This is a genomic window from Pontivivens marinum, from assembly GCF_900231835.1.
GTDB lineage: Bacteria > Pseudomonadota > Alphaproteobacteria > Rhodobacterales > Rhodobacteraceae > Pontivivens > Pontivivens marinum.
In genome coordinates this window covers 111,623-169,293 of sequence record NZ_OCTN01000002.1, presented here as the reverse complement: position 1 = coordinate 169,293, position 57,671 = coordinate 111,623, and the positions used below count along the sequence as shown (strand labels likewise).

Below are 57,671 nucleotides of genomic sequence, written 5' to 3'. Positions count from 1 at the left end.
CGGCTCATATGCCTCATTCCCGTCGATCAATTCAGCCGGTACAATTCCCGCCTTAACGATCGCGCGTTCTGAATAGATATCGGTTAGAAAAGCATTCAGCGCACGCGCCCGCTGGATTGATCCAGCCTCGATCCGATCCCATTCAGTCGCACTAAATATGCGAGGGACCATGTCGAACGGGATTAACCGTTCTGGATCTCCGCCTTCGCCGTAAACGGCGAAGGTGATGCCGACCCTGCGGAAGAGTGCTTCCGCTTCGGCTCGTTTTTCGTTCAGGGCGTCAGGACCATTGGCATTTAGCCAGTCCTGAATCATCCGGTACTCGGGACGAACTTCGTCCCCGCGATACATTTCGTTGAACATTTCGCCTTTCCGGTGGAAATTTCCGTCCGTTATGTCAGCTTCTATCTAACACTCTGACTTTTTTTCGACACTTGCCAAGGGTGGGTGACACTTTTTTTGGCATCAACGTCCGTAATGGAGACTTCATGAGCATCAAGATCGCACTGACCCACCGGACCAGCTACCGATACGATCGGCTAATCCAGCTCAATCCGCATGTCGTGCGCCTGCGTCCGGCCCCACACGCCCGCACGCCGGTCCTGTCCTACTCGCTCAAGGTGACGCCCGAGGATCACTTCCTCAACTGGCAGCAGGATGCGTTTTCCAACTGGCAGGCTCGCCTGGTATTTCCCGAAAAAACGAATGAATTCAGCGTCGAAGTGCAGTTGATCGCCGATATGATCGCGGTGAACCCCTTCGATTTCTTTGTTGAGGATTCAGCGGCCGAGATGCCCTTCCAGTACTCCCCGACCCTGCGCAAGGAGCTGTCGATTTTCCGCCGTCAGCCGCGCCAGACCAAGACATTCCACCGCTATATGGACGCCGCGCCACAGCCGCTGGGATCGACAAATGACTGGCTGGTGGCGATCAATCAGTACGTTCAGCAGACCATAAACTACACCGTGCGGATGGAGCCGGGCGTGCAAACGCCAAAGGAGACAATTGTTAAGGCATTGGGTTCCTGCCGCGATTCGGCATGGCTGTTGGTGAACATGTTGCGCGAATTTGGCTATGCCGCGCGCTTCGTCAGCGGCTATCTGGTGCAATTGCGCGCCGATATCCGCTCAACCAACGGCGCAGATGGCCCCGAGGAAGACTTCACCGACCTGCACGCATGGTGCGAGGTTTACCTGCCCGGCGCGGGTTGGGTTGGCCTCGACCCGACATCGGGCCTGTTTGCGGGTGAGGGGCACATCCCCCTCGCCTGTACGCCACTGCCCTCCTCCGCCGCGCCGATCTCCGGTTCGATGGAACAGGCCGAGGTGGAATTCGACTTCGACATGCGCGTTGACCGGATCGAGGAACCACCACGGGTCACAGCCCCGATCACCGATTCCAGCTGGGCCGCGCTGGACCGTACAGGCCGGATGATCGACCAGAAGCTTGAGGAAGGCGACGTTCGCCTGACTATGGGCGGTGAGCCGACCTTCGTCTCCGCCTATGATCGTGACGCAAAGGAATGGACCGTCGATGCCGTCGGCCCGACCAAGCGTGAAAAGGCGGACGAGCTGATCCGCCGCCTGCGCACCCGCTTCGCCCCCGGTGGCATGCTGCATTACGGTCAGGGTAAATGGTACCCGGGTGAGCAACTGCCCCGCTGGGCGTTCTCCCTCTATTGGCGCGGCGATGGCCTGCCCCTGTGGAAAAACCCCGATCTCGTCGCACGTGAGGGGGCGCAGGGCGCCGGTATCGAAGATGCCGAAAGCTTCATGAACCATCTCTGCGATGCGCTGGAGGTAGAGCGTGGCCTAGCCGCCCCGACATTCGAGGACCCCGCCGCATTTGCCCTGCGCGAACAGGAACTGCCCTCAAATGTTGAGCCGGAGGATTCCAAGCTGGACGATCCGCAGGAGCGCGCCCGCCTGACCCGCGTATTCGAGCGTGGACTGGGCAACGCCACTGCATTCGTGCTGCCGCTGCAACTCGCCCAATCGGGGGATAAGCGCAGGTTCCGCTGGCGGTCCGAGAAATGGAAAACCCGTCGCGGCAAACTGTTCCTGATGCCCGGCGATAGCCCCGCTGGCTTCCGCCTGCCGCTCGGTTCGTTGGAGCATGTGCCTGAGGCAAAGCGCATCCACCAGTTCCAGCGTGACCCGATGGTCAAACCGGAACCCTTGCCACAGGTTGAGGGCGGTCGCGTGGTTTCCGAACCCACCGATACCCCGTCCGATGATTGGATGGCCGCCCACACCGTGTTCCTGAATGGCGAGGAGCCGGTTCGCACCGCCCTGACCGTGGAGCCCCGCGATGGCCGCGTTTGCGTCTTCCTGCCACCAACCGGCACGGTCGAGGAATATATCGACCTTATCACCGCCGTTGAGGAAACCGCCGAGGCCCTGCAACAACCCGTACATGTTGAGGGGTACGAGCCGCCCCGCGATCCGCGTATGAACATGATCGGCGTCACCCCTGACCCCGGCGTGATCGAGGTGAATATCCACCCTGCGAAAAACTGGGACCAACTGGCCCAAGTGACCGAGGTTCTGTACGAGGAGGCCCGCGAAATCGGCCTCGACAGCTTTACATTCCAGGTCGACGGACGGCCTACCGGTTCGGGCGGCGGCAACCATATCGTTGTTGGCGGCGAAACTCCGTCGGACAGTCCGTTCCTGCGGCGGCCCGATCTGCTCGGCTCGATCATCCGCTATTGGCAGAATCACCCATCGCTCAGCTACCTGTTCTCGGGCATGTTTATCGGCCCAACCTCGCAGGCGCCGCGCATGGATGAGGCACGCCATGACAGCCTGTACGAGATGCAAATCGCGTTGAAGGAGGTCGAGCGTCTGGGCGGTGAACCGCCACTCTGGTTGGTGGACCGAATCTTCCGCCACCTGCTGACCGATCTGACCGGCAACACCCATCGGGCCGAGATTTGTATCGACAAGCTCTTCTCCCCCGACGGTCCAACCGGCCGTTTGGGATTGGTCGAATTCCGCGGATTCGAAATGCCCCCGCATCCCCGCATGGGCATGGCGCAGGCGCTGATCATCCGCGGCCTGATCGCATGGTTCTGGAAGGAGCCATATAAGGGAGAGCTAAAACCACGCGGCACGCACCTGCACGACACCTACCTGCTGCCCGCCCATTGCTGGGCTGATTTTCAGGACGTGCTTAGCGATCTCAGCGCCGCGCATGGCACCCCGTTCGAGGAAGAATGGTTCGCAGCCCAACGCGATTTCCGTTTCCCGATTCTGGGCACGCAACAGGTGCAAGGCGTCGATCTGGAACTGCGCTCCGCAATTGAGCCATGGCTGGTTCTGGGCGAGGAAAGCACCGCTGGCGGCACTGCCCGTTTCGTGGACAGCTCCGTGGAGCGGCTGCAAATCCAGATGACCAATGCCGATCCACGGTTCAAACTGACCTGCAACGGCTACGCCCTGCCCATGCACGAATTGCGTGGTACTCAGGTGGCGGGCATCCGCTTCCGCTCATGGCAACCGTGGAGCGCACTGCACCCGACCATTCCGGCGCATGGCCCGCTGGTCTTTGACCTATGGGACAGCTTGTCGGGTCGTTCCGTCGGTGGCTGCACCTATCACGTTGACCACCCCGGTGGCCGCGCGCATGAGGTCCGCCCGATCAACGCGCTGGAGGCCGAAGGTCGCCGGATTTCGCGCTTCGAGCGTGGTGGGCATTCGCAACATCTGGAGCACCCGAAGTATCTGGGCGTTCATCCAGACTTCCCGAAGACGCTCGATCTACGTCGGGTGTAAGTGATTCCCCCGCCGGCGGTGCAATGCCTCCGGCGGGGATATTTTGAGAATGCGATGGGCGTTAAGGTTTTGACTGCGGGCGGCCGATTGCCATACCCATAGCAGCCACAGGGCAGCCTATTCGCAGCCAGCGACATTCGGCGTTAATCACTGCCGTACAATTCATCCGCCCGTGCCTCAAACGCACCGACAATTCTGCGCATCGCCTCATTGAAGACCACACCAATGGCGGCTTGCAGGATTCGCGATTTGAATTCGAAATCGACGAAGAATTGGACATTGCATCCGCCCTCCTCACGATCCTCGAACCGCCAATTGTTGATCAGGTATTTGAACGGCCCCTCCAGATATTCGACATCAATTGTCATATCCGTTGGCATCATCGTGACACGACTAAGGAAGCTCTCACGAAACACCTTAAAGCTAACGATCAGGTCCGCATCGATCTGGGTTCCGCCCTCTACCTCACGTTGCTCACGCATACGGCAGGCGGCAATCCATGGGATGAATTTGGGATAAACCTTAATATCGGCAACCAGATCATACATCTGCTGCGCGCTATACGGCATCACTTTCGTCTCGGAATGGGTCGTCATGCTCGGCCCCCTTACGGCTCTTTCAGGCGAGGACTGTTTGCCGTAAACAGGCCGCGCGCACAATATCGGGTTCCACCTGCGGAGATTTTCATGAGCGACCTGCCCCCCTATGCCATCGACGAGTTGATCTCGGCCAAATCCATCGCAGCCAGGGTCGAATCCCTTGCCCGCACCATTTCAGACCATTTTGCGGATACCGACAAGCTGGTTGTGGTCGGCCTACTGCGCGGTTCGTTCATCTTTATCGCGGATCTCGTGCGTGAACTGGACCTGCCGGTCGAGGTCGATTTTATCGAGGCCTCCAGCTATGGTGACGGTGTTGAGTCTAGCCGAGAGGTTCGTATTCTCAAGGATTTACGCTCCGGCATCGAGGGGCGCGACGTTCTCGTCGTCGAGGATATCGTTGATACCGGTTGGACTCTGAATCACGTTCGCGGAATGCTTGAGGCCCGCAACCCTGCCCGTCTGGAGGTCTGTGCATTGCTGGACAAACCATCGCGGCGCGAGGTGGATATCCGCGCAACATGGACCGGTTTCGAGATCCCCGACGAATTCGTCGTCGGCTATGGCATCGATTTTGCACAGCGCAATCGCAACCTGCCGCATATCGGCAAGGTTCGTTTTCTAAACGCCTGATATCAAAATGGTTCCCGTTTTCGGCCGCTACCGAAAACGGGAAATACTCAGACTTGGCCGAGCTTTTTCATACGTGCTGCACGCAGGCGCGCGAAATCGTCACCGGCGTGATAGCTGGATCGGGTCAACGGCGTCGCTGATACCATCAGGAAGCCCTTGCCGAAGGCAGCTTTCTCATAGCCCGCAAATTCCTCAGGCGTCACAAACCGGTCAACGCGGTGATGTTTCGGCGTCGGTTGCAGGTATTGGCCGATGGTCAGGAAATCGATATCGGCGGCGCGCATATCCTCCATCACCTGATGGACGGACTGTTTATCCTCACCCAAACCAACCATGATACCGGATTTGGTGAACATTGTCGGGTCAAGCTCCTTAACCCGCTGAAGCAAACGCAAAGAATGGAAATAACGCGCACCGGGGCGTACCTCGGGGTACAGGCCGGGGACCGTTTCCAGATTATGGTTGAACACATCCGGCTTTGCCTCAACCACGATTTCCAGCGAGCCGGGCTTGGAGCGGATGAAGTCAGGCGTCAGAATTTCAATGGTCGTGCCCGGAGCCTTGCGTCGAACAGCGCGGATGGTTTGGGCGAAATGTTCCGCCCCGCCGTCATCAATGTCATCGCGGTCAACCGAGGTGATGACCACGTGCTTCAGCCCCAGTTTTTCAACAGCGGCGGCAACGCGGCCCGGTTCGAACACATCCAACGCCTCTGGCGGTTTACCGGTGGCGATGTTGCAGAATGTGCAGGCGCGAGTACAAACCTCGCCCATGATCATCATGGTGGCGTGGCCCTGTGACCAGCATTCGCCCACGTTGGGGCAGCCTGCCTCCTCACACACGGTTACCAGCTTGTTTTCGCGCATGATTTTTGCGGTTTCGCGGTATCCGGCGGAATTTGGCGCCTTTACGCGGATCCAGTCCGGTTTACGCGGTTGCGCATTATCAGGGCGGCGCGCCTTTTCAGGGTGCCGTTCAGCCGGAATTTTCAGATCACGTGGTGCCATTTGGGTCTCCTTCGCATGACCGTCATAATCATACACATCGGGGTTGTCATCGGTCGCGTCAACCGCGCATGGCGGGTCTGCGCCTATGACAAGCGAATGATATGCCGGTTCAAGCCGTTAAGCTCAACGAAACCTCGCCCAATCCGGCAACAGCCATCCGCGCGGTATCCCCGATCGCAATAGGCAGCAGCCCCGTATGCGAACCGCACATAATCACATCGCCCTGACGCAATTGTACGCCGCGCGCTGCGAACAAGTTAGCCAGATAGGCCAGCGCCTGTAGCGGCGGTTCAGGGGAAGCATCGGGGGCGTCACAGTGGACTGTGTCACCGATCTGCACATGAGTCGCGCCGATTTCCGTGCCGCTGGGTGTGCCCAGAACAACTCCAGCGTTGAAAACACCCTGCGAGATGATGTTCAGCCCCTTGATCGAGCTGGCACCACGGCGGTCCAACAGCTCGAATGCAGGCACCAGATAACCGACATATTGCGCGACGCTATCGGCGTCCTGCGGCTGCATCGGGATATCCGCGCTGAGCACGGCGGCGATTTCAGGTTCCAGCATAAGCAGCGAATAATCCTGCGCGGGCAGCACGGCGGCATCCGGTACGATGCGCTGCTTTAGAATGCGCGCTGCGCCGGGGGCGGAGACGCCGAAATTCGCTTGCAGCTCCGCACGGTTCCACGAGATTTTGTAACCGCCAACCGGTCCCTCCAACGCGGCCAGCGCGTCCTGCACCGCATAGGCGGTTTCCAGATCGGGGATATCGTCGTGATCGACGAAATCGGTGAGGTTCTTGCGTGCCTCGGCAACCTGAGCGGCGCGTTGTGCAATCATGTCTGGGGTCATTGTCGTTCACCTGCATCTACCATCAGACGGGTCTGATAAGCTGCTGAAATATGGGCGCGGGCGGCATCATCCGCGGCGGTTCCGTCCCGTGCCTCAATGGCGGAAACGATGGCGAGATGTTCGTCCAGCGCCTCGTCACTGCGCCCCTCCGCCGCGAAGGACGTAAAGGTCAGCAGTGCCATCGAGCGTCGAACACTCTCCAATTGACGGATCAGAAAGCGGTTATGCGAGGCAAGGTGGATCTGCCGGTGGAACCGCTTGTTTGCGCGGCTCAACGCCTTTGGATCGCCCAGCAATTTGTGATCCTGCTTGATCATATCGTACAGCACGCCGATTTCCTCGGGCGCGGCATGTTGCGCGGCGAGACGGGCGGACAGGCCCTCCAGCTCGGCGCGCACGGTATAAAGCTCACCCAATTGATCGTGGTCGAGGGATGACACCATAAGGCTGCGGCCATCACGGCTGAGCACGCCCTGCGTCTCAAGCCGTTGCAATGCCTCACGTATCGGGGTGCGCGACATGCCCAGACGGTCGGCCAGCTCGCTTTCCACCAACCGGTCGCCGGGGCGGTAATCGCCATGGTCGATCGCGTTCAGAATACGGCCATAGGCGTCAGTTGGGTTTGTGTCAGACATCTCGATCCTTAATGAATGCGACTGTATGCAATCGGGCGCAACTGTGCGCGCCGGTATGCCGTCACGTCAAGGGCTGCTCACGCCCGCGCGGTTATGCACCAACCCGCCGTCGGCACCTGAACAAAGCCGTCCTGCACCAGCGGGGCCAACGCGACACGCAGGGCATCGGCGACCCGCAGGCGCGTTTCGTCGTCTACCTTGCGCAAATTACTGGCCAGCGTGCCGATCCGCATCATGAACAGGACCGCACGTTCAACCGGATCGGGATCATTGCCGGTTGAGATACGTGCCGGATGATCCACGGCCTGCCATTCAACATCACGCCAACCGGCCCCCGTCAGCAAAGGTTCTACATAGTCCTGCGCGGACCAGCCGAACGGCCCCGGCCCACCGATTGAGGGCAATTGCGTCAGCGCACCCCCAAGGATCGGCCGCGCCGCATCCAAGGGAACAGTAACCCAGCCGTTCAGCTCTGGCGGTTGCCAGCAGGTCACGACCAGCTTTCCGTCAGGTTTCACCTGCGAATGCAGGTGCGACCACGCGGCCTGTGGATCCTCAAAAAACATCGCACCGCAGCGGGAATGCAGGGCATCAAAGGGTGTAGCAAAGCTGTGGGTTGAGGCATCGTCCAGCACCCACTCAACTCGGCTTTGGGTATCCAACTCTCGCGCAACGGCTAGCAGGTCCGGTGATACGTCCAGCCCCGTGACGGCAGCCCCCGCATCGGCCAGCATGAATGAGGTATCCCCCGCACCGCAGCCCAGATCCAGCACGCGCTGCCCTGTCACATCGCCCATTGCGGCAATGCCCACAGCGCCGACCGGACCGATCAGGCCATCCATAGCGTCCGCCTTATCCGCCCATTCGCGGCCTACACGACCCGCCCAATCCGCCATTCCGACCATTATTCGCTCCCCGCTCTCGACCCTTGGCTATAGGCAGCATAACTGTTGAATTATGAAAGACCAATTTGATCACGTGCGTACCTGGGTTTTTGATCTGGACAATACGCTCTACCCGCCCAGCTCCCGTCTGTTTGATCAGATGGATGACCGTATGAACAACTGGATCATGCAGGCCGTTGGTGTGTCCTATGATCAGGCGCATGACATGCGTGTCGGATATCTGGCACAATACGGCACCACCTTGACCGGGCTGATGCAGCACCACGCCATCGACCCTGATGCGTTTCTGCTGGACACGCATGAGCTGGATCTGTCGAACCTTGCCCCCGCACTGCACTTGCGGGCCGAGATTGATAAGCTGCCCGGTCGGCGCATCGTCTTTACCAACGGATCGCGCCGCCATGCGGATCGCGTGACGGAGGCATTGGGCCTGCGTGGCGCCTTTGACGCGCATTACGGGATCGAGGACGCGCAATATGTCTCGAAACCCACACAGCAGGCATTCGATCTGGTGTTCGAGGCAGAGGCGCTGACGCCCACAACCTCCGCTATGTTCGAGGATATGGCCGAGAACCTCGTCATTCCGCACAATCTGGGTATGAAAACCATTCTGGTGGCTGAGGATGAAACGCCAGAGGACCACGCACATGTTCATCACGTCACGGATGATCTGGCGGACTTTCTGTCACGCATCAATGGTTAAGACGATAGGATAGGCTGCGACTATGACTGTTGAGAAAACCGATATCCTAGTCGCTGGTGGCGGCGTTGCCGGCCTGATGGCCGCGATGAGCTTTGCCCAAATCGGCTACAGCGTCATTTGCGTAGATCCCTCCCCCCCTGTCAGTGACCGGGGGGATGAACGAGCGGACCTACGCTCCACCGCATTTCTGATGCCAGCCGTGGAGATGATGCAGGAGGTCGCGCTATGGCCCCTGCTCGCCCCCCACGCGGCGGAGCTGCGCGTCATGCGCCTATGCGATAGCGGCGGGGTCGAGAATGGCATCCGCGAGCAAGTCGATTTCGACGCCGCGGAAATCGGGTACGAGCGTTTCGGTTGGAACATCCCTAACTGGGCGCTGCGCGATACGATGATCGGCCATGCTGAGCGATTTGAAACTCTGGATTTGCGCATGGGGCGTGCGGTGAAATCCATGCTAGCCCGCACGAATGCCGCCCGCATCACACTGGACGATGGCGCGCGGATCGAGGCTAAGCTGGTTATCGCGGCAGATGGGCGTAACAGCCTGATCCGCGAAATCCTCGATATTCCCAGCCGGACCACGCGCTACGGGCAAAAGGGCATCGTCTTTGCCGCGCGTCACCCTGAGCCGCATGACGGGATCAGCACCGAGCTGCACCGCACCGGTGGCCCGTTCACATTGGTCCCATTGCCGGATGAGGGGGGGGCGCATCGCTCCGCTATCGTCTGGATGGAAACAGGCCCGAATGTGGCGGACCTGATGGCGCTGGACGATGATGCCTTTAGCGCGGCGGCGACGCAGCGATCCTGCAACATCCTAGGCCCCTTACAGGTTGAGGGCGGACGGCGCAGCTGGCCTATTATTTCGCAACAAGCGGAATCGTTGATCGGTGCCCGCACGGCCCTGATCGCGGAGGCAGCGCATGTTATGCCTCCGATTGGCGCACAGGGGTTGAACACGTCCTTCGCCGATATTCGCGCGCTGATTGATGCAGCAGGGCGCAATGGTATCGGCAGCGAGCAAATGCTCGACGATTACGCACAGGCACGACAGCGCGATATCACTCTGCGCGAACGCGGGGTTGAGGTGTTGAACCGCGCCGCTCTGACCGACGCGCAACCCCTGCGCGATTTGCGTCGCAGTGGCCTGCGCCTGCTGGGTGGGCTCGCACCACTGCGCCACGCGGCGATCCGGCGGGGCATGGGCCTAGGCTGAGATACGGCCACCGCAAACCGGCGCGGCACACCCCGTCGTGTCCGGCGCAGAGGTTGGCAATCCCTTGAGCACACGCACCGCCAGATAGGCAAATGCCTGTGCCTCAAGCATATCCCCGTCCAGCCCGACTGCCTCCACCGGATCAACCTGTCCGCCCAACGCATCGGCCAACCACGCCATGATCGTGGCATTATGCCGCCCGCCGCCACAAACCAGCCAGCGCGATGGGCGACGTGGCAAGTGCTGCACCGCGCGGGCCACAGAGTGCACGGTAAAGGATGTCAGAAACGCCGCCCCCTGATCCGTGGGCATTTCCCGCGCAGCCGCAGCAACCGCCTGAAACCCGTTCCGGTCGAGGGATTTGGGCGGGATCACATCAAAATAGCCGTCAGCAAAATCCACGTGGTCCGCAACAAGCCCGCCACGCGCCGCCGCCAGGCCGCCAGCATCCTGCGGTACACCTGTTCGATCCTGCATAAAATCATCCAGCAGCGCATTTGCCGGACCGGTGTCAAAGGCCAGCAGCGCCCCCGCTGCCTGCGGTTGCTCAATGTTTGGATCAACCCACGTCACATTGCCAACACCACCAAGGTTCAGGAACGCAACCGGTTCCGACAATCCCGCCCATCGCGCACAAGCATGGTGGAAAAACGGGGCCAGAGGCGCGCCCTGCCCGCCCGCCTGCATATCCGCACTGCGAAAATCCCAAACCACTGGCACGCCAAGCGCATCTGCCATCGCACGCCCATCCCCCAGTTGATGGGTCCGCCCGCCATCAGGATCATGGGCCAGCGTTTGTCCGTGAAACCCGACAACCTGCGCCGCTGGCAGCGCGCGAACAGCCGCGATGTGGCGTCGCTGCACAATGTCGGCTGTGGCGGCTAACGCATTGCTCACCCTCGGCCAGCTACCCTGCGCGGCGACCAGAACGGCACGTTCCTCAGCCGAATAGGCCGCGAAATGACCCTGCCCGAACTGTGAAATCACATGACCGTCCGTCTCCACCCACGCGGCATCCACCCCGTCCATCGACGTTCCGCTCATCAATCCGATCGCTTGCATCGACGTCCTCTTTTCTTTCAGCCTGTATCGGGGCATATAACCCGTGCCTAGATAGGGCGCAAAGGATGAGATGATGACCTACCAGCCAAAGAGTGATTTTCTGCGCACCATGGTGGAGCGTGGCTTTCTGCAAGATTGCACCGACTTTGAGGGGCTCGACGAAGCCCTGCTGACAGGGGTTGTTCCGGGCTATATCGGCTTCGACTGCACGGCGGACAGCCTGCATGTCGGTCACCTGACGCAGATCATGATGCTGCGCTGGCTGCAAAAAACGGGCCACAAACCCATCACATTGATGGGCGGCGGCACGACCAAGATCGGCGACCCCTCGGGCAAGGACGAAGCACGTCAGCTTCTGACCACAGAACAAATCAACGACAACATGGCCGGCATCCGCCACGTGTTCGAGCGTTTCCTGACCTTTGGTGATGGGGCGCAGGACGCCGTGCAGCCAAACAATGCTGATTGGCTGGACGAGCTGAATTATGTCAGCTTCCTGCGCGATTACGGTCGCCACTTCACGATCAACCGGATGCTCAGCTTTGACAGTGTAAAACTGCGTCTGGACCGTGAACAGCCGCTGACTTTCCTCGAATTCAACTACATGCTGTTGCAGGCATATGACTTCATGGAATTGAACAAGCGCTATGGCTGTGGCCTGCAAATGGGCGGCTCCGATCAGTGGGGCAACATCGTCAACGGCATCGACCTGACACGGCGGATCAACCGCAATCAGGTATTCGGTCTGACAACGCCGCTATTGACCAAAGCTGACGGAACCAAGATGGGCAAATCGGCCAGCGGCGCCATCTGGCTGAACGCTGACCGCCTGTCCACCTATGAGTTCTGGCAATTCTGGCGTAACACGCTGGACGCTGATGTTGGCAAATTCCTCAAGCTGTTCACCGAACTGCCGCTGGAGGAATGCGAGCGCCTCGCAACGCTTGAAGGTGCCGGTATTAACGAGGCGAAAATCCTCCTCGCGAATGAGGTCACAACCCTCGCCCACGGGGCAGAGGCCGCAGCCGCAGCCGAGGCAACAGCCCGCGAAGTGTTCGAAAAGGGCGGCGTCGGCGATGACCTGCCCACCGTCTCCCTGCCCGCAGGTGAAACCAGCGTCGTGCAATTGTTCGTTAAGGCCGGATTGGCTGCGTCGGGCAAGGAAGCGAAGCGCCTGATTTCCGAGGGTGGCGCCAAGATCGACGATGAGGCCGTCACCGATGCGGGCCTAATGATCGACGTTTCCGGCACCCTGAAGCTCAGCGCCGGTAAAAAACGCCATGCACTGGTAAAGGCTGACTAAGCCCATCGCATTCACAAAATATCCCCGCCGGAGGCATCAGGCAGTTAGCCCAAATACCTCCGGCGAGGCTCTCGCTCAGTCCTCGTCTTCCTCAGCCGCCTGACGGGCCCACATGCGGGCATAACGGCCATGGGCCGCCAGCAGCCCCTCATGGGTGCCGTGCTCCACAACTTCGCCAGCCTCCAGCACCACGATCTGATCCGCATGAACGACCGTGGATAGGCGGTGCGCAATGGTGATCACCGTGCGCCCCTGCCCCATTTCGTTCAGGCTTTCCTGAATGCCCTGCTCCGTCTCGGAGTCCAGTGCGGAAGTCGCCTCGTCCAATAGCAAAATGGCAGGATTTTTCAGGATTGTACGCGCAATACCTACGCGCTGCTTCTCACCGCCGCTCAGCTTCAATCCACGCTCACCCACTGTGGTTTCATAGCCATCAGGCAGCGAGATAATGAAGTCGTGGATACGCGCAGCCCGCGCCGCATCCTCGATCTGCTGCTGGGTCGCACTGGGCAGGCCGTAGCCGATATTGTAACCAACCGTATCGTTGAACAGGACCGTATCCTGCGGCACTACGCCAATTGCGGCGCGCAGGCTTTCCTGTGTCACATCGCGCAGGTCCTGCCCGTCGATTTCAATCGCACCACCGGTGACGTCGTAAAACCGGAACAACAGCCGCCCGATTGTGGATTTGCCTGAGCCTGAATGCCCGACCAACGCCACGGTTTCGCCCGCCGCCGCATCGATGCTAACGCCCCTGAGTATCTGACGATCCGCATCATAGCTAAACCGAACGTCGCGCAGGGTCACGCGCCCGCCCTCAACCTGCAACTGCTTGGCGTCAGGCTTGTCCGTGACCTCCGCCGGTTGTTCCAGCAGGCCGAACATTTCACCCATATCAACCAAAGCTTGCCTGATCTCGCGGTAAACCGTGCCGAGGAAGTTCAGCGGCATGGTGATTTGCATCATATATAGGTTCACGGCAGTGAATTGCCCGACGCTCAACCGACCAGCCTGCACATCAATAGCCGCCATCACCAAAACGATCACCAAACCACTGGTAATCAACAGGGATTGCCCGAAGTTCAAACCAGCGAGCGAGATTTGCGTCTTGATCGCCTCCGCCTCATATCCCCGCATGGAATCGTCATAGCGCGCGGCTTCACGATGCTCCGCGCCGAAATATTTGACGGTCTCGAAATTCAGCAGGCTGTCGATGGCCTTTTGGTTGGCATCTGTATCTCGCTCATTCATCCGCTTGCGGATTTCAACGCGCCATTCAGTCACCTTGAACGTGAACAAAGTGTACAGCGTGATCGTCGTTAGCACGACAACCATATAGCCGACCCCGAACATGTACCAGAATATGGCGGCCATCAGCGCTAGCTCAACAATCAGCGGCCCGATTGAAAACAGCACGAAGCGCAGCAGGAAATCGACGCCCTTGACCCCACGCTCGATAATCCGGCTCAACCCGCCGGTTTTGCGCGCGATATGATAGCGCAAGGACAGCGCGTGGATGTGCTGAAATGTCTCAAGCGCAAGCCGCCGCAACGCCCGTTGACCAACCCGCGCAAAAACCGCATCGCGCAATTGGTTAAAGCCGACCTGACCAATACGCGCCAACCCGAAACCGATAACCAGCGCAACCGGCCCCATCGCCAGCAAGAAGCCTACCGATTGCGACGCATCCTCCGGCGTCAATGCATCCACCGCACCGGAAAAGAACAGAGGCGTGGCTAGGGTAATTACCTTCGCCAAAACCAGCATAATCATTGAGATAACGACACGCACCTTTAGCTGAGGCTGATTTTTCGGCCACAGATAGGGGATCACTTTGGTAAGTACAGTCCCGCCAGATTGGTTCACAGAACCGCGCTGTTCAGCTTCGGTGGCTACATCAGTCATGCTCGCTCCCGCAAAATGAACGTGACTCATAATGCCGCGGGCAATTGAATGCCAGCACGTGATTGTATCGGTCAATGACGGAAGGGCATGGAGGGCGGCGGACCAACAGGGATGCTACTGTCAATTGGTCCGCGCCGAAGCAACAAAATACGCAACGCTGCTACTTCAACTTGCGCACCGCCTCACGACACCGCGCAGTATTGTCCATGCTAGGTCAACACGCGAGTCGGAGAATTGGTTCCATCATTTTGAGATTTTTTTGATCCAATTCCGTATTTTTTTAGCGAGCTCCAATAGCCCGAATAATTGACCCTAGATCGCCAAAATATCCGCAACAACCAGCACGGGACCGCTAGGCGCACCGGTAGTTGATCCACCCTCGGGTTCGTCGCTGACCCCGAAATGCGCGTTGGTCGTCATCAGCTCTACCAATTCTGGCGTTAGCTCGATTTCATAGACCTGTTGTTCAGGAACCACGCCCATCGACATCGGCGCGGCGGTCGGTGTTGGTGCGAACCACAACTCCAGATCACGACCCGGTTCAGCCTCACCCGATACACGGTTCACGCGCAGAACAGCACGTTCCGCATCGAAGCGGGTGATAAAGGCAACCTCACCCCCAGGTGCGAACAGCGCTGTAATCAACTGCGCATCACGCAGGCCATCAGGGTCCGTGTAAACTGGGTTGTTCAACGACACAGCCACAGCCGCCACAACGCCTAGGGCCGCAACCCCACGCCATAATGGTACGCTATTCCAAAGACGCGACAGCATCGATGGCTCCGCCCCGAACAGACGCGTTGTTACTGCACGCTTAACGCTGGCTGGTGGCGTAACCTCTGTGAATTCACTGTCCAGATCCGAAAGCTGAACCTGCCAACTGTTTACCTGCGATGCAAATATCCGGTCCGTCCGCATCCGCCGCGCTGCCTGAGACAGCGCGTCACCTTCGAGCAGGCCGAGCGCGAACTGGGCTGCAAGCCAATCCTCATCGTCCCTATCGTGATGTGCCGTATCGGTCATACTTCTTCCATCTTCCCCCCGCCCAAGCAATCACGCAGGGCGAGCAGGCTGCGACGCAGCCATGTTTTCATTGTGTTGAGCGGCACTGCGTGTCGCTCCGCCAGCTCGGCGTAACTATATCCCTCCAGATAGGCCCCGCGCACCGCGCTGGCCCGATCCTCAGGCAATCCGTCCAAGCAAGTCGTGACACGGCGTCCGGTGTCACTGGCAATCAGCTGTGCCTCTGGTCCCGGTCCCGAATCCGGGATCTGAACCGCCTCATCAATTTCCACATGTCCGCCGCGCTGTTTGCGCAAACGGTCAATCGAGTGATTGCGCGCAATGGCAACCATCCAACTGATTGGCGAAAATCCACCGGGTTTATAGCTGGCTGCATTCTTCCAAATCCGAACGAATGCCTCCTGCACAGCCTCCTCTGCCTCTGCTCTGTCCTTTAATACACGTAAGCAGACGCCAAAAAGTTTCGCGGAGGTCAAATCATATAATTCAACGAAGGCTGCGCGGTCCTTTAGGACGACGCGACCGATCAGAGTTTCGATATGTTCTGCAGTCATCGGAGCCTCGTTCATTCACATATTTTCACCAGCTTATCGTGATTTCAATCGTCTGGTAACGAAAAAATCTGCCCCGGATAGATCAGGTCTGGATCACGAATTTGATCCGAGTTTGCTGTGAAAATTTGTGTAAATAGCGGTCCGCGACCGTAACGCTCACGCGCGATAGTCCACAAATTATTGCCCGGCTGAACAACGATCTGCTGTAGGGGACCGGTTTCGGCCAAGGTAGCAATCGCCACATCGGGGTTCACACGGCGGAAGGGGCTTTCGGCGCGGCTTGTCACCTCACCCTCCGTATCCACTTCATCCACACGCAGGGTGTAATCGCCGACATTAATTGTATTAACCACCACGGACCAATTACCGTCCTGCCGGATATCAGCCTGCGTTATAGGTGCGCCATTGGCGTAGATGCGCGCGGCACTGCCCGGTTGGCCGCGACCGCTCAGCACGACATCGCCCTCAGCAGAGTAACTGATACTGTCCAGAACAATCTGTCCGGCGATCTGCTCAATCGCGGGCTGGATCACCTCAACCGTTGCGGGGGTGGACAGAACGACGACTGGCGCCTCGGCCTGAGTTTCATCCTCGCTTGGCGTATCAACAATCACGATGACAGCTTCCTCGGAGGTACTCTCATTGCCCTGCTCCACACTGCCCGTTTGCAGGCGAATTTCCTGTGCAGCGCCGGTTTGCGGGGTATCAACCATGGCCACAAACTCACCCCGTGCTGAAGCGGTGGCGGTTCCGACGGCCTGCCCGTCAACGGTGATCGTTACCTCCGCACCGGGTTCTGCACGGCCCGCAATCACAGTCGCGCCATCGGTTTCAACGCGCACCAGATCAAATTCGGGCGCTGGCCGCGCGCTTTGCTGCGGTTCGGCGGCGGCCTGTTCCATTGGGTCGGCTTCGGTCGCTTCAACCGGCTCGACAGCCTCCTCAACCACAGGCAGGACAGCGACAGGTTCAATCGCCGGAGCGTCCTGCGCGACAGGGGGGATATCTGTTGACTGGGACGTTTCATCAACAGTGACCGGCTCCGCGATGACATCAGCAATGGCTGCAACCTCTGGCACCTCAAGCGTATCGGTGGCGGTTTCGGCCTGCTTGATCACCTCAACGACCGTGTCCACAATCGCCTCAGCCGCCGGTGGCTGCTCGGCAACTTCGACGGCCTCAGGGGCGGGCGGGGTGACAACCTCAACAACGCTTGTGGTTTCCGGTGGTTCTACAACGTCACCCCCCGCGACTGTTGCCTCAACAACCGGGGCGGGGGGTGTCTGCTGTACGGACTCCGCTTCCTCGCGGTTTTGATACCAAAGCCAGCCGACAACACCAATAATCACCGGCACAACCACCAGCCCGATACGCTTTGTTTGTGACATTATGTCCCCTACCCCATCGCCGCGCTGGTCGATGTATCATTTCCGTTTGTGCGCCACTGTTATACGTGTGTCATCAATAGGCAATTATTTGCCGATCATAGATCACCGCACAGTAGCAGTTGCGGCAAGGAGGCCACATGACGAGCACAATCACACCCGGAATTTGCGTTTTTTGCGGCTCACGCCCCGGCGATGACCCCGCATTTGTGGCTGATGCCACCAAAATCGGTCAAGCAATCGCGGCTGAGGGATGGCGTGTTATCTATGGCGCAGGTGATATCGGCATCATGGGCGCCGTGGCAGAGGCTGCGCAGGCCGCGGGCGGTAAGCTGTTCGGCGTGATCCCGCAGCATCTGGTTGATCGCGAGGTTGGCCGCGCCTCTGCCGATACCTATGTCGTCACCGATAATATGCACACCCGCAAAACGGTGATGTTCGCGAACTCGGCCGGCATTCTGGTGCTTCCAGGTGGTCCCGGCACATTGGACGAGCTGTTCGAGGTGATGACATGGCGCCAACTGGGCGTGCATGACAAACCTATCGTACTGTTGAACACCAATGGATATTGGGACGGCCTGATCGAGTTGATCGACAGCATCATCGCGCGCGGCTTTGCCGAAGCATCGTTCCGCGAATTCCTAACCGTTGTGGAGACGCCGGATCAGGCGATGGGTGCCCTGCGCGCGCGCCTTTCCTGACTTAGGATACCCCAACTATACAGCGCCAGCGCCGCCCAGATCATCGGGAAGGCGATGGCGTGCCACTTCGTAAACGGTTCGTGAAACAGCATCGTTGCCACCGCGAATTGCAGCGTCGGGTTCACGTATTGCGCCAAGCCCAAGGTTGCATAATTCAGGCGCGTCGCCGCATAGGCAAACCCCATCAGCGGCGCGCCAGTTAGCACACCGGATGCGATCAGCAGCAACCAGTCATGCAGGTCCAGATGGGCAATGCCCGGCCCCCAAATCACATATCCAACAGCCAGTGGCAGCAGCAGGCACACCTCCAAAAAGACGCTGGTGACGGGACCGACGGTTAGGGTTTTCTTGATCAAACCGTAGCTGCCAAAGGTCGCGGCCAGAAACAGCGCGATCCATGGAGCAACACCCAAGCCAACAGTCAGGACCAGCACCGCGCTGATCGCCAATACGATGCCGATACCCTGCAACCGGCCAAAGCGTTCACGGAACACCAGATATCCCATGCCAACTGCAACCAAGGGGAAGATGTAATAGCCCAGCGATGCCTCCATCGCGCGGCTTGACTGGATCGAATAGATGAAGCCGAACCAGTTGGCCGAGATCAACATGGCCGTCAGCAATAATGTCAGGATCGTGCGGGGACTGCGAACGGCCTCGCGCACCTTATCCGCGCGGCCAGTCATTGCGATTACGATTGCAAAAAACGCGAAGGACCAGATCGTGCGATGGGCCAGCACCTCCAGCGGTTCCAAGTGGTTAACCTGCGCATAGAACGCGCCTGACAGGCCCCACGCGATGCATGTTGCCAGCATCGCCAGAACGCCCTTCTTGCTCTCGGTCATCGCACTCTCCCCTATTTTTATAGGCAGAGATAACGCCACATGGCGCGAAGCACGAGGTCGCGATTGTACGCCCACAATAATCGGCAGCGCCCATGAAAAAGGGGCACCCAATGGGCGCCCCGAATAGCCAAAAACGGCTGTGTCAGATCACATGCGCGATGCGACGTTTTCCCAGTTAACCAGATTGTCCAGGAAGTTGGACAGGTAGACAGGACGCTTGTTGCGGAAATCGATGTAGTAGGAGTGCTCCCAAACATCACAGCCCAGCAACGCGGTTTGGCCGAAGCACAGCGGGTTCACGCCGTTTTCGGTTTTCGTTACTTTCAGCGCGCCGTCAGTATCCTTAACCAACCACGCCCAGCCGGAGCCGAACTGGCCAGCGCCAGCAGCGGAGAATTGGGATTTGAAGTCATCGACGGAACCGAAGGACTCAACCAATGCTGCTTCCAGCTCGGATGGCATAGCCGATGCGCCGGGGCTCATCATTTCCCAGAACTGGTTGTGGTTCCACAACTGCGAGATGTTGTTGAAGATGCCGTTTTGCGCAACAGCATTGGCGTCGTAGGTGCCTGTGATGATTTCTTCGAGGGATTTGCCATCCCACTCAGTGCCCTCAATCGCCTTGTTGCCGTTAACGACATAGGCGTTGTGGTGCAGGTCGTGGTGGAATTCCAGCGTCTCAGCGCTCATGCCATGTGGGGCAAGTGCATCGTGAGCATAGGGCAGATCGGGAAGGTTAAATGCCATTGGAGTTCTCCTGTTAATTGACCGCAATAGCGCGGCCGCTTGACGTGTTACATATCACGGGATCGCGTCGGGAAAAGGCCTAGGGCGCAAATCAGATAAAAACGATCAGAAGCCCTAGCGTGTTCACTGCGATAGAACTGGCATCAGCGCAGCCGCGATCCGCCGCCCCTCGCTCAACAACACATTATAGGTTCGGCATGCGGATGGGGATGACATGATTTCAACCCCGATATCTGCACCCTCCAGCGCGGCGATGAGGTCCTCAGGCGGGTTTGCAATTTCGCCGCCTGTTCCGAAAAACAGAACATCGATATCGTCCGCTATGGCCAGAAATGGCGCCGCGTCACCGGACCATGGCTGCGCGCCATTTGGCAACAGGGCAACGCCACCCTCAATCACCTTACCATCGACGCGGAAAAAGCCGGGTCCGTAACCCTCTACGGGCCGGGCATTTTCATAGTCTATTTCATTGAGCTGCATGGGAACGCTCCGTGATTTCAACCTGAGATGTCGGACTGCTCGAATAAGGTGAGCGGCTGTTCATCGCCAAGATAGTCGATAGCCGCCCACCCGATCAATGCGCCTAAAATGCACAACCCGACCTCCAGTGCAAAGTTGCGAACCTTACGCATCAATATGCGCGAATTTGGTTCCACCCTTGCGCGGTCCCTTGGTCGGGCCCTCACCGTCCTTGGACCAATCCCGCTTTACATCCAGACGCAGCAGGATGGGAGAAGCCACAAAGACCGAGGAATAGGTGCCAACCACGACGCCCCAGATCATGGCGAAGGTAAACCCGCGAATGGTCTCCCCTCCCAGCACATAAAGTGCGATCAGCGCGATCAAGGTCGTGACAGAGGTCATAACCGTACGGCTTAACGTTTCGTTCAGCGACAGGTTCAGCAGGTCACGCAATGTCATCTGCTTATACCGGCGCAGGTTTTCACGCACGCGGTCAAACACAACCACCGTATCGTTCAGCGAATAGCCCACAATCGTCAGGATCGCAGCAATAATGGCCAAGTTGAATTCCAACCCGACCAAGCTGAACACACCAATCGTCAGAATCACATCGTGGACCAGCGCAGCAACCGCGCCCAGTGCAAATTGCCACTCGAACCGCAGCCAGATGTAGAACAACACCGCTGCCACAGCCAAACCAACAGCGAGGATACCGGCCTGAACCAGTTCGCCGGACACCTTGGCGCCGACGCTTTCAGTGGACAGAATTGTCAGACCCTCGAACCGCTCCTGCAGGGCATTCACAACCATCTGAACAGTTTCGTTCTGAATTGCGGCTTCACCGTCCTGCTGCTCAATCCGGATCAGCGCGGAGTTCTGCGCAGCACCGGTCAGTTCAGCAGCCGGGTCGCTGATTTGGCTAACGGTTGCATCACCAACCTCCAGCTCACCGAGCAAATCGCGATAGTCCTGCGTCGCGACAGGACCGGGCGTTTCGGTCATGATGACCGAGCCACCCCGAAAATCGATGCCGTAATTCAGGCCGACCATCGCAAACAACACGATTGATGCAATCACCGCCAGCGTCGAAATGCCGAAGGAGAGTGTCTGTAGCTTAAAGAAATCGAACTTGGTCGAATCCGGTATCAGTTTCAGGCGCATGATCCGCTCACACTTCAATTTCTTTGGGGCGACGCATGGCGAACCACGTCACGATTAGCAGGCGTGTAATCAGCAACGCAGCAAAGACCGAGGTGATGATCCCCACACCCAGCGTCACAGCGAAGCCGCGCACAGGGCCGGAGCCGATGGCAAACAGAATAATCGCCGCGATAAAGGTAGTGATGTTCGCGTCGATGATGGCTGTAAATGCTTTGTCATAGCCCAGTTGAATTGCGCGGGCTGGACCCTTTGCCGCCTTTAGCTCCTCACGAATACGCTCGAAAATCAGCACGTTGGCATCAACCGCCATACCGACCGTCAGCACGATCCCCGCAATACCGGGCAGCGTTAGTGTCGCCCCCAGAATAGATAGGATCGCAAAGATCATCGCCACGTTCAGGATCAGCGCCACATTGGCAAACAGACCGAACAGGCCGTAGCTCAGCGCCATAAAGACCAGAACCGCGACGAAGGCGACTGCGGTGGCGATACGCCCTGCCTCAATCGAATCTGCGCCCAGCTCGGGCCCGATGGTCCGCTGTTCCAGCACGACCAGCTCGGCAGGCAACGCGCCCGCCCGCAGCAGGATCGACAGGTTCGTGGTTTCCTGCGTAGTAAACTGGCCGGTAATGATACCCGAACCACCCGGAATATAGCTTTGGATACGCGGTGCTGAAATCACCTCGTTATCCAGAACAATCGCGAATGGGTTGCCGATATTTTCCGCCGTGTGATCGCCAAATATCCGCGCGCCCTGCGCGTTAAACCGGAAGGAAACCGACGGGTTATTGTTCTGGTCAAAGGTCGCCTGCGCATCGACCAACTGGTCTCCGCTAACAATGGCGCGACGTTCAACGATATAATAGACGCCCGGCTGGCTGACATCAGGCAGCAGCAAGTTGCCCGCCCCTGCCCGCGCATTCTCATCGGTCGTCTGATTGATAACGTGGTGGAAGCCCAGCTTCGCCGTGGTTCCGATCAGGTCCAGAACCTCCTGCGAGGAGCCAACACCCGGAACCTGAATTAGAATACGGTCAGAACCCTGCCGCTGGATTGTCGGCTCTCGCGTGCCGCTCTCGTCAATACGACGGCGAACGATTTCAACGGATTGCGCGACGGTGCGGTCATCAGTGGCGGATTTCTCTGCCTCGCTCAACCGAACGCGGATCAAGTCAGTTCCCTCAGCCGAAACCTCAATATCAGTCGATCCGATACCGGTTAGCGTGGTGATGGGCTGCGCAAGCTCACGGATCGCGGCAATCGCGGTATCCAGTCCCGCAGGCTCACCAATCCGCATCAGCAATTCACCCTGATCGGTGTCTAGCTGGCGAACGGTGCCAACCACATCGCGTTGTTCGCGCAGGACGCGCAGCGCCTCGGGCCAAACGCTGTCCATACGATCCTGATACACATCAGCGACCTGAACCTCGACCAGCAGGTGAGCACCACCGCGCAGGTCGAGGCCTAGATTTATCAAGTCGGACGGCAAATAGCTCGGCCAATCCCCCTGCTGCCCTGCGGCAACCGCATCATTCGATTCCTCAACCTGTGCGTAGAACAGATTGGGCGCGGAGAATATAAGAGCCGCGAGGCACACCAGCACCACGCAGATCTTCTTCCAGAGGGGATACCCGAGCATGCGGATCAGTCCTTGGCCGGTTCGGTCTTGCTGATGACCTGAGCGATGGTGGACTGAACAACGCGCACCTTCACACCCTCGGACAGTTCAACCTCGATCTCGTTATCTTCTTTAACTTTGATGACCTTACCGATCAGGCCACCCTGAGTGACGACAACGTCGCCACGGCGCAGCGCCTCGACCATGGCCTTATGCTCCTTCACCCGCTTTTGCTGGGGACGGATCATCAGGAAGTAGACGATACCAAAGATGAGGACGATAGGAAGGAACTGACCAATACCGGCGACAGCGCCGCCAGCAGCCTGAGCATATGCAGGGGTTACGAACATTTGTTTCTCCGAAGTGGGCCCAAACCGGCCAAGAGTCTCGATTGCGAAGTCGGTGGATACCTATAGCTTGCCTAGGAGCGGTGCAAGGAGGTGAGGCGGGAATGAAGGCGTGGCTATCAAAATGGCTAGAGCGAGTGACGGGCGATAGCTCACGCTTTGAGGTGGATAACGCGCAGTTAGAGGGCCTGCTTTGGCGACTGGGAAAAGGCGCGCTGTTTGGCCTATTAATATACTTCGTAGCAATTGCGATCCTGATGGCGTTTCATTTGGTGGGCGCTTTGATGAGCGTCTTAAACTCAAAACCCGAACCCGACGCCGACCTACGCGGTTATGCCTATCTATTAATCGCACTCGTGGGCTTACCCTTTGTGATCTGGCGATCAGTGGTTGCGCAGCAGCAGGCAAAAACAGCGGAACAGGGGCTATTCACCGACCGTTTCACCAAGGCAATCGATCAACTTGGCGCAGAACGCAGCATTAAATCTCCCCCTCAACCGATTGAACAGGGAGACAGCATAATCACGATGCAGGTTGAGGAAAGCGTTCCGAATATCGAGGTCAGGATTGGTGCGATCTATGCTCTGGAGCGTCTAGCGATAGATAGCGCCCGTGATCAGGGAACCATTATTAAGATACTTTGCGTTTACATTCGTACTCACGCGAAGATGGGGACGGTGTATGCTAAGAAATATCTTAACGTGGAGCCCCGTGCTGACATTCAAGCTGCAATAAACGCCATTATTTCAATATCTAGATTGTTTAATGAATTAAAAGAAGACATAAACTTATCTGGGTCCATGCTGTCAAAGGTAAATTTTTCTAGAGCAAATATTAGTAATTTAATATTATCATATTCTTATATAGCGCATAGTAATTTCAAATACTCAACACTTCACGGGATGGAAGCACGTTTTTCAGACATCTCCAATGCAAATTTTGCATACGCTGATCTTACTGGTGCTGATCTACGCCATACAGAACTGTCATTGGGAGAGCCCTCTTTTGTGTTCAATGGAGCAACTTTGACTGGTGCGCATGTTGGAGGCGCAGAGTGGGAGGGGTTTTCCAGCCTCCATTGTGAACACATGGCTTCAATATTCGGGAATTCACGTACGAATTTTGCTTGGCTTGCGGTTAAAGATCACCCGATCCACTGGGCAAAAAGCGACATAACTTTTTTCGAGGAGTCCGATCAGTATAATAATTTCCGCAAAACCCTCGGATTGCCACCCTCCTCCTAATCCCGCATAACCCGCTCACAAAAACCAACCGGAGCTTGACCCATGCATGATATTCGCATCATTCGCGACGACCCCGCCGCCTTTGACGCCGCCCTCGCGCGGCGGGGCGATGCGCCGGTCTCATCTGAGCTGATCGCGCTGGACACCCGCCGTCGTGAGGCGATTCAGGCCGCGCAGAACGCGCTTCAGGAACGTAACGCCGCCTCGAAACAGGTTGGCGCGGCCAAGGCAAAGGGCGATGAGGATGAATTCCAGCGCCTGCGCGCCCTCGTCGCCGAGAAGAAGGACGAGATTGCGCGGCTGGAGGCTGACGCAAAAACCTTGCAGGAACAGCTCGACGACCGCCTGATGCGCCTACCCAACACGCCCGATGCAGACGTGCCCGATGGCGCAGACGAATCCGACAATGTCGAGATGCGGCGCAGCGGCACACCCCCGTCTTTCGACTTCAAACCGGTTGAGCATTTCGAGCTGGCCGCGGCCAAGGGCCTGGATTTCGAGACGGGTGGCAAGCTGTCCGGCTCACGCTTTGTCGTACTGCGCGGCGCGGTTGCCCGCCTGCATCGCGGCTTGGCGCAATTCATGCTGGACATGCACACCAACGAACACGGGCTGGAGGAAACCAACACCCCCGTTCTGGTGCGTGAGGAGGCAATGACCGGCACCGACAAGCTGCCGAAATTTGGCGATGACAGCTACCAAACCACCAATGGCTGGTGGCTGATCCCGACATCCGAGGTCACGCTAACCTATTCCGTTTCCGGAGATATTCTGGACGAGGCCACCCTGCCCCGCCGCATGACCGCACACACCCTGTGTTTCCGGTCCGAGGCAGGCAGCGCAGGCCGTGATACCTCCGGCATGTTGCGTCAGCACCAGTTCGAAAAGGTCGAGATGGTTTCCATCGTCCACCCCAGCAAAAGCCGCGCCGAGTTGGACCGCATGACGGGTTGTGCCGAGGCAATCCTCGACCGGCTGGGCCTCGCCTATCGTACGCTGTCGCTGTGCACCGGCGATATGGGCTTTGGCGCGCGCCGCACCCATGACATCGAGGTATGGTTGCCCGGTCAGGATGCCTATCGTGAGATTTCGTCCTGCTCGACCACCGGTGATTTTCAGGCGCGCCGCATGAATGCCCGCTTCCGCCCTACGGATGGTGGCAAGCCTGAATTCGTGCACACCCTGAACGGTTCCGGCCTAGCCGTCGGGCGCTGCCTGATTGCCGTGCTGGAAAACGGGCAGCAGGCGGATGGCTCGGTCATTCTGCCTGAGGCGCTGCACCCCTATATGGGCGGCAAGACGCAAATCACGGCTGAGGGTATCCTCGCTTAATTAAACACGGACCCGCCCCACCGCATGAAACGGGTGGAGCGGGTCCATTTCATTTGTGATGCAGGCTTCAACAAAGGAGACCTGCATGACACATTCCATCACCTTCCACGCATTACCCACCGATGCCGTCCGCGCCCTGCAAAATGGTGGCCCTGATTTTTGGGGCAATCCCGCCGAGCGTGCCATCAGCGATGGAAACGGTGTTCCCTGCCGCCACTGCATGGCAATCGTGCCAGAGGGCGCGGAATACCTGATCGCCGCATGGCGTCCCTTCCCTGATGCGCAACCCTATGCCGAGGTTGGCCCGATCTTCCTATGCGCTGATGCATGCACAGCACCCGCCCCCTCGCCACAAATCCCCGGCTTTCTGACCAGCCCCGAATATCTGATCAAGGGGTACACAGCCGACTATCGCATCCGCTATGGCACCGGCGCGATCATTCCAACGCAGGATATTCCGCAGGCTGCACAGGACATCCTGAACGATCCGCAGGTTGCCTTTGTTGACGTTCGGTCCGCGCGGAATAACTGTTACCACACGCGAATTACACGCGGTTAGGGCATCCAAGCGTCCCGACCAAACACGGGACGCAAGGGAAACATCATGCGCTATCTCAACCTGATCCTCGCCATCCTGTTCGCAGCAATGCCCTTTTTCACACCGTTCAACGGCTTTTCACCCGACCGCTATCCGATTCCACAGGGCAATCCCGCGATACAACCCGCGGGTTGGGCATTCAGCATTTGGGGCCTGATCTATCTGGGCCTGATCCTGCACACCGGTCGTGAGGCGATAGTGCAAAAGGTAAAACCCGACCTGATGTTGACCCTTAGCCTGTCCATCGGCGTGATCTGGCTGCCGGTGGCGGGCTACAGCCCCGTTTGGGCGACGATCCTGATCCTCATCATGTTGTTTGGCGCGGTTTGCGCCATGCTCAACCGCGCGCAACCATTAGCCACCGTGCCGCTGGGGCTGTATGCCGGATGGCTCAGCGCGGCGAGTTTTGTCAGCATTGCCCTGCTTGCGGCGGGATACGGCATTGCATTCGATGATCTGGGCTGGGCGCGCGTGCTGCTGCCCGTTGCAGTGCTATTTGCTGCTGCGATCCAATGGCGCGCCGGTTTTGCCCCCGCATATTCAGTCGCGGTCATCTGGGCCCTAATCGGCATAATAGCACAGGCACGAACGGTGCATGTTGATGTCGCCATTATCGCGGGATTGGGCATTACTACTTTGATAGGTGTCCTTCTGGCCACGTACAGGCGGAAAATCGCCTGATCTGACTGGACCCAACACCTCACCATGCATACACAGTTGCGCAAAGGCGGAGAACCACATGCGCATCCTGATTACCAATGACGACGGCATCATGGCCCCCGGCCTGAAGGTCGCGGAGGCTATCGCAGCCCAAATTGCCGGTCCCGACGGTGAGGTTTGGACCATTGCACCCGCAACGGAACAATCCGGCGTTGGCCACTGCATCAGCTACGTAACCCCGATGCGGGTCGAACAGCACGGCCCGCGCCGCTATGCCGTGGCCGGATCGCCCGCGGATTGCGTGATGGCGGGCATTTTCGACGTGATGAAGGATTGTCCCCCCGATCTGGTGCTGTCCGGCGTGAATCGCGGCCATAACGTCGCCGAGGATACGCTGTATTCCGGCACAATCGGCGGCGCGATGGAGGCGGCTTTGCACAAGTTCCGCGCCATCGCCATGTCCCAATATTACGGTCCCGATAACCGCGACATCTCTGACCCGTTCGAGGCAGCCGTCCAGCATGGCGCACGTATCGTTCAGCAGTTGCTGGATAACGCGAAGTGGGAGGAAGCAGGCCGCTACGGCGTGTTCTACAACATCAACTTCCCGGCCGTTCCCGCCGATCAGGTAAAGGCAGTCAAGGCCACCGCTCAGGGTGAGCGTGGCGGTTCACCATTCGGAATTTCCCCGCAGGATGCGCCAAACGGGCGTCGGTATCTGTGGATTCAGCACGGGATGGGCAACCACACCTGTGCCCCCGGAACCGATGCGCTTGAGGCATCTGAAGGTAACATTACCGTGACCCCACTGCGTGCCGATCTGACCGCGCGCGATCTGGTCACGGGGTTGCAGGACATTCTGTCGTGAGCGAGCCTACGCCCCCTACTGTTCAGGACGAGGCCCGCTGGGCGCTGATCTTCGCGCTACAGCAGGAGGGCGTGCGCGACCGCGAGGTCCTCGACGCGATGGAGGCGACGCCCCGCAAATTGTTCCTCGACGGGATTTTTCGCGCACGCGCCTACGAAAACATCCCCCTGCCGATTTCCTGCGGTCAAACAATCAGCCAACCTTCGGTTGTTGGCCTGATGACGCAGGCATTACAGGTGGATCGCCGGTGCAAGGTCCTCGAAATCGGAGCCGGATCGGGCTATCAGGCAGGTGTGCTCAGCCACCTTGCGCGGCGCGTTTACACCATTGAGCGCCACCGCCCCCTCGCGCGACAGGCCCGCGCAGCATTGCAGGAAATGGGTGCGGATAACGTGACCGTTGTGACCGGCGACGGTACATCGGGTCTGCCCGAACAGGCGCCATTCGACCGCATCATCGTGACCGCCGCGGCCGAGGACCCCCCATCTATCCTATTGGAACAGTTGCGTGTCGGCGGCATCATGGTATTGCCCGTTGGACAAAGCGACACCGTGCAACATCTGATAAAAGTCATTAAAACTGCTGACGGTCTGGAGTATAGTGAACTGGGCGACGTGCGCTTTGTGCCATTGCTGGAAGGCGTGGCCGAAGATATCGCGGACGGATAGACCCATAATTCAGACGTCTGAGGCAATATCCGAGCAAAAGAGAGTACTGCCATGTCATCCCGGCTGATCCCACTGTCCATCGCCTTTGGCGGGTCCATCATGCTGAGTGCCTGCGCAACGCAGATCGACTCCCCCGCACCTATCGTGTTTCGCGGGTCCACACCTGACCAACCCGCCATTGTTGCAGCTGCGCCCAGTCCGGTAACAGCAACAGCGCCAATCCAAACGGCAGATTCCCGTGGTGTGATTGATCGCGGCAGCTATCAGGTGATCGTCGCTGGCGAAAATGACAGCCTGATCGCCATGGCGGCCCGTGTCGGCGTCTCCTCCTCCGATCTGGCCAATTACAATGGTCTGCCCGTCACGCAAACAACCACCGCCGGACAGGAGCTGGTTCTTCCCCCCCGCGCAGATCGCTACGCTGTCGGCTCGCAAACCACGCCCGCAGGATGGAGCCCGGATATCGCAGCCGCTGCCATCGACCGCGCAGCCTTGCCGACGATCGAAACCGGCGCGATTGGCGCAGCAGCAGCCACACAAACAACCACAACCGCGCCACTGGTCCACACCGTAGCACCGGGTGAGACGTTGTTCTCCATCGCACGCCTATACGATGTGCCGGTAACATCGCTGGCTGACTGGAACAGCCTAGGCGCAGACTTTGCGCTAAACACCGGCCAGCGCATCGAAATTCCGTTTGGCAGCGTAACCACCACACAAACGTCTATTCCGACATTGCCACAGGCGCCTGTCACCGTTGTCACCCCTGACGCACAGGCAGTTCTGCCCGGCGCGGCGGCTGCGTTGACGCCGCCACCATCCTCGGCGCAGCCGCTGCCGACAGATACCAGCCTTGTTGTTGAGACCCCGGCCAGCCCCAATCTGGGCCAGTTCCGGTCGGGCAGCGGTATCTTCATCCCACCGGTCGATGGCCCCGTTTTGCGCCCATACGCTCCAAATGGCGCGGACCGGAATGAGGGGATCGATTTTGGCGCAGCCGCTGGTGCGCCGGTTCATGCCGCTGCGGATGGTGAGGTTGTCCTTGTTTCCCGCTCTGTCGGCGATCTGGATACCATCGTAATGGTGCGCCACGAAAACAACCTTGTGACCGTGTATGGCCGCATTACCGGCGTGAACGTTGCGCGCGGTGACAGCATCACACAGGGCCAGCAATTGGGCGTCGTGGCTGAGCGTAGCGAGCCATCGGTACAGTTCCAGGTGCGCCGCGGAATGCAGCACACGAACCCAGCCGAATATCTGTGATATCAGAACCTTAGGGGCGAGAGTCCCGCCCCTAAGGTTCCTTTATTAGCTCAGCGCAATACCCTGCCGACCGGCCAGATCCGTCACGTATTGCCATGCAACGCGGCCAGATCGCGACCCGCGTGTCTGCTGCCACTCAATCGCCTCAGCCCGCAAAGTGGCGTCGTCAATTGCCAGACCGTATTGGTCGCAATAGCCGCGGATCATCTCAAGAAACTCGTCCTGCGAGCATGCGTGGAAGCCGAGCCACAACCCGAACCGATCTGACAAGCTGACCTTTTCCTCAACCGCCTCGGCCGGATTGATGGCCGATCCACGCTCGTTCTCGATCATATCGCGGGGCATCAGGTGCCTGCGGTTCGAGGTGGCATAGAAAATCACGTTCTCTGGCCGCCCCTCGATCCCGCCATCCAGTACCGCCTTTAGCGATTTGTAATGCGCGTCATCATTGTTGAACGACAGATCATCGCAGAACAGCAGAAAGCGGCGCTGCGTCCCGCGTAGTAGCCGTAGCAACCGGCCAATGCTGGGCAAATCCTCACGCAGAATCTCGATCAACACAGTGCCCTGTCCGGCCTCCGCATGGGCGGCCTTGACCAAGCTGGACTTGCCCATTCCACGTGCGCCCCATAGCAGGACGTTATTGGCGGGCAGCCCCTTGGCAAATTGCTGCGTGTTGGTGACCAGAATATCGCGCGCACGCCCAATCCCGACCAGCAATTGCAGTGGCACACGGCTAACCTGCGGAACTGCCTCCAACCGATCCGGCGCGGTTTGCCAGATATAGGCGTCGGCGGTCCAATCAGGGGCATCGGCGGGCGGCGGGCTGATCCGCTCCAGCGCCTGCGCAATCCGCTCCATCGGGTCCTGGGTCAAACCGTGTCTTCCTCTTCCTCGGCATCAGCGCGCTTACGCTCAACCATCATGACCAGCCAGATCGAAATCTCGTACAGCGCGTAAACCACGCTAAACAGGATCACCTGCGTGATAACATCAGGTGGCGTAACCAGCGCAGCGACAACCAGAATCCCGACCACGGCATATTTACGAACGGCCTTCAGACCATCAGAGCTGACCAGCCCCGCCTTACCCATCAGGGTCAGCAGGATCGGCAGTTGGAAACAAATCCCGAAAGCAAAGATGAATTTCAGCGACAGATCCAGCGTTTCCTTAACCGAGCCTAGAAACACCGTCGTCAACTCGTCATCAGGCGCAGTCGCCGGTGCAACATCCTGACCGGACAGCAGATTGGCGATGGTCGGCACAACGTCCGAAAACCCGATAAAGAAATCCATGGCCAGCGGCGTCACCACAAAATGCGCAAAGGCCGCGCCCAGAATGAACATCGCGGGCGACGCTATGACAAAGGGTAGAAACGCGCCCTTCTCGTTCTGGTACAGACCCGGCGCCACGAAACGCCACATCTGATAGGCGATAATCGGAAAGCTCAACGCCAGACCCAGCAGGATCGAAATGCGAAATAGCACGAACAGCTTTTCCTGCGGTGCGGTAAAGATCAGACGCGCATCCTCACCCCGTGCATTCAAAACATCCGCAATTGGGCGCATGATGAAATCGAGCGTCGGTTCCGCAATCGTGAAGCAGATAATTACCGCAACCAGCAATGCAGCGACTGAGCGGATGATGCGCGTGCGCAGCTCGGCCAAATGCTGGATCAACGGCATGGCCGTGTCTTCGGTCTCAGTCTCGGCCATGTATTAGGTCTCTTTTTCGGCGGCAGTATCCGGCGTGGGTGCCTCTGCTGCGGGCTTGGGCGGCATCATGGAATTGTCGTCCGCATCCTCGAAATGCGGGAAACCCGCAGCCGAGGCAGCATTGGCCGCAGCCGCCGCATCACGGCGCGCCGCGGTTGGATCGGGCGTTTGTGGTGCGGCCGGATCAATATCCGTCATGATCGTTTTTGCATAATCACGCGCGGATTTGGTGGCTGTGTTCAGCGGATTGGTCGCGGCCTTAACCCCGTCCATCGCCTTTTTCACGTCCTGCAATTCCGTCTGGCGTGCGGCGTCGTTCATCGCGGATTGGAACTGCCGCGCCATTCCGCGCGCCTTGCCAACATATTGGCCAACTGTGCGGAACATTTTAGGCAGATCATCCGGACCGACGACGATGAGCGCAACAACGCCCACCAGCATCATCTCGTAAATACCGATATCAAACATGCTGGCGGCTCACTGTTACGGCCGTATCAGGCGCGGTCCTGATTTGTAGTCGTCTCGGACTGAGGTGCGGACTCAGGCGTTACGTCTACGGCGCTTTCAATCTTGGATTCTTCGGCCTGACCGTCCGCCATGCCCTTTTTAAAGGACGTGATGCCCTTACCGACATCGCCCATCAGCTGCGAAATCTTGCCGCGACCGAACAGAACCAGCACTACGACAGCGATCAGAATGAGGCCCATAGGACCGATATTGTTGAGCATATCCTGCCCTCCTGAAAAGAATGTATCCGACGCGGGCCACCCCCCGTCACATTGTTCCATCAATATGTAAGAGGTTTCTATGGGGCGTTCAAACCCCCATTTTCGCTTGCGGCTATTGGGTAGCGTGTCGCACGCCAATTGCCCTGAAGCCCGATGGCTTCTATATGGCCCTGAAGCGACATGGGAGCAAACGGCATGGCCATCACAAGCGGAAACGATCACGAGCAAGGCTGGGCAGCACCAGATTTCGCATTGCCCGACACACAGGGCCGCATCTGGTCCTTGGGTGATTTGCGCGGCGTGCGCGGTATGGCACTGTTTTTCATATGCAATCACTGCCCCTATGTGATCGGCATCGCGGACCGTCTGGCGCAAACGGGTGCGCAGTTGGAAAAGCTGGGCTACGGTGTTGCGGCGATTTGCTCGAACGACGCACAGACCTATCCGCAGGACAGTTTCGAGAATATGGGCCTGTTCGCGGAAAAATACGGTTTCACTTTTCCGTACCTGCATGACGAGGATCAAAGCGTCGCACGCGCCTATGGTGCCGCCTGCACGCCGGACCTTTACGGATTCGATGCAATGCTAAAGCTGCGATATCATGGCCGTTTGGACAGCGCGGGCCGCAATCCCGCCGATGCGGATACCGTGCCGGAGCTGCTAAACGCGATGAACACCGTTGCCCTGACCGGCCAAGGGCCAGATGTGCAAAACCCCTCCATCGGATGTTCGATCAAGTGGCGCACTGCGTGAGCTTGCGTCTGATTTTTGATCTGGATGAAACCCTGATCGACAGCGTGCCCTCACTGGCCGCTGCGGCGAATGTCATGCTGGCCGAACTGGGTCGCGCCCCTGTGACCCCGCAGGCCTATAAAGCATTTGTCGGGCATGGCATGTTGCAACAGATCAGGCGGGCTTTGCTGGCGACAGGCGGCATTCCGGATCAGGGCGTCGAACCCTATCTGGCCCGCATGATGGAAATCTACGGCGCGGACCCGGTGTCAGGCACCGTGATTTTCCCTAACGTCTCGGACACGCTGCACCAGCTTTCCGATGTGGGCCATCAGATGGCTGTCTGTACGCAAAAGCCTGAGGACCAAGCCCGCACCGTACTCAAATCCCTCAACCTGATGCCGCCCATCACCGGATTGACCGGTGGCGGCACCCTGGATGTGCTAAAGCCTGATCCGGCAATGCTGCACCACGCGGCGACGCAGCTATCAGGCGACGGGCAAATCGTCATGGTTGGTGATCGCGACGTAGATGCCCAAACGGCGGCAAATGCGGGCGCGAAATTCATCCTGTTCACACCACAGGGCACGCAGCCCGATTTCTATACCGACGGCCTATTCAGCGATTGGGCACACTTCCCCGCTGTTCTGGCCACGGTCACAGGACTTTCTGCATGATCTACGCTCGACCCTTGGTCCAATCTGGCCCTCGCCCTGCTGATGCCATGCCGCTGGCCGGTGGGTCGCTGTGGTTTCGCGACATCGAATATTTGTCACGCGGGTCCGGCTCCCACTTCGCCTCGGCGCGATCGCTGCCGCTGAATCTGGCACTGCGGCTAACGCAACCTCGTGCGCCGATCGGGACACTAACGCTGGACCAGCCACGGATTATGGGCATCTTGAACGTCACGCCGGATAGCTTTTCCGATGGCGGCCAAAATGCCGGCACAGCGGCGCTGATCAATGCCCAACAGATGCGCGACAATGGCACGGATATAATCGACATTGGCGGCGAGAGCACCCGCCCCGGCGCGATTCCGGTGGACGAGGCCAAGGAGCACGCCCGCGTCATCCCCACGGTGCAGGCGATCCGCGCCAATGGCATCGCGCTGCCTATCTCCATCGACACGCGCAAGGCAGGCATCGCCCGTGGCGCCATGGCGGCTGGTGCGGAGATGTTCAACGATGTCTCCGCCCTGACCTATGACCCCAACAGCGCGGAGGCCGCACGCGACCTGAACGTGCCGGTCTGCCTGATGCATGCGCAGGGCGATCCGCGCAGTATGCAACAAAACCCGCAATATGATGACGTGCTTCTGGACGTATATGACTGGCTGCATGCACGCATCGCACAGCTAGAGGCACTGGGCCTGCGCCGCCGCAACATAGTGGTCGATCCCGGTATCGGCTTTGGCAAAACGCTTGAGCATAACCTCGCGCTGATCAAGGGGCTGAGCCTGTTCCACGGCTTGGGCTGCGCGATCCTGTTCGGTGCATCGCGTAAACGGTTCATCGGCACCATTGCCGGACAGCCCGACGCGGCATTACGTGATCCGGGCAGCCATGCGGTAATGCTGCACGCCGCTAGTCAGGGCGCGCAAATCCTGCGTGTGCACGACACGGCAGGCGCGGTACAATCCCTGCGCATGTGGCGGGCGATGAATCCTGCTACACTCACACAGCAAGACATGGAAAGTGATCCGCAATGAGCAGAAAACTCTTTGGCACCGATGGCGTGCGCGGACGCGCAAATCAGGGCAATATGACAGCAGAAGTGGCGATGCGCCTTGGCATGGCTGCTGGCACCTATTTCCGGTCCGGCGATCACGCGCATCAGGTGGTGATTAGCAAGGATACGCGCCGCTCGGGCTATATGCTTGAAACCGCGATGACCGCCGGTTTTGCGGCTGTTGGTATGTCTACGCTGATGTTGGGGCCACTGCCCACGCCCGCGGTTGGCATGCTGACACGATCCATGCGCGCCGATCTGGGCGTGATGATTTCCGCCAGCCATAACGCCTATGAGGATAACGGGATCAAGTTCTTTGGCCCCGATGGCTTCAAACTCTCGGATGAGGCAGAGCAAAAGATCGAAGCGCTAGTCGAGAACCTGCCGCCGCTGGTTCCGCCCCGCGAAATCGGGCGCTCCACCCGCGTGGTTGATGGTATCGGGCGCTATGCTGAATTCGTTAAAACCACGATCCCCCGCGACCTGCGCCTGAACGGCCTGCGCGTGGTGCTGGATTGCGCAAATGGTGCCGCCTATCGCGTGGCACCACAGGTCCTGTGGGAACTGGGTGCGGAGGTTATTCCAATCGGCGTCAATCCTGACGGGTTCAACATCAACCTCGGCTGCGGCTCGACCGATACCCGCGCAGCGGCCAAGGCGGTTGTGGAATATCGCGCCGATATCGGCCTGTGTCTGGATGGTGATGCCGACCGGATTATCGTTCTGGATGAAAACGGCAATATAGCAGATGGCGATCAGATTATGGGCCTGATCGCAAAGCAGCGTCTGAAACGCGGCGATGCGCTGGTTAGCACGGTCATGTCCAATCTGGGGCTGGAGCGCCACTTGGCCGAGCACGGCATCGGTCTGACCCGTACCAAGGTTGGCGATCGTTATGTGGTTGAGGAAATGCGTGCCTCGAACCGCAGCGTTGGCGGTGAACAATCGGGCCATATCGTTCTGCTGGATCACGTCACCACCGGCGATGGCCTGCTATCTGGCCTGCAAATCCTCGCCGCGTTGATCGAGAGCAAGCAGCCCGCCAGCAAGCTGTTGCGCGTGTTCGAGCCGGTTCCCCAGTTGCTGGAAAATGTCCGCTTCGTTGCGGGCACAGACCCGCTGAACACCGATCGGGTCAAGGACATCATTGCCGAGGGAGAGAAGACCTTCGGCGACCGTGGCCGCTTGGTCATTCGCGCCTCAGGCACCGAACCGCTGATCCGCGTGATGGGTGAGCACGAGGATGCAAAGCTGCTACACCGCGTCGTGACGGATATCGCCACCGCAGTAAAATCCACAAGTTAGAAATAATATCAGGAGGATAGATTATGGATCTGGGACTTAAGGGCAAAAAAGCCATCATCTGCGCAGGGTCCAAGGGCCTAGGCCGTGGCTGCGCCGAGGCACTGGCCGCAGCAGGCGTTGATCTGGTTCTGAACGCACGCACTGCCTCCACGCTGGAGGAAACAGCCGAGGCGATCCGCGCCGCCCATGGCGTCAACGTGCAAACCGTTGCATGCGACATCACAACCGAGGAAGGCCGCGCCGAAGTGCTCGCCGCACTGCCCAACCCCGATATCCTCGTGAACAATGCTGGCGGCCCCCCTCCGGGCCTGTGGTCCGATTGGGAGATCGAGGATTTCGAAAAGGCCCTGCATGCAAACATGCTGACGCCGATCATGCTGATGAAAAACACCCTGCCCCACATGATCGACCGTGGCTGGGGACGTATCGTCAACATTACTTCGCAATCGGTTAAGGCACCAATTCCGGTGCTGGGCCTGTCCAACTCCGCCCGCGCCGGTCTGACCGGATATGTTGCCGGAACCGCACGGCAGGTCGCACAGCACGGCGTGACCATCAACAACCTGCTGCCCGGCATCCACGCAACCGACCGCGCCCTGGCGCTGGATGGTGGAGTGGTCAAGACTGAAGGCATCACCATGGATGAGGCCAAAGCCCGCCGTCAGGCCGCAATCCCGGCACGTCGCTATGGCACGTCCGAGGAATTCGGCGCGGCCTGTGCGTTCCTGTGTTCGGTCCATGCGGGCTTTATTGTCGGGCAGAACATTCTGCATGATGGTGGCGGCGTGAACGCAACGATCTGATGACTGATGAAATCCCTGCCGGATGCCTCCGGCGGGGATATTTCGTGAATGCGATAATTGTGTATCGCTGCGTTCATGAACAGCTGCGCAGGGTTGCCGCGACCTGATCACGTTGCTATCTGCGTTGAGAACATGACTGAAATGCTAGGGATACCGCGTGCTCACTGCCACCCCGCGATTGGAAATGACCCAGCTCAGCCGTGATTATGACGGCGTGCGTGTTGTTAGCGACCTCAGCCTGACCCTATCCCCGGGTGAGGTAACGTGCCTTCTTGGCCCATCGGGATGCGGTAAATCCACCACCCTGCGGATGGCCGCAGGGGTCGAGGGGCCGAGCGCGGGAACTGTTAACATCGACGGTGAACGTGTTGCAGATGCGAGCTTTTCTCTGCCACCGGAACAACGATCCGTCGGATTGATGTTTCAGGATTTCGCACTGTTCCCGCATCTGGATGTCGCGCGTAATGTTGCATTCGGGCTAAAGGGTTCGCGCAGTGAAAAGGCAGCGCGCGTGACCGAATTGCTCGACCGTGTTGGCCTCAGCAATTATGGCACGAAATTTCCACACCAGTTGTCGGGCGGTGAACAGCAACGTGTCGCCTTGGCCCGTGCGCTGGCCCCACGCCCTGCGATTATGCTGATGGATGAGCCGTTTTCCGGCCTCGACAACCGTTTGCGTGACGGCATTCGGGATCGGACTTTGGACATCCTGCGCGAGGAAGGCACTGCCGTTTTGCTGGTCACGCATGAGCCGGACGAGGCGATGCGCATGGCCGATAAGATCGCATTGATGCGCGATGGCCGCATCGTGCAGATCGGCGCGCCCTATACCATCTATGCCAAGCCGGTGGACCAGAAGGCCGCCGCCTTCTTCTCGGATGTGAATGTCGTGCATGGCGTGGTGCAGGATCGCCAAACGGAAACACCGTTCGGCCTGTTCCTGACCCCGGGCTTGGTCGATGGCGCGGATGTGGAAATCGTGTTCCGCCCGCAGCATTGCCGCCTCGATTTCGATCGCAAGGATACGCCGGTCCACCCCACCGTTGAGCATGGCGTACCGGCACGCGGCACCGTGATCCGCGCACGCTTTATGGGCAATCAAAGCCTGGTGGAGCTAGAGATGGACCATGACGGATCACTGTTAAAGGCGGTGGTCCCCGGTGTCTTTATGCCGCCTGTCGGAACACCGCTGGTGCTGTCGCTGCGCCGCGATCATGCGCATGTGTTTCCCTGCGCAACGCAAAGCCGCGTTTCAAACCCATGGGACACGCCGAAGGATTAACTTCGACGTGTAACCAACTGAAAAATCAGATTTCAGTTGGCGCCTCCGCCCCCACCAAATCCGCGAACCAGCGTGCCAAGACCTGTGGCGTATCATCGGCGGGTGGGTCGGTGGCGTCCAGAACAATCTTGGATGGCGCCCAAACACAGATCAAACCTTGGCGCAGGGCCCAGTCCAGCTCCGTCCGGCTGGACACAACGGTATAGCGCGGATCATTCGCGGCAAAGGCCCACGCGCCCTGATCATAGGCAAGCAACGCAATGCGCCGTGCGGCCTCACCCGTTTGGGTGATCGCAACCGGAATGGCGGGCACAAACACCACGCGGGGCGTATCGGCAGCCAAGTTGTCGCGCAAACCCTCCGCCAGAGCAGCAACCAAAACAACCTCAGGCACGGGGCAATCCGATTGCTCCTCACTCTGCATGGCGGGGCGCAGCGGGGCGGCATCCGTACCGGGGCGCATGCGGACAATCTCAACACCTAGGGCGCCGGGAATGCGGTCCAGCTTCTCAATCCGCACGAAAACACGGATAGCGCGGCGATCGGTCAGGCACCGCTCCGCCACACGTTCGGCCAATGTTTCCAGCAGGTTGATCCGCTCGGTGCCCAATTGCTGCTCAATGGCGTTGATGATGGTGTCGTAGCTGATGACCTTGTCCACGTCATCATCCTGCGCGGCGACATGGGCTGCGACCTCCAGCACGACGTTAAAGCGGATGCGCTGGGTCACGCCCCGCTCGGACAGAAACGCGCCGATCTCAACCTCGCGCATATAATCGCGCACGGAGATGCGGTCATGTGGCATAGCGCCAGCAGTTGCTGCCGCACGAACATGCGGTAATTCAAAGGCGATTGCGGTCTCGTCTGTCATGTGACGGCTCTCCATCATAGGTGCGCCTGCGCTAACCTGTCAGGCGCGCCCGAACAAGCCCGCAATAACGTAAAGCCGGATTGCCCGTGGGTCTATTCGGGTCGCTCTATCCAGCATAAGCGACCAATGGGGCATATTCGCGGTTTTGCCCACCTTGACAAAATAATGACACCGCTACAGGTTCTGCAACAACCGCGCAGCCTTGCGCGTTTTTTGATCCACCCTATATGCTCAATATGAGTATATTAGTTCAGCGGGAGACAGCCATGTTCCTCAACGCACAGACCAAAGCCGATGCCGCACGCGCAGAGCTCGCCGCGCATTACGATCTGGAACCGTCCGAGGCCGCAATGCGTGACACCGCAGACCGGTACGAGATCGTCAAAAACGTGATCCCTGCCCCCGACTGGATGCGCTTTGCCCCCTACGTGCGGGCGATCAACGCGCTAAAGGCGGAAAAGGACGCGGTCGTTCTGGCCCATAACTATATGACGCCTGAAATCTTTCACGGTGTGGCGGATGTGGCGGGCGACAGCCTGCAATTGGCGATTGAGGCGACAAAGGTTCGTCAGCAGACAATCATCCAATGCGGCGTACACTTCATGGCGGAAACGTCGAAAATCCTGAACCCGCAGAAAACCGTGCTGATCCCTGACAGCCGCGCGGGCTGCTCGCTGGCCTCGTCGATCACGGCGGCGGATATTGCCAAGATGCGCGCGGATTACCCCGGCGCGCAGGTCGTCAGCTATGTAAACACCACAGCCGAGGTAAAGGCCGCCTCCGACATCTGCTGCACATCGTCCAACGCCTTGGCAATTGTTGAGGCACAGCCAGGCGATACCGTCATCATGACGCCGGATGGATACCTCGCGCAGAACATCGCAAACCAGTCCACCAAGCGTGTGGTGTATTGGGAGGGCGCGTGCATCGTGCACGAACAGTTCACCGCCGAGGAATTGCGTGCCTATCGCGATAGCTATCCGGGCGTGGCGATTATCGCGCACCCCGAATGCCCACCTGATGTCGTGGCCGAGGCTGACTTCACCGGCTCCACCGCGGGCATGATCCAATGGGTCAAAACCCATAAACCGGCCAAGGTGGTGATGGTCACCGAATGCTCCATGTCCGACAACGTGGCCGCAGAAACGCCCGAGGTAGACTTCGTCCGCCCCTGTAATATCTGCCCGCATATGAAACGGATCAGCTTGGAAAACATCCTGTGGTCACTGCATTCGGGTGGTGAGGAAGTCACCGTAGACGAGGCCCTGATTGAGCCTGCGCGCCGCGCGGTTGAGCGGATGATCGCTGTCACCAATTCCTGAGAAGTCCGATGTTCAAGACTCTGACCCTGCTCGCCGCGCTGGCATTGCCTGGCGCGGCCATCGCCTGCCCGACCGCGCCGCTAACGCCAAGGGCGCAGGCGGAATTGCCCCGTGATGGCAGTCAGGACAGATCGCTGTTCAGCTTGGCATTGGCACATTACGTCAATGTTGAACGCTGTGCGAATGACCTGCCCCCCATCGCGGCAATTCCCGCGCTGAATGCGGCAGCGGATGCGCATTCGCGTGATATGGCGCGGCTCGACTTTTTTGACCACATGTCCCCTGTTGCTGGGCGTGAAACATTGGTGGACCGGCTGCGGGCAACGGGCGTATCGCTTAGCCTCGTCGCTGAAAACCTTGGGCAAACGTTCATGGTCGATTACCAAACGGGCCGCCAATACAGCATCGTGGATGCCGCACAATGCGCATTTTCCTACGGCCCTGATACAGACCTAATGGCCCGCCGCACCTATGACAGCGCGGCACAGGCCCTGGTCGCTGGCTGGATGGACAGTCCCCCACACCGGCGCAACCTGCTAGACCCGAAAATCACCCGCCACGGCGCCGGCTTTGCCGTCACCCAGCCAGATACCTTGTGCGGGCGCATCGTCGCCACGCAGGTTCTGATCCAATAACTTCCGGCCGTGGAGCCACGCGCATGACACAAAACGTCCTCGAAGCATCAGGCACGCTGATTATCGGCGCTGGCCTTGCCGGACTTTTCACCGCGCTAAAGCTTAGCCCGCGGCCCTGCACCGTTTTGTCGCCCGAACCTGTGGGCGTCGGCGCATCATCGGCGTGGGCACAGGGCGGCATCGCGGCGGCTGTTGGACTGGGCGACACGGCGGAGGCACATGCACGCGATACTGTTCTGGCGGGCGCGGGGCTGGTGGATGAGGAAATCGCCCTCGGCGTTACCTCGGACGGGGCTGCGCGCATTTTCGACCTGCTGGATTACGGTGCCCCCTTTGACCGCGACAGTGAGGGACGCCTGCTGCAATCCAAGGAGGCCGCCCATTCCACCAACCGCGTCGTGCGCGTTTCCGGCGATCAGGCGGGCCGTGCCATCATGGACGCACTGATCCGCACCGCACGCGCCACGCAATCGATCACGCTGCTGGAGGGGATCGTGGTTGACGACCTCGCCGTGCAGGATGACCGCGTTATCGGTGCCTATGCACGTCAAGTCGCTGACCCGATGGCCTCACCGATCTACATTTCCGCGCAGGAGGTCCTGTTGGCCACAGGCGGCATCGGTGGTTTATATGCCGTATCAACCAATCCGGGCCGTGTGCGCGGTCAGGGTCTGGGCATGGCGGCCCGTGCCGGCGCGATGATCGCAGATACCGAATTCGTGCAATTCCACCCAACCGGCATTGCTGTTGATCGTGATCCATGCCCGCTGGCGACGGAGGCCCTGCGCGGCCACGGCGCGACCCTGATTGATGAGGCGGGCCACCGCTTTATGTTCGATGTTGATCCAGCGGGCGAACTGGCCCCTCGCGATATCGTGGCCCGCGCCATTCATGATCGGGTCAGTAGCGGGCAAAAGGTTTTCCTCGATACGCGACAGGCCGTCGGTGCCGCAATCTACGATGAGTTCCCGACCGTGGCGCAATATTGCGTTGAGGCAGGGATCGATCCTGCCACCCAACCCATTCCGGTGCGCCCCGCGCAGCACTACCATATGGGCGGTATCTTGACGGATGCGCGGGGCCGCTCGACCCTGCCCGGCCTGTGGGCCTGTGGTGAGGTTTCGGCAACCGGTCTGCACGGCGCAAATCGCCTCGCCTCGAATTCGCTGTTGGAGGCCGTTGTTTTTGCCGCCCGCATTGCCGAGGATATCAGCGAGCTTCCCCTGGCCGGACCACAGGACAGCCCCGCCCCCCTTTGCGCCCCGATTTACGGCCCCGGCCCACGTCAGGACCCGCATGAGGCCGTGCGCGCCCTACGCGAAGTGATGGATCGCCACGTTGGCGTGGTTCGCACGGCGCAGGGCATGGCGACCGCCCTGCGCACCATCGCCGCGCTGGAGGCAGAGCACGCCCCATCCTCACGCGCATTTCTGAACATGACCACCGCCGCCACCCTGATTGCAGCCGCCGCGATGCAACGTCACGAAAGCCGCGGCGGGCACTTCCGTTCAGACATGCCCGACACGGATGAGGCACTGGCCCAGCGGACCAACATCACCTTGGCACAGGCACTGGCCATCCGTCAGGCGGCCTGCTGATCGCTTGACAATACCCGCCATCGGCCCCCCGATTGCACTAACCCGCGACGGAGGACCGATGTGAGCGTGACAGCACCGACTAAAACACGTGCCACCGTTCTGATCGTGGCGGCAATTTTTCTGACCATCATGGCCAGCCTGATCTGGATCACTGCGCGCAGCTATTACACCGACGCGGCGCTATCCTCTGCCCGGCAACGTGGCGCATTCTACCGCAGCACCTTGGTCGCCGCGCTGGAACAGTTCGAGCATCTGCCCCCCGTCCTGTCCGAGGATGCGGTGCTAACCAACGCCCTGACCGATGCGCAAACCCGCCAACAGGCCAGTGAGCGACTGAACCGCTTTACCCAGACATCCGGGCTTGAGGCGATTTTCCTGATGGACAGCACCGGCATGACCATAGCCGCGTCCAATGCAGGAACGCCCACCAGCTTTCTGGGGCAAAGCTATGCCTTCCGGCCCTACTTCAACGATGCGATGGCGGGCGATACCGGCGCGTTCTTTGCCATCGGCGCCACCACACATCAGCCCGGCTACTTTTTGTCCCACCCGATGCCGGGGCTGGACGGCACACCACTGGGGGTGATCGCGTTAAAGCGTGACCTGACGCAGCTCGCCCGCGACTGGGCCGCATCCGGTGAGCAGGTTTTCGTCTCGAACGCCGCCGGTGTTATCGTGCTGAGCGGCGTGGATAACCTGACATGGCGCGCAGTGCGTCCGCTGCCGAATGCGGAACTGGCCGCCCTGCGTGAATCCCGCCAATTCGCCAATCAACCCCTACTGCCCCTGCCCGATTTTGATGCAGTTTCGGATCAGGTCTACATCAACGGCACACCCATGCTGCATGTTGCCCTACCCGTTGGGCAACTTGGCTGGGAGTTGCATTATGTCACTCCCCAAGCTGCCATCGTGGTCCGCGCGCGTTTGGTGCTGGGCATCGCCGCCTTTGCCATGCTGGCCGCGCTCGCGCTGTTTCTGGTGACACGGCAGCACAGAACCCGCCGCGCACTGGGGCAATCACAGCAGGCGCGGCGCTCACTGGCCCGCGCCAACGCCGCCTTGGCCGAGGAAATCACGGAGCGGCGCGAGGCGCAGCTCTCTCTCGCAGCGGCGCAGGCCGATCTGGAGCGATCCAGCCGCATGGCCGCTCTGGGACAGCTCTCCGCCTCGGTCACACATGAGTTGGGACAGCCAATCGCCGCGATGCAAACATGGCTGGGCGCATCAGCCCTGCCCGGTGGCACGACCGATCCTGAAACAACCGCCCTGCTGGCACGCCTGACCAGCCTTGTCGCACGAATGCAGGGGATCGTGCGGCAACTCCGGTTCTTTGCCCACCCACAGGCCCCTGTGCTCAGCCCAACGGACCTACGCGAAACGGCGACATCAGCGATGGAGCTGGTCAACGCCGATAGTTCCGTTCCGATCACCTGCACCCTACCGGATAACCCCGTTACCCTGCCAGTGGATGCACCGCGGCTGGAACAGGTGCTGGTAAACCTGCTGCGCAATGCCCGTGATGCCAGCACCGATCAGCCGATCCACCTGACCCTGCGCAGCACCGCCCAACAGGTTGAGATTACGGTGCGCGATCGTGGTCACGGCCTCAGCAGCCCCGATGCGGTGTTCGAGCCGTTTTTCACCACCAAGGCATCCGGTCAGGGTATGGGCCTCGGCCTAGCCATTTCCGCCGCGATTGTCCGCGAACATGGCGGCACCCTGCGATCCGTACCGGTTGACGGACCGGGCGCTGAATTTACTGTAACCCTACCGACTGGCACGCTTGATGCATAAAACATCAGATATCGCGCAGCCGGAGAGCCCCCAGATGACCCAGAAACGTATCCTTGTTGTGGATGACGACGCCGATATGCGCGGCGCGCTGATGCACCTGTTGCGCCGTGCAGGTCATTTGCCTGAGGAAGCCTCGGACGGGAAACAGGCGCTGGCCACGTTGAAAACACAGGTCTTTGACGCTGTGCTAACCGATATCCGCATGCCGGTGATGGACGGCCTGACCCTGCTGCGTGAAATCACCGCCTACCCTGCGCCACCGCCGGTGATCCTGCTATCGGCCCATGCAGATGTGCCACTGGCAGTCGCCGCGATGCAGGATGGTGCCTATACCGTCATCGAGAAACCCTTTCAGGCCCCGCGCCTGCTGGCCGCTATGGACCACGCGATTGAGCAGGACGGGCTGAAGCGCGAGAACCGCCGCCTGCGCGACCGCCTTGGCCGATTGTCAGGGCTGGACAGCACGCTGATCGGGCGCAGCCCCGCGATTGCGGCCTTGCGTGAGGATATTCTGGACGTTGCCGACACCCGCGCCGCTGTTCTGGTGCTGGGCGAAACCGGTACTGGTAAGGAGGTTGTCGCCCGCGCGTTGCACGACCTCAGCGACCGTGCCGATGCGCCATTCATCGCGGTAAATTGCGCCGCCGTACCGGGTGAGTTGTTCGAAGCATCCATGTTCGGCCACACCGCCAACGCCTTTACCGGCGCGACCCGCGCCGCCGAAGGGTATTTTCGTGCAGCCCATGGCGGCACCTTGTTCCTGGACGAAATCGGCGCGTGCCCTATCGAGCATCAGGCAAAATTGCTGCGTGTACTTGAGGCGCGTGAGGTTGTGCCCGTCGGTGCCACACGCGCCCAACCCGTTGATGTGCGTATCGTTTCCGCCACGAACGAGGATCTGGCAACCGCCATCACCGCCGGTTCCTTCCGCGAGGATCTACTATACCGCCTGAACACCGTGCAGCTAAACCTGCCCGCCCTGCGGGATCGGCGTGAGGATATCCCCCTGCTCGCCACGCATTTCCTGACCCAAATGGGTGAGAGTTACGGGATCGAACCGCCCGACCTTGATCCGGCTGAGATTGCCACCCTTGCCCGCCACGACTGGCCCGGCAATGTGCGCGAATTGCGCCAGATAGCCGAACGACGCATCCTCTCCGCCCGCCGTGGCCGCGGCTCGATCGGCGCAGCGCTGCAACAACCCGACACGCCCGCCGAAACCCTGCGCGACGCGATGGCGGTGTATGAGCGTAGCCTGATCACCGCCGCGCTGGAACGGCACCATGGCCGCATGGATGATGCCGCCCGCGATCTGGGCATTGGCCGCCGCACCCTGAATGAAAAGCTGGTGCGCCTCGGGCTGGAAAGCGCAGATTTTCGCGCCGTCTGACTGCGTCAATCCGCAGGCAAATCCGGCACTGCCTGCGGGAATCCGCAGGGGCGCAGTATACAAATATGTAAATTCAACACTTTGAAAGCTGGCACGTTCCTTGCAATGTAATCAGTGCGGGTCCGCAAGATGACCCCACTAAATCACAGGGAGACGACACATGATGCGTCAAAGCATGAAACTGTTCCTCGCAGCGACCACCGCTGCAACCTTCGCATTCGGTTCTGCACAGGCCGAGGAAGCGGATTACATCCTCGCCACAGCATCCACCGGCGGCACCTACTACCCCGTTGGCGTTGCGCTGGCCACGCTGGTTAAGGTTAAGCTGCAACCTAGCGATGGCATCGGCATGTCCGCAATCTCCTCCGCTGGTTCGGGTGAGAACGTGCGCCTGCTGCGCGAGGACGAAGCACAATTCGCCATTATGCAGGGCCTCTACGGCTATTACGCCGCCTCCGGCACCGGTCCTCTTGAAGAAGTCGGCCCACAGACCGAGCTGCGCTCCGTATCCATGCTGTGGCAGAATGTTGAGCACTTCGTTCTGGACAGCGCACTGGTCACCACCGGCACCATTCAGGATTTCGCGGACCGTACCGGCGATGCAATGGCACTGGGCCGCCGTAACTCCGGCACCATCGGTTCGAACGCGGCGATCCTGTCGGGCTTCGGCGTTGATGCCTACGAGGATTTCGATCTGGTTGAGGGCGGCTACGGCCCATCGGCCGAGGCGCTGCAAAACGGTCAGGTTTCCGGCATTGCAACACCTGCGGGCGTTCCGGTTGGCGCGATCAGCCAGTTGTTCGCATCGGCTGGTGACAGCGTAACCCTGCTGAACTTCACACCCGAGCAGCAGGCGCAGGCTGATGGCGACCGCTCCCTGTGGACCGAGTTCGTGATCGAGGCAGGCACCTATCCCGGTCAGGACGAAACTGTGACGACCATCGCACAGCCTAACTTCCTGGCCACGCAGGCCTCCCTGCCCGAGGAAAACGTCTACCTGATCACCAAAGCGATCTATGACAACCTCGCATTCCTACAGGCGATCCACCCTGCGACACAGGCAATGGCAATCGAGAAGGCCATCGCCGGTCTGCCCCTGCCCCTGCATGCCGGTGCGATCCGGTATTACGAGGAAGTCGGCGTAACCATCCCCGACCGCCTGCGCGCTGAATAAGCGCCCTCCGGCACCACGCCGGAACTGCATATCGCACTGATCGTCCCGGCCCACGCGCCGGGACCTTTCGCAACTGGGCGAGCTGCCCCGACCACCGTGTCGGGGCAATCGCACCCCCTTATGCGCATGACAGGACAGCCCATGACCACCACCAATGCTAGTGGCGAAATCGAAACCGAAAGCCCGACGCGCGACTTAACCGGCCCGCTGAATATGCTGGTGATTGCGGTTTGCCTGATCCTGTCTGTGGGGCACCTTTACCTCGCTATTTTTCCGGTGCTGTCGGAATATGAGCGGAATGTTTTCCACTTCGCGGGCTTCGCCTTTCTTGCCGCGCTGCTGTACCCCGTGCTGCCACGTGTCAGCCTAAAAAAAAGCTGCGTCGCGATGGGTTTTGACATCGCACTGGGCCTGATTGCCGTAGGCGGCGCCACTTGGATGGCACTGGCCGAGGATGCAATTTATGATCGCGGCGTGAACCTCGCCCCGATGGACTGGATCGCAGCCATCGCGACCATCGTTGCAGCGACGGAGCTAACGCGCCGCGTTTCCGGTCTCGTCATTCCGGTGCTGATTGTGCTGGCGCTGACCTATGTGGGCCTATGGGGCAATATGGTCGGCGGCGTCTTTTCGTTCCGCGGGTTGAGCTGGGAAACAGTCCTGTTCCGCTCGATCTATGGCGATGATGCGATGTTCGGCACGATTGCGCGAATTTCATCGACCTATGTATTCCTGTTCATCATCTTCGGCTCCTTCCTGATCCGCTCCGGCGCGGGTGAGTTCGTGATCGACCTTGCGCGTGCGGTAGCGGGTAAGATGGTCGGCGGGCCTGGCCTTGTCGCGGTGATCGCCAGCGGCCTGACAGGCACCATCAGTGGCTCGGCCATTGCAAACACCGCCTCGACCGGCGTGATTACGATCCCGTTGATGAAGCGTGCAGGCTTTCCCGCGAAATTCGCAGCGGGGGTTGAGGCTGCCTCCTCCACCGGTGGTCAATTGATGCCGCCGATCATGGGGGCCGGTGCCTTCGTTATGGCCAGCTTTACCCAGATTTCTTACGAGACGATCGTGGCCGTCGCCGCACTGCCTGCGCTTCTCTATTTCCTGACGGTCGCATTCTTTGTACGGATCGAGGCAAAGCGCCACGACCTGCCCCCCATGCCATCCGATGGCACAACCCTGTGGTCAGCGGTCAAGAATGGCGGCGCCAGCTTCATCATCCCAATCGGCACGCTGATCTTCCTGTTGGTATCCGGATTTACCCCCACCTATTCCGCAGTGATCGGCATCGGTGCGGTGATCGTTTCCAGCTGGCTGACCAAAAACCCGATGGGGCCAAAGGCCGTGTTCGAGGCTCTGGTCATGGGCGCACGCTCCATGGTCATGACCGCCGTATTGCTGTGCGCTGTTGGCCTAGTCGTGAACGTCATTACGACGGCGGGCGTGGGCAATACCTTCTCTCTGATGATCGCGGATTGGTCGCAGGGCAACCTGTTGCTGGCCATCGCGCTGGTCGCCGTGGCCAGTCTGGTTTTGGGCATGGGCCTGCCAGTTACGGCGGCCTATATCGTGCTGGCCACGCTGTCGGCTCCTGCCTTGGCGGGTATGATCTCGGACCGAGTGATCGTCGATATGATCGCGAACGGAGAACTGCCAGTGGGCGCGCAAGCCCTGTTCATGCTCTCCGCACCGGAAATCATGCCGCTGCTCAGCAGCCCGATGCCAATCGGTGAAGCGCGCGAGATTGTCGCCGCCCTGCCGCTAGAGGTCGCCGCCCCGCTGCGCGATCTGGTCATTCCGGCAGAGGCCGCGCTGGCCGCACTGCTATCGGCGCACATGATCATCTTCTGGCTCAGTCAGGACAGTAACGTGACACCACCCGTCGCGCTGGCCGCCTTTACCGCTGCAACCATTGCCAAATCGCCCCCTATGGCGACCGGTGTGGCCAGTTGGAAATTGGCCAAGGGCCTGTACATCGTGCCCGTCCTGTTCGCCTATACCCCGTTCCTGTCAGGTGACTGGATTGATGCAGTCACGGTGTTCGCATTCGGAACGGTCGGTACATATGCGCTGGCCGGTGCGTTGCAGGGCTGCATGGAACAGCGCATGGGCTTTGGCATGCGGACATTGGCGGGCCTTGCAGGCCTCGCCTGCCTGTGGCCAGCCGGTTTGGCGCTGAACATCGCGGCGGCACTGGCGGTGATTACATTGCTGGTATTGAACAAGCGTGGGCTGCCCTTCTTCGCCGAGGCAGCCTGACTATTGCACGGTCACCTCGACCGGCATTTCAAAATCATCGAAATATAACGCGATTGAAAGCATCCCCTCGGGGGTGCTTTCCAACTCCTCGAACCGCATGAACAACCCGCCCGCCTCTAGGTCCAGCGCGTTGCCCGGTTCGATCGCAATCTCATAAATCTCGGCAATCTCGGACCCTGTGGTCGCATGGATGAAACCATCCTCACCAGCGGGACCATCCATGCCGTACAGCGTCACGGGAACATCCCCGACATTGTAGACGATGCCATAAAAATGCCAAGCCCCTTCGGACCCGGCATGTATCTCTGCATTCACAACCGAAATGCCAACCTGCTGGGCCACGGCATTGTGGGCCAGCAGGCTTAGGATCAGCGCCCCCGAATATGCGGGTCCAGCGCGTCGCGCAGGCCGTCGCCGACATAGTTCACCGACAGCACCGTCAAGGACAGCACCAAACCGGGCCAAATAACGCGGCTGGGTGTGATGGTCATAAAGTTTGCACCGTCGAAGAGCAGCCGCCCCCATGTCGGAAAGTCGCTTGGGAACCCAAGGCCGAGGAAGCTCAACGCACTTTCCGTAATGATCGCGGTCGCGATGCCCAGCGTTGCAGACACCATGATCGGGCTCAACACATTGGGCAGAACGTGGCGCAGAATGATCCGATAGGACGGCGTACCGATGGAGCGCGCGGCCAGAACGAATTCCCGTTCCTTCAGGGCCAAAACATCCCCGCGTACAATTCGCGCTGTCTGCATCCACGACGTGATCCCGATAATGAACACAATCAGCAGGAAGATCCCTGCCTCCGGCCCGAACGCCTTTCGCAGCGTATCGCGGAACAGCATGATGATAACAAGTAAAAGTGGCAAGATAGGCAGCGCAAGAAACAGATCGGTTAACCGCATCAGTGGTCCATCCAACCTGCGGAAATAACCCGCAATTACGCCGACCAAGGTGCCAAAGAACATCGAGATGCCCATTGCCGTGACGCCCACCAGCAGCGAAACACGCCCGCCCTGCATGACCTGCGCAAACATATCGCGGCCAAGGTTATCGGTGCCCATCGGATGCGCCAGGCTCATCCCCTGATTGCGCGCGCGAAAGTCGCTATAGGTCGGATCAATCGTGTGCAAAAACGGGCCAAAGCTGACCGCCAGCACGATGAACAGGAATACCGCCAATCCGGCCATAGCCCCACGATGGGCGGTAAACTGGCTCCACACATCGCGCAGCAAGGTGCGGGGGCGCTCTGCAACCACCTCAACAGCGGCTTCAGCGACAATACGATCCTGATCACTCATGGATTGCACTCCCTTTAGCAACGTTCGAGCGCCACAAGCGATGAAGAGACAGGGGCAGCGAATGGTCTTCTGAGAAATAAAGGAAATCCAACGAAAGCCCCCAGCGCTTTTTTATTGCAACAGCTCCATCAAGTGACAATCGGCTCGCACCGTTCTCCCATAACGATAAAACTGCGCGCTTAGCTCCAATTTCACTCGCATACTCGGATTGAGTCAGCCCCTCGATCCCGCGATGCCAACGAATGCGTTCACCAACTTGGTCATTCGTAAGCGCATCAAGAGTGCATCCTGCTTCACTCATAACGAATCCTCGGGTCTAGAATGCCGTAGAGGACATCAGCGATTAGGTTGAACATCACGATAAGCACCGCGAAAATGAAGGTTAGCGTCTGAACCAGCGGAATATCCGCGCCCTGAATGCCAATAATCAGCAACTGGCCGATCCCGTTCACACGAAAGATCTGCTCCGTAATGATCGCCCCGCCAAAGATGGTGGGAACATTCAGCGCAATCACGGTCACAACAGGGATCATCGAGTTGCGCAGCACGTGGATCGTAACCACCACCCGCTCGCTCAAGCCCTTGGCCCGTGCGGTCCGCACATAATCCTGCTGCAAGTTATCCAGCATCGACGCCCGCATATAGCGCGATAGCTGCGCGGCGGTGGCCAATGCCAGAACCATTGTCGGCATAATCATCTGCTTGATCTGGAACACAAAGCTGCTCCAGCTATCGATGACGTGGTTGGTGTCATAGATCGACGGGAACCACTTCAGATGCACCGAAAACAGCACGATGAAAACCAGACCGGTAAAGAATGTCGGGATCGAAAAGCCAAGCATACTGACAAATGTGCCGATCTGATCGAACCACGAATATTGCTTATAGGCGGAGATAACGCCGATCGGCACCGCAATCAGGATCGCGATAATCTGGCTCATCCCGACAACCCACAGGGTTTGCGGCATACGCTCGACAATCAGGTCAACAACCGGCGAGCGGGTTGCCCAGGATGTGACGCGCAACCGCTCACCGTCACCGATGGTCCAGCCGGTCCAGCCCTCGATCATGTTCAACGGCTCGTTGATGAAAAACTGGTTCAGCCACAGTGCATAGCGGATCGGGAAAGGCTCATCCAAGCCCAGCGAGGATCGGATCTGCGCGCGCACCTCAGGCGGGATTGTCAGCGGTAGGTTGCCGGTGGGATCGCTTGGCGCAAGGTCTAAAATCGCGAAGATTATAAAGCTAATGGCCAAAAGCGTCGGGATTGCGAATAGCAATCGTCTAATGGTGAATGCGAACATCGACACCTCGGGTCAGAAGCTTGGGGAGAAGGGGAGAAATAGGGTGGTGGAGCGGCAGCAAGCCGCCGCTCCGATTGCGCGATTAGTCTGCGCGGGTCCAGTCAGCAATGTTCCACAGCTCACTATCCCACTCGTTCATCAGAACACCTTGCAGGGAGTTTGCGTGCGCGGAAACACCACCACGGTGCACCAGAGGAATGATCGAACCGCTATCCATCAGCATGTCGTTCATTTTGATCGCCAGTGCGGCGCGATCTTCCAGAGCAGCGGTTTGACCGAACTCTACAACCAACTCGTCATACTCAGCAGAGCAGAAACGCTGGTTGTTCGAACCCTGCCACTGCGTCTCGGGCGAGGGTGCCTCGGCGCAGGCCCAGTTGCCCATGTAACGCTCAGGATCGGTGCCGTCGAAGTTGTTGGTGTACATCTCGATATCGGCAAAGAACTTCTGGAACGTATCGGGGCTGGATGGATCACCGCCAAAGAAGACCGAAGCGTCGATGTTGCGCAGCTCGGTTTCAACACCGATCAGCTCCCACATCTGCTTGACCAGAGCCTGTGTGCCCTGACGAACGGAGTTGGTGGAGGTCTGGTACAGCACACTCAAACGCACGCCGTCCTTAACGCGAACACCATCATCGCCAACAACCCAGCCAGCTTCGTCCAGAATGCGGTTTGCCTCATCAGGATCGTAGTTCAGGCACCAGTCATTGTTCGTGGACGCATAGATCGCAGGCGCCGGCAGAACGTTACAGGTTGGCTGACCAGCCGAGCCGTAGCCTGCCTCAACCAGAATTTCGCGGTCAATCGCGATGGACAGCGCGCGGCTAACCCGTGGGTCTGTCAGGAACGGGTGCGGATGCGCTGCGGTACCACGCTCATCACCCAGATCAGGGTTAGGATCGGTCTGGTTGACGTGCATACGCTCAACCGAAGTACCGAATGCGGAAACAACAGTACCCTGCCCCGCAGCGGACATTTGCGTCAGGATTTCAGGCTCAACCTGAAGGTTCCAAGCGTAGTCAAACTCGCCTGTTTCCAGGACCGAACGCGCCGCGGATGCAGCATCGCCGCCGCCTTTGAAGTTCACAGTCGCGAATGCAGGCTGTGCCGGATCGCGGTAGTTCTCGTTCGCAGCAAAGGATGCAACGTCGTTCGCCTTAAAGTCGGTTACGACAAACGGGCCGGTGCCGATTGGCGCGAAGTTCGCATCTGTACAGGTAGGAGCCGCTGCGCCAACGCACTCGGCAAACTGAGCCGCCTGAATGATGGGCGACTGTGCGCCAACGAATGGGCCGTACGGGAATGGCTTGGGAACGGAGAACGTGATCTTGATCGTGCGATCGTCCAGCGCCTCGACGCTCTCAACGTCGTTATAGTTGGACAACTGCGCGCAGCCGGAATTTTCGTCCGTGCAATACTGCCATGTGAACACAGCGTCTGCTGCGGTCAGTGGTGTGCCGTCGGACCACAGGATGCCTTCGCTCAGGGTCCATGTGATGCTGGTCAGATCCTCGGACACGCCGCCATTGGCAACAGTCGGGATTTCATCAACGAGGAACGGCACCATTGTACCCGTCTCGTTATAGCGGGCCAGCGGCTCAATCACGAGCGAAGCAGCTTCAAGCTCCTTCGTGCCGCCGGACAGATATGGGTTCAGCAGCGAGGGTGCCTGCCAATAAATGATGTTCAGCTGACCATCCGAGGCACGCTCGGCCTGTGCAGCACCGGCGGCAACCAAAGCGGTTGCGGCCATTAGGAAACCGATCTTTTTCATTGGGATACTCCTTGTTGGGATATTATTTTTTTGTTTTCGCGCAATAAGTTGCGTCTTTTTATTCATCCATCAAATGGCAGGCACTGAAACGGCCCGGCGCATGTTCACGGAATTCGGGGGATACCTTACGACAGATATCCATCACCTTGGGGCAGCGTGTGCAGAAATTGCAGCCCTCTGGCGGTTTTGCCGGGCTGGGCACGTCGCCCTCCAGAATGATCTGCTTGCGGGTCGCCTCAACCTCAGGATCGGCAACGGGAACCGCGCTTAGCAATGCCTGAGTGTATGGGTGATGTGGATCGGAATACAGCGCGTCACGCGGCGCCAGCTCCACAATCTTACCCAGATACATCACCGCAACCCGCGTCGCCAAATGGCGCACCATGCTGAGGTCATGCGAGATGAACAGATAGGTCAGCCCCAGTTCACGTTGCAAATCCTCAAGCAAATTAACAACCTGCGCCTGAATTGACACATCCAGCGCGGCAATCGGCTCATCACAAACAATGAATTTCGGATTGAGGGCCAGCGCCCGCGCAATCCCGATCCGCTGCCGCTGACCGCCGGAAAATTCATGGGGATACCGGCTGGCAAAGGCACGGTTCAAACCCACCGCATCCATCAACTCACGGACACGGGCATCGCGGGCGGCGCTGTCCATCTTGGTATGCTCACGCAGCGGTTCCGCGATGATCTCGCTGACATTCATCCGCGGGTTCAGGCTGGCCTGCGGATCCTGAAAGATCATCTGCATTTGCGGCCGCGCTTTGCGCAGGTCGCTGGTGTTCAGGCTGGCAATATCAACACCGTCGATTTTGACGGAGCCATCGGTGGGATCATATAAACGCAAGATCGCGCGGCCAGTTGTGGATTTACCGCAACCGCTTTCCCCGACCAGACCCAGCGTTTCGCCCTGCATAATGTCAAAGCTCAGGCCATCCACTGCACGCACCGCGCCAACCTTGCGGCGCAAAATACCAGCGTGAATGTCGAAATGCATTGTGAGGTTACGGACCTCGACCAGTGCCTCAGACATCCCGCATCTCTCCGGTTTCAGGGTCCCACCAGCAGGCGACATCATGGCCCCCGCCAACATCAACCCGGAACGGGTTTTCGGTCATACAGCGCGCAAAGGCATGGGCACAACGCGGCGCAAATGGACAGCTTGTCGGTTCATCACCCAGCGACGGGGGTTGTCCCTCAATCGTGTGCAGGCGCTCCGACCGCTCACCCGTTACCTTGGGCAAAGTTTCCAGCAGGGCGCGGGTATAGGGGTGCTGGGGCCGTGCAAACAAGTCGCGAACTGGTCCCTGCTCTACAATCTGGCCCGCATACATAACGATGACACGGTCCGCGATACCGGCAACCACGCCCAGATCATGAGTGATCCAGATGATGCCCATATCCAGCTTGCGCCGCAAATCACGGACCAGTTCGATAATTTGCGCCTGAATGGTCACGTCCAGCGCAGTGGTCGGCTCATCCGCAATCAACAGCTTCGGGTCACAGGCCAGGGCGATGGCAATCATCACCCGCTGCCGCATGCCACCGGAAAACTGGTGCGGGTAATCGCTCAACCGACGCTCAGGATCGGAAATCCCGACAAGGCCTAGCAACTCGGCTGCACGCACCTTGGCTTCCGCTTTGGTCATGCCCATGTGTTTGCGCAGACGCTCGGTGATTTGACGGCCAACGGTGAAGACCGGATTCAGCGACGTCATCGGGTCCTGAAACACGAAACCGACATCACGGCCCCGCAATTGCAGCAACTCCGCACGGGTCATGCCGCGCACGTCGCGCCCCTCGAACAGGACCTCGCCGCCGACAATCTCCGCCGAGCGTGGCAGCAGGTCCATCAGGCTCATCATGGTTACGGACTTGCCGGAACCACTCTCGCCGACAACGCCGACAAGCTCGCCTGCCTCCAGAGCAAACGAAATTGAGTTCACTGCATGAACATCCCCGGAGCGGGTGTGAAATACAGTTTTCAGCCCCGCTACGTCTAAAAGCGGTGCAGTCGTATCGCGCATATTATCCCTGTCTGCGACCAGGTGGATCGCGCTCTCCGGCGCTTTCAGGTCGCTCTATCATCGAAATAAGACGCTGATTCTCTCTGGCTTGCAAGTGCCATACAGCGCTTGACGTCAGCGTCAGTCGCCCCCAAGCTCCGCCGGTTTTACAACCGTAGGGATTTCAAATGACACAGCAGTACACCGCGCGCGAAATGCTGGAACGCCTCGTCTCGTTCCCGACCGTCAGTCGTGACAGCAACCTGCCGCTGATTGATTTCGTTGCGGATTACCTTGAATCACATGGCGTTACCTCGCATCGCACATTCGACGAAACAGGGACCAAGGCCAGCCTGCACGCCCTGATCGGGCCTGAGGTTGAGGGCGGCGTTGTCCTGTCCGGCCACACCGATGTTGTACCCACCGATGGTCAGGAATGGACCTGCGACCCATGGACCCTGACCGAGCGTGACGGAAAACTGTTCGGTCGCGGCACCTGCGACATGAAGGGCTTTCTGGCCACCGCACTGGCCGCGGTGCCGCAAATGGTTGCCGCCGATCTGGCCCAACCGATCATGTTGGCGCTGAGTTATGACGAGGAGGTCGGCTGCATCGGCGCGCCACCCATGATCGACCGCATGGTTGCTGAACTGCCCATGCCCCGCGCCTGTATTGTGGGCGAGCCGTCCATGATGCGCCTTGTTGACGGGCATAAGGGCTCTGTCGGCCTGAACATCCATGTGCGCGGGTTCGAGGTACATTCCTCTCTCGTCCACACCGGCGTTTCTGCGGTGATGACGGCATCGCGCCTGATCAACTGGATGTATGAAACCATGCAGGAAAATCGCGCCAACGCCCTGCCCGATACAGGGTTCGAGCCGCCATGGACGACCCTGCATTCCGGCGTCATCGCGGGTGGTACAGCGCATAATATCACGGCCAAGGATTGCACCTTCGTCATCGATATTCGCGTCGCTCCCCATGAAAGCGTCGATGATTGGGAAAAGCGTTTCCGCGAAAAGGCTGCCGAGTTGGAGGCCGAAATTCAGGCCATCCGCCCCGAGGCAGGTATCGACATTGAGCGTCGCGGCCGCGTGCCTGGACTACGCCCCGAAACCGATGGCGCAGCCGCCACATTGGTACGGCAACTGACAGGCGACAACTCCTCCGGCAAAGTCTCCTACGGCACTGAGGGCGGGCAGTTTCAGGAGCGTGGCGTGTCCACCGTCGTCTGCGGTCCCGGCTCGATCGAGCAGGCACACCAGCCCGATGAATTCCTCAGCCTCGACCAATTGGCAGAGGGCGAGCGCTTCATCGCGAAACTGATCGACTCACTACGTCGCTAAATTCTGGAAACGGCTGGCACGGGCCAGCCGTTAACCTTTTCGACCTCGCCTGCCCCATGCCAGCCATAGAGCAGCCTGAAAGCAGCCACATAGCAGCCCGCCGTTTTCAAAGTTAACGCGCCGCAACATCCAAGGCGAGCGCGTGAATCGGTCCGGCCATTTCGGCCTTTAGCGCGGCATAAATCCGGCGCTGCACCGCCACGCGATTCAGGCCATCCAGCGTTTCCGCGCGCATAAACACCCGAAAATGGCTCTGCCCACCCTCGGGCGCGCCAGCATGTCCGGCATGAAGGTGGGATTCGTCCACGACCTCCAATTGCTGCGGTGCAAAGGTTTCTTTTAATTTCAAACTGATATGATCTGCGACGCGCAAAAATTCTCTCCTACTGCCCTGTGGCTCTTCACCTTGGCTGGGATAAGTCTAAACTCTCGTCTCCCGACTCGGAAGTGGTCCCGGCAGGAGAGATTAGCATGGCGCGCAATAACCCCTTTGATTTTGACATTTCCGTTGGTGCGGACAAACGACGC

At 59.2% G+C, this 57,671-nt stretch carries 58 protein-coding genes (2 of these 58 running past the window's edge); 28 read left to right on the top strand and 30 right to left on the bottom strand.

What is annotated here, in order from left to right:
• A protein-coding gene (locus tag CR254_RS06740) for a circularly permuted type 2 ATP-grasp protein (RefSeq protein ID WP_097929086.1) crosses the window boundary here: on the bottom strand, positions 1–363 show its 5' end (the start). The gene continues 1,041 nt to the left of window position 1, outside the view; only the first 363 of its 1,404 coding nucleotides appear in the window; its start codon is at positions 361–363; the stop codon falls past the left edge of the window.
• A 125-nt stretch (positions 364–488) separates the two neighbouring features.
• On the opposite strand from CR254_RS06740, the gene CR254_RS06735 reads away from it, so the two are divergent.
• Positions 489–3,776 (top strand): transglutaminase family protein, encoded by a 3,288-nt coding sequence (locus CR254_RS06735; RefSeq protein ID WP_097929085.1) that lies wholly within the window; start codon positions 489–491, stop codon positions 3,774–3,776.
• A 143-nt stretch (positions 3,777–3,919) separates the two neighbouring features.
• Here the strand turns inward: CR254_RS06735 and CR254_RS06730 are convergent, their stop codons facing one another.
• A complete protein-coding gene (locus CR254_RS06730; protein WP_097929084.1) occupies positions 3,920–4,372 on the bottom strand; it encodes a type II toxin-antitoxin system RatA family toxin in 453 nt (150 codons plus the stop codon).
• A 90-nt stretch (positions 4,373–4,462) separates the two neighbouring features.
• Here CR254_RS06730 and hpt point away from each other — a divergent pair, with 90 nt between their 5' ends.
• A complete protein-coding gene (gene hpt, locus CR254_RS06725) occupies positions 4,463–5,008 on the top strand; it encodes a hypoxanthine phosphoribosyltransferase (RefSeq protein ID WP_180955913.1) in 546 nt (181 codons plus the stop codon).
• Between the two features lie 47 nt (positions 5,009–5,055).
• Here the strand turns inward: hpt and lipA are convergent, their stop codons facing one another.
• The 4 genes from lipA to CR254_RS06705 form a co-directional block, all read right to left on the bottom strand.
• Positions 5,056–6,015 carry a lipoyl synthase gene (gene lipA / locus CR254_RS06720; RefSeq protein WP_097929083.1) on the bottom strand — a complete coding sequence of 320 codons (960 nt, stop codon included), beginning with the start codon at positions 6,013–6,015 and terminating at the stop codon, positions 5,056–5,058.
• 109 nt (positions 6,016–6,124) lie between these two features.
• Positions 6,125–6,865, bottom strand: coding sequence for a 2-keto-4-pentenoate hydratase (locus tag CR254_RS06715; protein WP_097929082.1), 741 nt, complete (start codon positions 6,863–6,865; stop codon positions 6,125–6,127).
• Positions 6,862–7,500 carry a GntR family transcriptional regulator gene (locus CR254_RS06710; protein ID WP_097929081.1) on the bottom strand — a complete coding sequence of 213 codons (639 nt, stop codon included), beginning with the start codon at positions 7,498–7,500 and terminating at the stop codon, positions 6,862–6,864. Before CR254_RS06710 ends, CR254_RS06715 begins: the two co-directional genes overlap by 4 nt.
• Before the next feature lie 77 nt (positions 7,501–7,577).
• On the bottom strand, positions 7,578–8,405 hold the full coding sequence (locus CR254_RS06705; RefSeq protein ID WP_097929080.1) for a class I SAM-dependent methyltransferase: 828 nt from the start codon (positions 8,403–8,405) through the stop codon (positions 7,578–7,580).
• Positions 8,406–8,457: 52 nt separating this feature from the next.
• Between CR254_RS06705 and CR254_RS06700 the strand changes: the two genes are divergently transcribed.
• Positions 8,458–9,108, top strand: coding sequence for a pyrimidine 5'-nucleotidase (locus CR254_RS06700; protein WP_097929079.1), 651 nt, complete (start codon positions 8,458–8,460; stop codon positions 9,106–9,108).
• A gap of 22 nt (positions 9,109–9,130) precedes the next feature.
• A complete protein-coding gene (locus CR254_RS06695) occupies positions 9,131–10,324 on the top strand; it encodes an FAD-dependent monooxygenase (RefSeq protein ID WP_097929078.1) in 1,194 nt (397 codons plus the stop codon).
• Here the strand turns inward: CR254_RS06695 and CR254_RS06690 are convergent.
• Positions 10,316–11,386 (bottom strand): anhydro-N-acetylmuramic acid kinase, encoded by a 1,071-nt coding sequence (locus CR254_RS06690; protein ID WP_097929077.1) that lies wholly within the window; start codon positions 11,384–11,386, stop codon positions 10,316–10,318. The genes CR254_RS06695 and CR254_RS06690 overlap by 9 nt on opposite strands.
• Before the next feature lie 73 nt (positions 11,387–11,459).
• Here CR254_RS06690 and tyrS point away from each other — a divergent pair, with 73 nt between their 5' ends.
• The gene (gene tyrS, locus CR254_RS06685; protein ID WP_097929076.1) at positions 11,460–12,689 is read left to right on the top strand and encodes a tyrosine--tRNA ligase; all 1,230 of its coding nucleotides are present in this window, start codon (positions 11,460–11,462) and stop codon (positions 12,687–12,689) included.
• Between the two features lie 75 nt (positions 12,690–12,764).
• On the opposite strand, the gene CR254_RS06680 is transcribed toward tyrS, so the two are convergent.
• The 4 genes from CR254_RS06680 to CR254_RS06665 form a co-directional block, all read right to left on the bottom strand.
• Positions 12,765–14,594 carry an ABCB family ABC transporter ATP-binding protein/permease gene (locus CR254_RS06680; protein ID WP_097929075.1) on the bottom strand — a complete coding sequence of 610 codons (1,830 nt, stop codon included), beginning with the start codon at positions 14,592–14,594 and terminating at the stop codon, positions 12,765–12,767.
• Between the two features lie 312 nt (positions 14,595–14,906).
• Positions 14,907–15,617 carry an anti-sigma factor gene (locus CR254_RS06675; protein ID WP_097929074.1) on the bottom strand — a complete coding sequence of 237 codons (711 nt, stop codon included), beginning with the start codon at positions 15,615–15,617 and terminating at the stop codon, positions 14,907–14,909.
• Positions 15,614–16,171, bottom strand: a complete 558-nt coding sequence (locus CR254_RS06670; protein WP_097929073.1) for a sigma-70 family RNA polymerase sigma factor — start codon at positions 16,169–16,171, stop codon at positions 15,614–15,616. Before CR254_RS06670 ends, CR254_RS06675 begins: the two co-directional genes overlap by 4 nt.
• A 44-nt stretch (positions 16,172–16,215) precedes the next feature.
• Positions 16,216–17,559, bottom strand: a complete 1,344-nt coding sequence (locus CR254_RS06665; protein ID WP_097929072.1) for a LysM peptidoglycan-binding domain-containing protein — start codon at positions 17,557–17,559, stop codon at positions 16,216–16,218.
• A gap of 137 nt (positions 17,560–17,696) precedes the next feature.
• Between CR254_RS06665 and CR254_RS06660 the strand changes: the two genes are divergently transcribed.
• Positions 17,697–18,257, top strand: a complete 561-nt coding sequence (locus tag CR254_RS06660) for an LOG family protein (protein WP_097929071.1) — start codon at positions 17,697–17,699, stop codon at positions 18,255–18,257.
• Here the strand turns inward: CR254_RS06660 and rarD are convergent.
• From rarD to yajC, 6 genes are all read right to left on the bottom strand, one after another.
• Positions 18,221–19,102 (bottom strand): EamA family transporter RarD, encoded by an 882-nt coding sequence (gene rarD, locus CR254_RS06655; protein ID WP_097929070.1) that lies wholly within the window; start codon positions 19,100–19,102, stop codon positions 18,221–18,223. The genes CR254_RS06660 and rarD overlap by 37 nt on opposite strands.
• Before the next feature lie 147 nt (positions 19,103–19,249).
• The gene (locus CR254_RS06650) at positions 19,250–19,849 is read right to left on the bottom strand and encodes a superoxide dismutase (RefSeq protein WP_097929069.1); all 600 of its coding nucleotides are present in this window, start codon (positions 19,847–19,849) and stop codon (positions 19,250–19,252) included.
• A gap of 123 nt (positions 19,850–19,972) precedes the next feature.
• Positions 19,973–20,329 carry an Mth938-like domain-containing protein gene (locus CR254_RS06645; RefSeq protein WP_097929068.1) on the bottom strand — a complete coding sequence of 119 codons (357 nt, stop codon included), beginning with the start codon at positions 20,327–20,329 and terminating at the stop codon, positions 19,973–19,975.
• Positions 20,330–20,473: 144 nt separating this feature from the next.
• Positions 20,474–21,472, bottom strand: a complete 999-nt coding sequence (gene secF / locus CR254_RS06640; protein WP_097929067.1) for a protein translocase subunit SecF — start codon at positions 21,470–21,472, stop codon at positions 20,474–20,476.
• Positions 21,473–21,479: 7 nt separating this feature from the next.
• Positions 21,480–23,111 carry a protein translocase subunit SecD gene (gene secD, locus CR254_RS06635; RefSeq protein WP_097929066.1) on the bottom strand — a complete coding sequence of 544 codons (1,632 nt, stop codon included), beginning with the start codon at positions 23,109–23,111 and terminating at the stop codon, positions 21,480–21,482.
• A 5-nt stretch (positions 23,112–23,116) separates the two neighbouring features.
• Positions 23,117–23,440, bottom strand: coding sequence for a preprotein translocase subunit YajC (gene yajC / locus CR254_RS06630; RefSeq protein ID WP_097929065.1), 324 nt, complete (start codon positions 23,438–23,440; stop codon positions 23,117–23,119).
• A 101-nt stretch (positions 23,441–23,541) separates the two neighbouring features.
• On the opposite strand from yajC, the gene CR254_RS06625 reads away from it, so the two are divergent.
• From CR254_RS06625 to CR254_RS06595, 7 genes are all read left to right on the top strand, one after another.
• Complete coding sequence (locus CR254_RS06625) at positions 23,542–24,681, top strand: pentapeptide repeat-containing protein (protein ID WP_180955912.1); 1,140 nt, start codon at positions 23,542–23,544, stop codon at positions 24,679–24,681.
• A 42-nt stretch (positions 24,682–24,723) separates the two neighbouring features.
• Positions 24,724–26,013 carry a serine--tRNA ligase gene (gene serS, locus CR254_RS06620; RefSeq protein WP_097929063.1) on the top strand — a complete coding sequence of 430 codons (1,290 nt, stop codon included), beginning with the start codon at positions 24,724–24,726 and terminating at the stop codon, positions 26,011–26,013.
• Between the two features lie 85 nt (positions 26,014–26,098).
• A complete protein-coding gene (locus CR254_RS06615) occupies positions 26,099–26,572 on the top strand; it encodes a DUF1203 domain-containing protein (protein ID WP_097929062.1) in 474 nt (157 codons plus the stop codon).
• Between the two features lie 45 nt (positions 26,573–26,617).
• Positions 26,618–27,292 carry a TspO-related membrane protein gene (locus tag CR254_RS06610; RefSeq protein ID WP_097929061.1) on the top strand — a complete coding sequence of 225 codons (675 nt, stop codon included), beginning with the start codon at positions 26,618–26,620 and terminating at the stop codon, positions 27,290–27,292.
• 58 nt (positions 27,293–27,350) lie between these two features.
• Positions 27,351–28,139: a 5'/3'-nucleotidase SurE gene (gene surE, locus CR254_RS06605; RefSeq protein WP_097929060.1), complete on the top strand. Its 789-nt coding sequence runs from the start codon at positions 27,351–27,353 to the stop codon at positions 28,137–28,139.
• Positions 28,136–28,807, top strand: coding sequence for a protein-L-isoaspartate(D-aspartate) O-methyltransferase (locus CR254_RS06600; protein ID WP_097929059.1), 672 nt, complete (start codon positions 28,136–28,138; stop codon positions 28,805–28,807). The genes surE and CR254_RS06600 overlap by 4 nt, the downstream gene beginning before the upstream one ends.
• 51 nt (positions 28,808–28,858) lie before the next feature.
• Positions 28,859–30,070 (top strand): peptidoglycan DD-metalloendopeptidase family protein, encoded by a 1,212-nt coding sequence (locus CR254_RS06595; protein WP_097929058.1) that lies wholly within the window; start codon positions 28,859–28,861, stop codon positions 30,068–30,070.
• A 45-nt stretch (positions 30,071–30,115) separates the two neighbouring features.
• Here the strand turns inward: CR254_RS06595 and CR254_RS06590 are convergent, their stop codons facing one another.
• Genes CR254_RS06590 through tatA form a run of 4 tightly spaced genes read right to left on the bottom strand, consistent with a single transcriptional unit; the run spans position 30,116 to position 32,513 of the window.
• Positions 30,116–30,946 carry an ATP-binding protein gene (locus CR254_RS06590; protein WP_097929057.1) on the bottom strand — a complete coding sequence of 277 codons (831 nt, stop codon included), beginning with the start codon at positions 30,944–30,946 and terminating at the stop codon, positions 30,116–30,118.
• Entirely contained in the window at positions 30,943–31,785 is an 843-nt protein-coding gene (gene tatC / locus CR254_RS06585; RefSeq protein ID WP_097929056.1) for a twin-arginine translocase subunit TatC, read from the bottom strand. The genes CR254_RS06590 and tatC overlap by 4 nt, the downstream gene beginning before the upstream one ends.
• A 3-nt stretch (positions 31,786–31,788) precedes the next feature.
• Positions 31,789–32,253, bottom strand: a complete 465-nt coding sequence (gene tatB, locus CR254_RS06580) for a Sec-independent protein translocase protein TatB (RefSeq protein ID WP_097929055.1) — start codon at positions 32,251–32,253, stop codon at positions 31,789–31,791.
• Between the two features lie 26 nt (positions 32,254–32,279).
• Positions 32,280–32,513: a twin-arginine translocase TatA/TatE family subunit gene (gene tatA, locus CR254_RS06575; protein WP_097929054.1), complete on the bottom strand. Its 234-nt coding sequence runs from the start codon at positions 32,511–32,513 to the stop codon at positions 32,280–32,282.
• 195 nt (positions 32,514–32,708) lie between these two features.
• Here tatA and CR254_RS06570 point away from each other — a divergent pair, with 195 nt between their 5' ends.
• From CR254_RS06570 to CR254_RS06545, 6 genes are all read left to right on the top strand, one after another.
• Positions 32,709–33,266 carry a thioredoxin family protein gene (locus CR254_RS06570; protein ID WP_097929053.1) on the top strand — a complete coding sequence of 186 codons (558 nt, stop codon included), beginning with the start codon at positions 32,709–32,711 and terminating at the stop codon, positions 33,264–33,266.
• On the top strand, positions 33,263–33,922 hold the full coding sequence (locus tag CR254_RS06565) for an HAD-IA family hydrolase (RefSeq protein WP_180955911.1): 660 nt from the start codon (positions 33,263–33,265) through the stop codon (positions 33,920–33,922). The genes CR254_RS06570 and CR254_RS06565 overlap by 4 nt, the downstream gene beginning before the upstream one ends.
• Positions 33,919–34,953, top strand: a complete 1,035-nt coding sequence (gene folP, locus CR254_RS06560; protein WP_097929051.1) for a dihydropteroate synthase — start codon at positions 33,919–33,921, stop codon at positions 34,951–34,953. The genes CR254_RS06565 and folP overlap by 4 nt, the downstream gene beginning before the upstream one ends.
• Positions 34,950–36,278 carry a phosphoglucosamine mutase gene (glmM, locus tag CR254_RS06555; protein WP_097929050.1) on the top strand — a complete coding sequence of 443 codons (1,329 nt, stop codon included), beginning with the start codon at positions 34,950–34,952 and terminating at the stop codon, positions 36,276–36,278. The genes folP and glmM overlap by 4 nt, the downstream gene beginning before the upstream one ends.
• A gap of 23 nt (positions 36,279–36,301) precedes the next feature.
• A complete protein-coding gene (locus CR254_RS06550) occupies positions 36,302–37,081 on the top strand; it encodes an SDR family oxidoreductase (RefSeq protein WP_097929049.1) in 780 nt (259 codons plus the stop codon).
• 184 nt (positions 37,082–37,265) lie between these two features.
• Positions 37,266–38,363 (top strand): ABC transporter ATP-binding protein, encoded by a 1,098-nt coding sequence (locus CR254_RS06545; RefSeq protein WP_097929048.1) that lies wholly within the window; start codon positions 37,266–37,268, stop codon positions 38,361–38,363.
• A gap of 25 nt (positions 38,364–38,388) precedes the next feature.
• Here the strand turns inward: CR254_RS06545 and CR254_RS06540 are convergent, their stop codons facing one another.
• The gene (locus CR254_RS06540; protein ID WP_180955910.1) at positions 38,389–39,234 is read right to left on the bottom strand and encodes a dihydroneopterin aldolase; all 846 of its coding nucleotides are present in this window, start codon (positions 39,232–39,234) and stop codon (positions 38,389–38,391) included.
• Between the two features lie 266 nt (positions 39,235–39,500).
• Here CR254_RS06540 and nadA point away from each other — a divergent pair, with 266 nt between their 5' ends.
• The 7 genes from nadA to CR254_RS06505 all read left to right on the top strand — a co-directional run bounded on the left by nadA (position 39,501) and on the right by CR254_RS06505 (position 49,406).
• A complete protein-coding gene (gene nadA / locus CR254_RS06535) occupies positions 39,501–40,556 on the top strand; it encodes a quinolinate synthase NadA (RefSeq protein WP_097929046.1) in 1,056 nt (351 codons plus the stop codon).
• Between the two features lie 8 nt (positions 40,557–40,564).
• A complete protein-coding gene (locus CR254_RS06530) occupies positions 40,565–41,191 on the top strand; it encodes a CAP domain-containing protein (RefSeq protein WP_097929045.1) in 627 nt (208 codons plus the stop codon).
• 23 nt (positions 41,192–41,214) lie between these two features.
• The gene (locus CR254_RS06525; protein WP_097929044.1) at positions 41,215–42,789 is read left to right on the top strand and encodes an L-aspartate oxidase; all 1,575 of its coding nucleotides are present in this window, start codon (positions 41,215–41,217) and stop codon (positions 42,787–42,789) included.
• 60 nt (positions 42,790–42,849) lie between these two features.
• Positions 42,850–44,583, top strand: coding sequence for a sensor histidine kinase (locus tag CR254_RS06520; protein WP_097929043.1), 1,734 nt, complete (start codon positions 42,850–42,852; stop codon positions 44,581–44,583).
• A 34-nt stretch (positions 44,584–44,617) separates the two neighbouring features.
• Positions 44,618–45,973: a sigma-54-dependent transcriptional regulator gene (locus CR254_RS06515; RefSeq protein WP_097929042.1), complete on the top strand. Its 1,356-nt coding sequence runs from the start codon at positions 44,618–44,620 to the stop codon at positions 45,971–45,973.
• Positions 45,974–46,133: 160 nt separating this feature from the next.
• Positions 46,134–47,147 carry a TAXI family TRAP transporter solute-binding subunit gene (locus tag CR254_RS06510; protein ID WP_097929041.1) on the top strand — a complete coding sequence of 338 codons (1,014 nt, stop codon included), beginning with the start codon at positions 46,134–46,136 and terminating at the stop codon, positions 47,145–47,147.
• Between the two features lie 141 nt (positions 47,148–47,288).
• Complete coding sequence (locus CR254_RS06505; protein WP_245851464.1) at positions 47,289–49,406, top strand: TRAP transporter permease; 2,118 nt, start codon at positions 47,289–47,291, stop codon at positions 49,404–49,406.
• On the opposite strand, the gene CR254_RS06500 is transcribed toward CR254_RS06505, so the two are convergent.
• From CR254_RS06500 to CR254_RS06475, 7 genes are all read right to left on the bottom strand, one after another.
• Entirely contained in the window at positions 49,407–49,748 is a 342-nt protein-coding gene (locus tag CR254_RS06500) for a hypothetical protein (protein WP_097929040.1), read from the bottom strand.
• A gap of 26 nt (positions 49,749–49,774) precedes the next feature.
• Positions 49,775–50,707: an ABC transporter permease gene (locus CR254_RS06495; RefSeq protein WP_097929039.1), complete on the bottom strand. Its 933-nt coding sequence runs from the start codon at positions 50,705–50,707 to the stop codon at positions 49,775–49,777.
• Positions 50,700–51,008, bottom strand: a complete 309-nt coding sequence (locus CR254_RS17860; RefSeq protein WP_145996708.1) for a helix-turn-helix transcriptional regulator — start codon at positions 51,006–51,008, stop codon at positions 50,700–50,702. Before CR254_RS17860 ends, CR254_RS06495 begins: the two co-directional genes overlap by 8 nt.
• Entirely contained in the window at positions 51,001–52,011 is a 1,011-nt protein-coding gene (locus CR254_RS06490) for an ABC transporter permease (RefSeq protein ID WP_097929038.1), read from the bottom strand. The genes CR254_RS17860 and CR254_RS06490 overlap by 8 nt, the downstream gene beginning before the upstream one ends.
• An 82-nt stretch (positions 52,012–52,093) precedes the next feature.
• Positions 52,094–53,788, bottom strand: coding sequence for a peptide ABC transporter substrate-binding protein (locus tag CR254_RS06485; protein ID WP_097929037.1), 1,695 nt, complete (start codon positions 53,786–53,788; stop codon positions 52,094–52,096).
• Between the two features lie 58 nt (positions 53,789–53,846).
• Positions 53,847–54,824, bottom strand: a complete 978-nt coding sequence (locus CR254_RS06480) for an ABC transporter ATP-binding protein (protein ID WP_097929036.1) — start codon at positions 54,822–54,824, stop codon at positions 53,847–53,849.
• On the bottom strand, positions 54,817–55,818 hold the full coding sequence (locus CR254_RS06475; protein WP_097929035.1) for an ABC transporter ATP-binding protein: 1,002 nt from the start codon (positions 55,816–55,818) through the stop codon (positions 54,817–54,819). The genes CR254_RS06480 and CR254_RS06475 overlap by 8 nt, the downstream gene beginning before the upstream one ends.
• Positions 55,819–55,985: 167 nt before the next feature.
• Between CR254_RS06475 and argE the strand changes: the two genes are divergently transcribed.
• Entirely contained in the window at positions 55,986–57,143 is a 1,158-nt protein-coding gene (argE, locus tag CR254_RS06470) for an acetylornithine deacetylase (protein WP_097929034.1), read from the top strand.
• Positions 57,144–57,255: 112 nt separating this feature from the next.
• Here the strand turns inward: argE and CR254_RS06465 are convergent, their stop codons facing one another.
• Entirely contained in the window at positions 57,256–57,516 is a 261-nt protein-coding gene (locus CR254_RS06465; protein WP_097929033.1) for a BolA family protein, read from the bottom strand.
• Positions 57,517–57,614: 98 nt separating this feature from the next.
• Between CR254_RS06465 and CR254_RS06460 the strand changes: the two genes are divergently transcribed.
• A protein-coding gene (locus CR254_RS06460; protein ID WP_097929032.1) for a J domain-containing protein crosses the window boundary here: on the top strand, positions 57,615–57,671 show its 5' end (the start). The gene runs 603 nt beyond the window's last position; the window shows 57 of its 660 coding nt (coding positions 1–57); it begins with the start codon at positions 57,615–57,617; its stop codon lies off the right edge, out of view.

Coding starts and splice junctions, on each gene's coding strand:
- CR254_RS06735 (WP_097929085.1), top strand. CDS start 489: ATGAGCATCAAGATCGCACTGACCCACCGGACCAGCTACCGATACGAT.
- CR254_RS06730 (WP_097929084.1), bottom strand. CDS start 4,372: ATGACGACCCATTCCGAGACGAAAGTGATGCCGTATAGCGCGCAGCAG.
- hpt (WP_180955913.1), top strand. CDS start 4,463: ATGAGCGACCTGCCCCCCTATGCCATCGACGAGTTGATCTCGGCCAAA.
- lipA (WP_097929083.1), bottom strand. CDS start 6,015: ATGGCACCACGTGATCTGAAAATTCCGGCTGAACGGCACCCTGAAAAG.
- CR254_RS06715 (WP_097929082.1), bottom strand. CDS start 6,865: ATGACCCCAGACATGATTGCACAACGCGCCGCTCAGGTTGCCGAGGCA.
- CR254_RS06710 (WP_097929081.1), bottom strand. CDS start 7,500: ATGTCTGACACAAACCCAACTGACGCCTATGGCCGTATTCTGAACGCG.
- CR254_RS06705 (WP_097929080.1), bottom strand. CDS start 8,405: ATGGTCGGAATGGCGGATTGGGCGGGTCGTGTAGGCCGCGAATGGGCG.
- CR254_RS06700 (WP_097929079.1), top strand. CDS start 8,458: ATGAAAGACCAATTTGATCACGTGCGTACCTGGGTTTTTGATCTGGAC.
- CR254_RS06695 (WP_097929078.1), top strand. CDS start 9,131: ATGACTGTTGAGAAAACCGATATCCTAGTCGCTGGTGGCGGCGTTGCC.
- CR254_RS06690 (WP_097929077.1), bottom strand. CDS start 11,386: ATGCAAGCGATCGGATTGATGAGCGGAACGTCGATGGACGGGGTGGAT.
- tyrS (WP_097929076.1), top strand. CDS start 11,460: ATGACCTACCAGCCAAAGAGTGATTTTCTGCGCACCATGGTGGAGCGT.
- CR254_RS06680 (WP_097929075.1), bottom strand. CDS start 14,594: ATGACTGATGTAGCCACCGAAGCTGAACAGCGCGGTTCTGTGAACCAA.
- CR254_RS06675 (WP_097929074.1), bottom strand. CDS start 15,617: ATGACCGATACGGCACATCACGATAGGGACGATGAGGATTGGCTTGCA.
- CR254_RS06670 (WP_097929073.1), bottom strand. CDS start 16,171: ATGACTGCAGAACATATCGAAACTCTGATCGGTCGCGTCGTCCTAAAG.
- CR254_RS06665 (WP_097929072.1), bottom strand. CDS start 17,559: ATGTCACAAACAAAGCGTATCGGGCTGGTGGTTGTGCCGGTGATTATT.
- CR254_RS06660 (WP_097929071.1), top strand. CDS start 17,697: ATGACGAGCACAATCACACCCGGAATTTGCGTTTTTTGCGGCTCACGC.
- rarD (WP_097929070.1), bottom strand. CDS start 19,102: ATGACCGAGAGCAAGAAGGGCGTTCTGGCGATGCTGGCAACATGCATC.
- CR254_RS06650 (WP_097929069.1), bottom strand. CDS start 19,849: ATGGCATTTAACCTTCCCGATCTGCCCTATGCTCACGATGCACTTGCC.
- CR254_RS06645 (WP_097929068.1), bottom strand. CDS start 20,329: ATGCAGCTCAATGAAATAGACTATGAAAATGCCCGGCCCGTAGAGGGT.
- secF (WP_097929067.1), bottom strand. CDS start 21,472: ATGCGCCTGAAACTGATACCGGATTCGACCAAGTTCGATTTCTTTAAG.
- secD (WP_097929066.1), bottom strand. CDS start 23,111: ATGCTCGGGTATCCCCTCTGGAAGAAGATCTGCGTGGTGCTGGTGTGC.
- yajC (WP_097929065.1), bottom strand. CDS start 23,440: ATGTTCGTAACCCCTGCATATGCTCAGGCTGCTGGCGGCGCTGTCGCC.
- CR254_RS06625 (WP_180955912.1), top strand. CDS start 23,542: ATGAAGGCGTGGCTATCAAAATGGCTAGAGCGAGTGACGGGCGATAGC.
- serS (WP_097929063.1), top strand. CDS start 24,724: ATGCATGATATTCGCATCATTCGCGACGACCCCGCCGCCTTTGACGCC.
- CR254_RS06615 (WP_097929062.1), top strand. CDS start 26,099: ATGACACATTCCATCACCTTCCACGCATTACCCACCGATGCCGTCCGC.
- CR254_RS06610 (WP_097929061.1), top strand. CDS start 26,618: ATGCGCTATCTCAACCTGATCCTCGCCATCCTGTTCGCAGCAATGCCC.
- surE (WP_097929060.1), top strand. CDS start 27,351: ATGCGCATCCTGATTACCAATGACGACGGCATCATGGCCCCCGGCCTG.
- CR254_RS06595 (WP_097929058.1), top strand. CDS start 28,859: ATGTCATCCCGGCTGATCCCACTGTCCATCGCCTTTGGCGGGTCCATC.
- tatC (WP_097929056.1), bottom strand. CDS start 31,785: ATGGCCGAGACTGAGACCGAAGACACGGCCATGCCGTTGATCCAGCAT.
- tatB (WP_097929055.1), bottom strand. CDS start 32,253: ATGTTTGATATCGGTATTTACGAGATGATGCTGGTGGGCGTTGTTGCG.
- tatA (WP_097929054.1), bottom strand. CDS start 32,513: ATGCTCAACAATATCGGTCCTATGGGCCTCATTCTGATCGCTGTCGTA.
- CR254_RS06570 (WP_097929053.1), top strand. CDS start 32,709: ATGGCCATCACAAGCGGAAACGATCACGAGCAAGGCTGGGCAGCACCA.
- folP (WP_097929051.1), top strand. CDS start 33,919: ATGATCTACGCTCGACCCTTGGTCCAATCTGGCCCTCGCCCTGCTGAT.
- glmM (WP_097929050.1), top strand. CDS start 34,950: ATGAGCAGAAAACTCTTTGGCACCGATGGCGTGCGCGGACGCGCAAAT.
- CR254_RS06550 (WP_097929049.1), top strand. CDS start 36,302: ATGGATCTGGGACTTAAGGGCAAAAAAGCCATCATCTGCGCAGGGTCC.
- CR254_RS06545 (WP_097929048.1), top strand. CDS start 37,266: ATGACCCAGCTCAGCCGTGATTATGACGGCGTGCGTGTTGTTAGCGAC.
- CR254_RS06540 (WP_180955910.1), bottom strand. CDS start 39,234: ATGACAGACGAGACCGCAATCGCCTTTGAATTACCGCATGTTCGTGCG.
- nadA (WP_097929046.1), top strand. CDS start 39,501: ATGTTCCTCAACGCACAGACCAAAGCCGATGCCGCACGCGCAGAGCTC.
- CR254_RS06530 (WP_097929045.1), top strand. CDS start 40,565: ATGTTCAAGACTCTGACCCTGCTCGCCGCGCTGGCATTGCCTGGCGCG.
- CR254_RS06525 (WP_097929044.1), top strand. CDS start 41,215: ATGACACAAAACGTCCTCGAAGCATCAGGCACGCTGATTATCGGCGCT.
- CR254_RS06515 (WP_097929042.1), top strand. CDS start 44,618: ATGACCCAGAAACGTATCCTTGTTGTGGATGACGACGCCGATATGCGC.
- CR254_RS06510 (WP_097929041.1), top strand. CDS start 46,134: ATGATGCGTCAAAGCATGAAACTGTTCCTCGCAGCGACCACCGCTGCA.
- CR254_RS06505 (WP_245851464.1), top strand. CDS start 47,289: ATGACCACCACCAATGCTAGTGGCGAAATCGAAACCGAAAGCCCGACG.
- CR254_RS06495 (WP_097929039.1), bottom strand. CDS start 50,707: ATGAGTGATCAGGATCGTATTGTCGCTGAAGCCGCTGTTGAGGTGGTT.
- CR254_RS17860 (WP_145996708.1), bottom strand. CDS start 51,008: ATGAGTGAAGCAGGATGCACTCTTGATGCGCTTACGAATGACCAAGTT.
- CR254_RS06490 (WP_097929038.1), bottom strand. CDS start 52,011: ATGTTCGCATTCACCATTAGACGATTGCTATTCGCAATCCCGACGCTT.
- CR254_RS06485 (WP_097929037.1), bottom strand. CDS start 53,788: ATGAAAAAGATCGGTTTCCTAATGGCCGCAACCGCTTTGGTTGCCGCC.
- CR254_RS06480 (WP_097929036.1), bottom strand. CDS start 54,824: ATGTCTGAGGCACTGGTCGAGGTCCGTAACCTCACAATGCATTTCGAC.
- CR254_RS06475 (WP_097929035.1), bottom strand. CDS start 55,818: ATGCGCGATACGACTGCACCGCTTTTAGACGTAGCGGGGCTGAAAACT.
- argE (WP_097929034.1), top strand. CDS start 55,986: ATGACACAGCAGTACACCGCGCGCGAAATGCTGGAACGCCTCGTCTCG.